Annotated in this window: 53 protein-coding genes, 1 tRNA gene and 5 pseudogenes (2 of these 59 only partly in view); 15 read left to right on the top strand and 44 right to left on the bottom strand. The window is 60.7% G+C overall.

What is annotated here, in order from left to right:
* Nucleotides 1-2,004: pseudogene (locus ACVILI_RS27975) on the bottom strand (OmpA family protein) (it extends 266 nt beyond the left edge of the window).
* A 198-nt stretch (nt 2,005-2,202) separates the two neighbouring features.
* On the opposite strand from ACVILI_RS27975, the gene ACVILI_RS27970 reads away from it, so the two are divergent.
* Nucleotides 2,203-2,649 carry a YcgN family cysteine cluster protein gene (locus tag ACVILI_RS27970; RefSeq protein ID WP_019860437.1) on the top strand — a complete coding sequence of 149 codons (447 nt, stop codon included), beginning with the start codon at nt 2,203-2,205 and terminating at the stop codon, nt 2,647-2,649.
* Between the two features lie 205 nt (nt 2,650-2,854).
* A complete protein-coding gene (locus ACVILI_RS27965) occupies nt 2,855-3,241 on the top strand; it encodes a hypothetical protein (RefSeq protein ID WP_083246865.1) in 387 nt (128 codons plus the stop codon).
* Nucleotides 3,242-3,541: 300 nt separating this feature from the next.
* On the opposite strand, the gene ACVILI_RS27960 is transcribed toward ACVILI_RS27965, so the two are convergent.
* A complete protein-coding gene (locus tag ACVILI_RS27960; RefSeq protein WP_019860435.1) occupies nt 3,542-4,252 on the bottom strand; it encodes an SIMPL domain-containing protein in 711 nt (236 codons plus the stop codon).
* A 135-nt stretch (nt 4,253-4,387) separates the two neighbouring features.
* Here ACVILI_RS27960 and ACVILI_RS27955 point away from each other — a divergent pair.
* Nucleotides 4,388-4,463: transfer RNA gene (locus ACVILI_RS27955), tRNA-Ile, on the top strand.
* Between the two features lie 143 nt (nt 4,464-4,606).
* On the opposite strand, the pseudogene ACVILI_RS27950 reads toward ACVILI_RS27955, so the two are convergent.
* From ACVILI_RS27950 to ACVILI_RS27915, 8 genes and pseudogenes are all read right to left on the bottom strand, one after another.
* Nucleotides 4,607-5,095: pseudogene (locus ACVILI_RS27950) on the bottom strand (tyrosine-type recombinase/integrase); the annotation flags it as partial.
* Nucleotides 5,096-5,658: 563 nt separating this feature from the next.
* Nucleotides 5,659-5,907, bottom strand: a complete 249-nt coding sequence (locus ACVILI_RS27945; RefSeq protein WP_084791785.1) for a hypothetical protein — start codon at nt 5,905-5,907, stop codon at nt 5,659-5,661.
* 636 nt (nt 5,908-6,543) lie between these two features.
* On the bottom strand, nt 6,544-6,918 hold the full coding sequence (locus tag ACVILI_RS27940; RefSeq protein ID WP_084791652.1) for a S1/P1 nuclease: 375 nt from the start codon (nt 6,916-6,918) through the stop codon (nt 6,544-6,546).
* Nucleotides 6,815-7,078, bottom strand: a pseudogene (locus tag ACVILI_RS27935) (hypothetical protein). The gene ACVILI_RS27940 and the pseudogene ACVILI_RS27935 overlap by 104 nt, the downstream one beginning before the upstream one ends.
* 8 nt (nt 7,079-7,086) lie before the next feature.
* The gene (locus tag ACVILI_RS27930; RefSeq protein WP_240564881.1) at nt 7,087-7,251 is read right to left on the bottom strand and encodes a hypothetical protein; all 165 of its coding nucleotides are present in this window, start codon (nt 7,249-7,251) and stop codon (nt 7,087-7,089) included.
* The gene (locus tag ACVILI_RS27925; protein WP_051726857.1) at nt 7,248-7,940 is read right to left on the bottom strand and encodes an SOS response-associated peptidase; all 693 of its coding nucleotides are present in this window, start codon (nt 7,938-7,940) and stop codon (nt 7,248-7,250) included. Before ACVILI_RS27925 ends, ACVILI_RS27930 begins: the two co-directional genes overlap by 4 nt.
* Nucleotides 7,941-7,985: 45 nt before the next feature.
* Nucleotides 7,986-8,576 carry a hypothetical protein gene (locus ACVILI_RS27920; protein WP_457102674.1) on the bottom strand — a complete coding sequence of 197 codons (591 nt, stop codon included), beginning with the start codon at nt 8,574-8,576 and terminating at the stop codon, nt 7,986-7,988.
* Between the two features lie 536 nt (nt 8,577-9,112).
* Nucleotides 9,113-9,403: a ribbon-helix-helix protein, CopG family gene (locus ACVILI_RS27915; protein ID WP_038648787.1), complete on the bottom strand. Its 291-nt coding sequence runs from the start codon at nt 9,401-9,403 to the stop codon at nt 9,113-9,115.
* Between the two features lie 229 nt (nt 9,404-9,632).
* Between ACVILI_RS27915 and istA the strand changes: the two genes are divergently transcribed.
* Nucleotides 9,633-11,144 (top strand): IS21 family transposase, encoded by a 1,512-nt coding sequence (gene istA, locus ACVILI_RS27910; protein WP_148307437.1) that lies wholly within the window; start codon nt 9,633-9,635, stop codon nt 11,142-11,144.
* 12 nt (nt 11,145-11,156) lie between these two features.
* A complete protein-coding gene (gene istB, locus ACVILI_RS27905; protein ID WP_038646815.1) occupies nt 11,157-11,912 on the top strand; it encodes an IS21-like element helper ATPase IstB in 756 nt (251 codons plus the stop codon).
* A gap of 63 nt (nt 11,913-11,975) precedes the next feature.
* Here the strand turns inward: istB and ACVILI_RS27900 are convergent, their stop codons facing one another.
* From ACVILI_RS27900 to ACVILI_RS27885, 4 genes are all read right to left on the bottom strand, one after another.
* The gene (locus ACVILI_RS27900; RefSeq protein ID WP_457102673.1) at nt 11,976-12,353 is read right to left on the bottom strand and encodes a hypothetical protein; all 378 of its coding nucleotides are present in this window, start codon (nt 12,351-12,353) and stop codon (nt 11,976-11,978) included.
* 69 nt (nt 12,354-12,422) lie between these two features.
* Nucleotides 12,423-13,166, bottom strand: coding sequence for a thermonuclease family protein (locus ACVILI_RS27895; protein ID WP_457102672.1), 744 nt, complete (start codon nt 13,164-13,166; stop codon nt 12,423-12,425).
* A gap of 111 nt (nt 13,167-13,277) precedes the next feature.
* Entirely contained in the window at nt 13,278-13,607 is a 330-nt protein-coding gene (locus ACVILI_RS27890) for a hypothetical protein (RefSeq protein ID WP_038648782.1), read from the bottom strand.
* Between the two features lie 13 nt (nt 13,608-13,620).
* The gene (locus ACVILI_RS27885) at nt 13,621-13,998 is read right to left on the bottom strand and encodes an excalibur calcium-binding domain-containing protein (protein WP_038648779.1); all 378 of its coding nucleotides are present in this window, start codon (nt 13,996-13,998) and stop codon (nt 13,621-13,623) included.
* 331 nt (nt 13,999-14,329) lie between these two features.
* Here ACVILI_RS27885 and ACVILI_RS27880 point away from each other — a divergent pair, with 331 nt between their 5' ends.
* The 3 genes from ACVILI_RS27880 to ACVILI_RS27870 all read left to right on the top strand — a co-directional run bounded on the left by ACVILI_RS27880 (nt 14,330) and on the right by ACVILI_RS27870 (nt 18,294).
* Nucleotides 14,330-15,088 carry a S1/P1 nuclease gene (locus ACVILI_RS27880; protein ID WP_276315446.1) on the top strand — a complete coding sequence of 253 codons (759 nt, stop codon included), beginning with the start codon at nt 14,330-14,332 and terminating at the stop codon, nt 15,086-15,088.
* A gap of 433 nt (nt 15,089-15,521) precedes the next feature.
* Complete coding sequence (locus ACVILI_RS27875; protein WP_148307417.1) at nt 15,522-17,102, top strand: hypothetical protein; 1,581 nt, start codon at nt 15,522-15,524, stop codon at nt 17,100-17,102.
* Entirely contained in the window at nt 17,086-18,294 is a 1,209-nt protein-coding gene (locus ACVILI_RS27870) for a PAN domain-containing protein (protein ID WP_038648774.1), read from the top strand. Before ACVILI_RS27875 ends, ACVILI_RS27870 begins: the two co-directional genes overlap by 17 nt.
* Nucleotides 18,295-18,631: 337 nt before the next feature.
* Here the strand turns inward: ACVILI_RS27870 and ACVILI_RS27865 are convergent, their stop codons facing one another.
* The 3 genes from ACVILI_RS27865 to ACVILI_RS27855 form a co-directional block, all read right to left on the bottom strand.
* Nucleotides 18,632-21,157: an EAL domain-containing protein gene (locus ACVILI_RS27865; RefSeq protein WP_441936382.1), complete on the bottom strand. Its 2,526-nt coding sequence runs from the start codon at nt 21,155-21,157 to the stop codon at nt 18,632-18,634.
* 364 nt (nt 21,158-21,521) lie between these two features.
* Nucleotides 21,522-22,139, bottom strand: coding sequence for a response regulator transcription factor (locus tag ACVILI_RS27860; protein ID WP_202358423.1), 618 nt, complete (start codon nt 22,137-22,139; stop codon nt 21,522-21,524).
* 6 nt (nt 22,140-22,145) lie between these two features.
* Nucleotides 22,146-23,849, bottom strand: a complete 1,704-nt coding sequence (locus ACVILI_RS27855; RefSeq protein ID WP_051726998.1) for a sensor histidine kinase — start codon at nt 23,847-23,849, stop codon at nt 22,146-22,148.
* Between the two features lie 503 nt (nt 23,850-24,352).
* On the opposite strand from ACVILI_RS27855, the gene ACVILI_RS27850 reads away from it, so the two are divergent.
* The 4 genes from ACVILI_RS27850 to ACVILI_RS27835 all read left to right on the top strand — a co-directional run bounded on the left by ACVILI_RS27850 (nt 24,353) and on the right by ACVILI_RS27835 (nt 30,639).
* Nucleotides 24,353-24,943, top strand: coding sequence for a GAF domain-containing protein (locus ACVILI_RS27850; RefSeq protein ID WP_038655051.1), 591 nt, complete (start codon nt 24,353-24,355; stop codon nt 24,941-24,943).
* 127 nt (nt 24,944-25,070) lie between these two features.
* Nucleotides 25,071-25,718 (top strand): MEDS domain-containing protein, encoded by a 648-nt coding sequence (locus ACVILI_RS27845; protein ID WP_038655054.1) that lies wholly within the window; start codon nt 25,071-25,073, stop codon nt 25,716-25,718.
* A 350-nt stretch (nt 25,719-26,068) separates the two neighbouring features.
* On the top strand, nt 26,069-28,651 hold the full coding sequence (locus tag ACVILI_RS27840) for an excinuclease ABC subunit UvrA (RefSeq protein ID WP_240565199.1): 2,583 nt from the start codon (nt 26,069-26,071) through the stop codon (nt 28,649-28,651).
* 263 nt (nt 28,652-28,914) lie between these two features.
* A complete protein-coding gene (locus ACVILI_RS27835; RefSeq protein ID WP_240565198.1) occupies nt 28,915-30,639 on the top strand; it encodes an FAD-dependent oxidoreductase in 1,725 nt (574 codons plus the stop codon).
* 231 nt (nt 30,640-30,870) lie between these two features.
* On the opposite strand, the pseudogene ACVILI_RS27830 reads toward ACVILI_RS27835, so the two are convergent.
* The 5 genes and pseudogenes from ACVILI_RS27830 to ACVILI_RS27810 form a co-directional block, all read right to left on the bottom strand.
* Nucleotides 30,871-31,038: pseudogene (locus ACVILI_RS27830) on the bottom strand (DUF983 domain-containing protein); the annotation flags it as partial.
* A 29-nt stretch (nt 31,039-31,067) separates the two neighbouring features.
* Nucleotides 31,068-32,336, bottom strand: a complete 1,269-nt coding sequence (locus tag ACVILI_RS27825; protein WP_457102671.1) for an IS256 family transposase — start codon at nt 32,334-32,336, stop codon at nt 31,068-31,070.
* 39 nt (nt 32,337-32,375) lie between these two features.
* Nucleotides 32,376-32,699, bottom strand: a complete 324-nt coding sequence (locus ACVILI_RS27820; protein ID WP_457102670.1) for a DUF983 domain-containing protein — start codon at nt 32,697-32,699, stop codon at nt 32,376-32,378.
* A gap of 29 nt (nt 32,700-32,728) precedes the next feature.
* Nucleotides 32,729-33,316, bottom strand: coding sequence for a hypothetical protein (locus ACVILI_RS27815; RefSeq protein WP_240565196.1), 588 nt, complete (start codon nt 33,314-33,316; stop codon nt 32,729-32,731).
* Between the two features lie 174 nt (nt 33,317-33,490).
* A complete protein-coding gene (locus tag ACVILI_RS27810; RefSeq protein WP_240565195.1) occupies nt 33,491-34,072 on the bottom strand; it encodes an NADPH-dependent FMN reductase in 582 nt (193 codons plus the stop codon).
* A gap of 527 nt (nt 34,073-34,599) precedes the next feature.
* On the opposite strand from ACVILI_RS27810, the gene ACVILI_RS27805 reads away from it, so the two are divergent.
* Nucleotides 34,600-35,094, top strand: coding sequence for a hypothetical protein (locus tag ACVILI_RS27805; RefSeq protein WP_240565194.1), 495 nt, complete (start codon nt 34,600-34,602; stop codon nt 35,092-35,094).
* 384 nt (nt 35,095-35,478) lie between these two features.
* On the opposite strand, the gene ACVILI_RS27800 is transcribed toward ACVILI_RS27805, so the two are convergent.
* The 11 genes and pseudogenes from ACVILI_RS27800 to ACVILI_RS27750 all read right to left on the bottom strand — a co-directional run bounded on the left by ACVILI_RS27800 (nt 35,479) and on the right by ACVILI_RS27750 (nt 42,051).
* A complete protein-coding gene (locus tag ACVILI_RS27800; protein WP_240565193.1) occupies nt 35,479-35,865 on the bottom strand; it encodes a PRC-barrel domain-containing protein in 387 nt (128 codons plus the stop codon).
* Nucleotides 35,866-36,083: 218 nt separating this feature from the next.
* Nucleotides 36,084-36,392, bottom strand: coding sequence for a putative quinol monooxygenase (locus ACVILI_RS27795; protein WP_202358435.1), 309 nt, complete (start codon nt 36,390-36,392; stop codon nt 36,084-36,086).
* 124 nt (nt 36,393-36,516) lie between these two features.
* A complete protein-coding gene (locus ACVILI_RS27790; RefSeq protein ID WP_202358436.1) occupies nt 36,517-37,059 on the bottom strand; it encodes a DsbA family protein in 543 nt (180 codons plus the stop codon).
* Nucleotides 37,025-37,537, bottom strand: coding sequence for a redoxin domain-containing protein (locus ACVILI_RS27785; protein WP_240565192.1), 513 nt, complete (start codon nt 37,535-37,537; stop codon nt 37,025-37,027). Before ACVILI_RS27785 ends, ACVILI_RS27790 begins: the two co-directional genes overlap by 35 nt.
* Before the next feature lie 24 nt (nt 37,538-37,561).
* Nucleotides 37,562-38,170, bottom strand: coding sequence for an HdeD family acid-resistance protein (locus ACVILI_RS27780; RefSeq protein WP_457102669.1), 609 nt, complete (start codon nt 38,168-38,170; stop codon nt 37,562-37,564).
* A 246-nt stretch (nt 38,171-38,416) separates the two neighbouring features.
* Nucleotides 38,417-38,611, bottom strand: a pseudogene (locus ACVILI_RS27775) (transposase); the annotation flags it as partial.
* A 175-nt stretch (nt 38,612-38,786) separates the two neighbouring features.
* Nucleotides 38,787-39,632, bottom strand: a complete 846-nt coding sequence (locus tag ACVILI_RS27770; RefSeq protein WP_240565190.1) for an aldo/keto reductase — start codon at nt 39,630-39,632, stop codon at nt 38,787-38,789.
* A 49-nt stretch (nt 39,633-39,681) separates the two neighbouring features.
* Entirely contained in the window at nt 39,682-40,152 is a 471-nt protein-coding gene (locus ACVILI_RS27765) for a GlcG/HbpS family heme-binding protein (RefSeq protein WP_457102668.1), read from the bottom strand.
* A 28-nt stretch (nt 40,153-40,180) separates the two neighbouring features.
* Entirely contained in the window at nt 40,181-40,897 is a 717-nt protein-coding gene (locus ACVILI_RS27760; protein ID WP_240565189.1) for a type 1 glutamine amidotransferase domain-containing protein, read from the bottom strand.
* Nucleotides 40,898-41,396: 499 nt separating this feature from the next.
* The gene (locus ACVILI_RS27755; RefSeq protein ID WP_457102667.1) at nt 41,397-41,738 is read right to left on the bottom strand and encodes a BON domain-containing protein; all 342 of its coding nucleotides are present in this window, start codon (nt 41,736-41,738) and stop codon (nt 41,397-41,399) included.
* Complete coding sequence (locus ACVILI_RS27750; RefSeq protein ID WP_457102666.1) at nt 41,707-42,051, bottom strand: BON domain-containing protein; 345 nt, start codon at nt 42,049-42,051, stop codon at nt 41,707-41,709. Before ACVILI_RS27750 ends, ACVILI_RS27755 begins: the two co-directional genes overlap by 32 nt.
* A 341-nt stretch (nt 42,052-42,392) precedes the next feature.
* Here ACVILI_RS27750 and ACVILI_RS27745 point away from each other — a divergent pair, with 341 nt between their 5' ends.
* Nucleotides 42,393-43,304, top strand: coding sequence for a DnaJ C-terminal domain-containing protein (locus ACVILI_RS27745; RefSeq protein ID WP_240565200.1), 912 nt, complete (start codon nt 42,393-42,395; stop codon nt 43,302-43,304).
* Nucleotides 43,305-43,667: a chaperone modulator CbpM gene (locus tag ACVILI_RS27740; protein ID WP_240565187.1), complete on the top strand. Its 363-nt coding sequence runs from the start codon at nt 43,305-43,307 to the stop codon at nt 43,665-43,667.
* A 124-nt stretch (nt 43,668-43,791) separates the two neighbouring features.
* Here ACVILI_RS27740 and ACVILI_RS27735 read toward each other — a convergent pair whose 3' ends face one another.
* From ACVILI_RS27735 to ACVILI_RS27685, 11 genes are all read right to left on the bottom strand, one after another.
* Nucleotides 43,792-44,373 (bottom strand): nucleotide exchange factor GrpE, encoded by a 582-nt coding sequence (locus tag ACVILI_RS27735; RefSeq protein ID WP_240565186.1) that lies wholly within the window; start codon nt 44,371-44,373, stop codon nt 43,792-43,794.
* Entirely contained in the window at nt 44,345-46,261 is a 1,917-nt protein-coding gene (gene dnaK, locus ACVILI_RS27730; protein WP_240565185.1) for a molecular chaperone DnaK, read from the bottom strand. The genes ACVILI_RS27735 and dnaK overlap by 29 nt, the downstream gene beginning before the upstream one ends.
* Before the next feature lie 98 nt (nt 46,262-46,359).
* Nucleotides 46,360-47,028 carry a hypothetical protein gene (locus ACVILI_RS27725; RefSeq protein WP_457102665.1) on the bottom strand — a complete coding sequence of 223 codons (669 nt, stop codon included), beginning with the start codon at nt 47,026-47,028 and terminating at the stop codon, nt 46,360-46,362.
* A 503-nt stretch (nt 47,029-47,531) separates the two neighbouring features.
* Complete coding sequence (locus ACVILI_RS27720; protein ID WP_240565183.1) at nt 47,532-48,206, bottom strand: helix-turn-helix domain-containing protein; 675 nt, start codon at nt 48,204-48,206, stop codon at nt 47,532-47,534.
* A 123-nt stretch (nt 48,207-48,329) separates the two neighbouring features.
* On the bottom strand, nt 48,330-49,550 hold the full coding sequence (locus ACVILI_RS27715) for an ISAzo13 family transposase (RefSeq protein WP_038650363.1): 1,221 nt from the start codon (nt 49,548-49,550) through the stop codon (nt 48,330-48,332).
* A 768-nt stretch (nt 49,551-50,318) separates the two neighbouring features.
* Nucleotides 50,319-51,485, bottom strand: coding sequence for a Gfo/Idh/MocA family protein (locus tag ACVILI_RS27710; RefSeq protein ID WP_240565182.1), 1,167 nt, complete (start codon nt 51,483-51,485; stop codon nt 50,319-50,321).
* A 70-nt stretch (nt 51,486-51,555) separates the two neighbouring features.
* Nucleotides 51,556-51,984: a GMC oxidoreductase gene (locus tag ACVILI_RS27705; protein WP_457102664.1), complete on the bottom strand. Its 429-nt coding sequence runs from the start codon at nt 51,982-51,984 to the stop codon at nt 51,556-51,558.
* A complete protein-coding gene (locus ACVILI_RS27700; protein ID WP_457102663.1) occupies nt 51,945-53,252 on the bottom strand; it encodes a GMC family oxidoreductase N-terminal domain-containing protein in 1,308 nt (435 codons plus the stop codon). Before ACVILI_RS27700 ends, ACVILI_RS27705 begins: the two co-directional genes overlap by 40 nt.
* Nucleotides 53,242-53,901, bottom strand: a complete 660-nt coding sequence (locus ACVILI_RS27695; protein WP_240565179.1) for a gluconate 2-dehydrogenase subunit 3 family protein — start codon at nt 53,899-53,901, stop codon at nt 53,242-53,244. The genes ACVILI_RS27700 and ACVILI_RS27695 overlap by 11 nt, the downstream gene beginning before the upstream one ends.
* A gap of 103 nt (nt 53,902-54,004) precedes the next feature.
* Complete coding sequence (locus ACVILI_RS27690) at nt 54,005-54,967, bottom strand: ABC transporter permease (protein ID WP_199201978.1); 963 nt, start codon at nt 54,965-54,967, stop codon at nt 54,005-54,007.
* Nucleotides 54,964-55,979, bottom strand: partial view of a sugar ABC transporter ATP-binding protein gene (locus ACVILI_RS27685; protein WP_202358448.1) — the 3' portion only. The gene runs 550 nt beyond the window's last position; 1,016 of the gene's 1,566 nt are visible here — the last part of the coding sequence; its start codon lies beyond the right edge, outside the window — the gene reads right to left on this strand; its stop codon occupies nt 54,964-54,966. Before ACVILI_RS27685 ends, ACVILI_RS27690 begins: the two co-directional genes overlap by 4 nt.

The following is a 55,979-nucleotide window of genomic DNA, read 5'->3' as shown; positions in this document are numbered from 1 at the left end:
TCTTCAGCAGTTTCTCCATGGCGCTAGCGACGCCCTCGAGCTTCTGCACCTCGGTGTCGGAGATCGAGGAGGAGCCGAATTCGAAGTTCAGCGTGTCGAGGTCGACGCGGCGTGCGATGTCGCGCACGCGGGCCGAACGCTTGACCTCGTCGATCGAATAGAGACGCTGGACCCTCTCCACTGGCGGCTGGTCGAGGAAGGTGTAGTAGTCGTCATCGCTTTGGACATCCTCGGAATCGAGGATGTACTGCCGGCGTGGGATGTTGAGCCGCATCGGCGGCAGGTCGTCGCCGGGATCGCGCCAGTCGCCGTCATCCTGATAGTTCCGCTCGTCGACATAGCTCAGCACATATTCGCGCCCATCCGGCGTGATGCGCGAACGCTGGATGACATCGCCGTAACGGTTGCGGATGGTGACGATCTGGACGCCATTGTCGCGTTGGACCGTCTCGCGTGTACGGCCCTGCGACAGATCCTCGTAATAGACGTCCTTGGCGCCGCGGTTCATCCGCGAGCCCTCATTGCTCTGGACGATCGTCTGGCCGCCGAGCTGGATGATGACGCGGTCGCCAATCTCCTTGAGCACGTCGACGCCCTTGGGACGACGGCGGTCGCGGATGTTCTCGTCGGGCGCCCGGTCGAGGCGCTTGCCCTTCTCTTCCGTTACCGGGACGAGCTTTTCAGGCTTGATCTCCTGCTGGGCTGCCTTGTCGTCGGCTGGAGGCGGACCCTGGTCGACAGGAGCAACCACCGGCTTCTGGCCCTGGTCGCCGCCTTGCTGGGCGTTCTGGCCACCATTCTGCTGTTCGCCATTCTGCTGGCCGTTCTGGTCGCCATGCTTGCGGCCGCCGCCCTTGCGCTGGGCATCCTTCTGGCTGTCGAGGATGGGTGCAGCGTTCTTGTCGGCGGGCGCTTCGCCCTGCACGGGGTTTTCCCCCTGGGCAGGCGCGGCCGTGTTGCCATTGGCGGGCTGTTCACCGGTTGCCGGCTTCACGCCATTGGCCGGTTGCTCGCCCGTCGCGGGCTGCTTGCCCGCCTGCGGTTGTTCGCCTGTCGCCGGCTGCTCGCCATTGGCGGGCTGTTCGCCCGCGGGCTTCCTGCCGTGCTTCTTTGTCTTGTCCTGGGGCTGCTCGCCCTGGGTCGCGGGCTGTTCGCCGGCAGGCGCGGGTTCAACCTTCGGCGTCACGGCTTGGCCGGCCGGAGCTTCCTTCGGCGTGGGTGCGGCTTCCGGCGTCACCGCCGGGGCAGCAGGCGCCTCCTTCTGCTGCTCCTGCTTGTGTTTCTTGCCGGGCTTGACTGGCTGGTTGTCGTTGGCGGGCTGTGTCTCACCAGCCGGAGCCTGTTCGGCTGGCGCCTGCTCGGTCTGCTGCTGCTGATCGCGCTTCTTCTTGCGCGGCTGCTGCTCTTCTGCGGGTGCCGCCTGTTCGGCCGGCGCCTGCTCGGTCTGTTGCTGCTGGTCGCGCTTCTTCCTGCGCGGCTGCTGCTCTTCTGCGGGTGCCGCCTGTTCGGCCGGCGCCTGCTCTGTCTGCTGCTGCTGGTCGCGCTTCTTCCTGCGTGGCTGCTGCTCTTCGGCGGGGGCTGCCTGTTCGGCCGGCGCCTGCTCTGTCTGCTGCTGCTGGTCGCGCTTCTTCCTGCGTGGCTGCTGCTCTTCGGCGGGGGCTGCCTGTTCGGCCGGCGCCTGTTCGGCCTGTTGCTGCTGTTCGTGCTTCTTCTTGCGGGGCTGCTGCTCCTCGGCGGGTGGAGCAGGCTGAATTCGGCAGCCGGGGCTGCCTGCTCGGCCGGCGCCTGTTGGGCCTGCTGATCGCGCTTCTTCTTGCGCGGCTGCTCCTGGTCGGTCGGCTGTGCCTCGTCGGTCGGTGCGTCCTGTGCCAGGATCAGCGGCGTTCCACCGCCTTGCGTGGGGTCGAACGCGGCACTTCCCTGAAGCGGGAACGCGCCCAACGGCGCGGATGCCATCAACAGGCCAAGTGCGGTGCCTGCCAGAATCCGTGGTTGGCGTTTCATCGAAAACTCTCCTTGTGGGGTCCCATCCTTGCCGAAACCGATCTTAGCCCGATTGGTTCCAGTTTGGCGGGGATAGACGCCGTAAAGGGCGTTTGGCCGGCCTTTTGAAGGCAACTTCGTGTCATTCGGCCCGGTTGCGGCCGCATTTCAACCGTTGTCGCGCTTGACCTTGGCGATGGCTGGGGCCACATCCCCAAAATGGAAACGCCGTTCTGGAAAACAAAGACGCTGGAGCAGATGAGCCCGGCCGAGTGGGAATCGCTGTGCGATGGCTGCGGCAAATGCTGCCTGTCGAAGCTCGAGGACGAGGACACCGGCGAGATTTACTGGACCAGCGTCGGCTGCCGGCTGTTCGACGCGCAGACCTGCCGCTGTTCAGACTACGCCAACCGGTTGGCGCGCGTCCCCGATTGCGTTGGGCTGACGCCGCAGAATGTGCGCACCATCAGCTGGTTGCCAAGCACCTGCGCCTACCGGCTGGTGGCCGAGGGCCGCGATCTCTATTGGTGGCACCGGCTGGTGTCGGGCAGCGCCGAGACCGTGCACGAGGCCGGCATCTCGATGCGCGGCCGGGTGAAGGCGAGCGAGACCGACCTAGCCGAGCCTGAAGATTATTTTGATTATATGCTCGACCACGAGCCTTGAGGTCCGTTCCGCACAGCTCCGAACAAGGAATACGAGCAACAACGTTTTGAGCGCGCATTGCTCGAAACCTGGCGAAGATTTCTTTTTCCCGCCATATGAACCGCAGATGAACGGCGGGTTCGTAAACAGTTCAGACAGGCTGGTGCATTCTCCCATCATCGCTTTCAAGAGGACGGGCACAAGCCCGCAACAAGGAGAGAAGACCATGTTCAACACGGTGAAAACGGCAGCCCTCTCGGCCCTGGTCGGCCTCAGCGCGCTGACAGCCATTCCCGCCCATGCCGACAGCCTCTATCTCGGCTTCGGCAACAACCAGGATCCGCGCTTCGGCGTCTACGCCGGCGACGACGGCTATCGGCATCGCCGCGATGAGCGCCGTGACGACTGGCGCGGTGACGATTGGCGCCGCGACGGCTGGCGCCGCGGCTGTTCGCCGGATCGCGCCCTCGACAAGGCGGAGCGCATGGGCCTCTACCGAGCCCGCATCGTCGACGTCAACCGCCGCGTGGTCAAGGTCATGGGCCGCCAGGACGGCGACCGCGTCGTCGTCGTGTTCGCCAACCAACGCGGTTGCCCGGTTATCTATCGCTGAAGCTGCAAATCGGAGTGGCATCATCTTCTTCGAAGATGAGCCTGGAGACGTGATCCCTACGGGGTCAGTCTGGAGACACGACCTTCTATGAAGGTCGGTCTGGAGGCATCATCTTCTTCGAAGATGAGCCTGGAGACATGACCCCTACGGGGTCAGTCTGGACTAGCGGAGCCCCTGTCCCATCGGGCGGGTGCGGCTCGAAAAACCCCCGCGGGAGCGATCCCGCGGGGTTTTTCATACATGCGCCGGCCGACAATCCATGGCTGGGCGAAGAGCCCGGCCATGGATTGTCGGAGCTGGTTACTTCAGTTCGAAGGTGACGGTCACCTGGACGTTATAGGCGTTCTCGCCGGCCTGCACCGGCGCGGCGCCTGCCGCGGCGTCGAAAGCCTTGGCATTGATCGGCATCGGTGCCGGCCTGATGTTCTGATCCGTGATCTCGAGCACCTTGCCGAGGCTGACGCCGGCCGCCGCGGCAAGCGTCTTGGCCTTGGCCACGGCGTCGGCCACCGCTTTCTTGCGCGCCTCGGTGACGGTGGCCGCCGGATCGTCATTGGTGAAGGCGATACCGCCGCCCTGGTTGACGCCGAGCGAAACAGCCTTGTCGAGGATCTCGCCCGTCTTGTCGATGTCGCGCACGCGGACCGAAAGCGTGTTGGTCACCTGGTAGGCGACGAGCTCGCCTTCCTGGCTGCCATCGGGTTTGTTGGTGTAGTTGTAGCGCGGGTTGATCTGGATGCCCGCCGTCTGCAGGTCGCGATCCTTGATGCCTGCCGCCTTCATCGCCGCGATCACGGCGGCCATGGCGTCGTTGTTGGCATCGAGTGCGGCCCGCGCCGTCTTGGCTTCGCGCATCACGCTGAGCGACAGCAAAGCCAGGTCGGGAGGGGTGGTCGCTTCGCCTTCACCCGAAACAATGATGCGGGCGGGCGTCGGCGAATCGGCGGCTCCAGCCATCGCCGGAAAAGCGATTGCAGCGGCGAGCGCGAGGGGCAAAAGATGTCTGGTCATGAAAATCTCCTTGGTCTGCGATCCAGTCGCAAGAGGTCGCGTAGAGCGCGATTATGGGTTGATTTGGGCGTTCCGCGAAAGCCCGTCGGGAAAGCCTTGTGCCGGAAAGCGAAAGACATTAATCCAGCCCACGTGGGGCCTGTAGCTCAATGGTTAGAGCCGGCGGCTCATAACCGCTTGGTTGGGGGTTCGAGTCCCTCCGGGCCCACCATTATCGTTATTTATCAATGGCTTATTGGCAGGTTCGCCACGAGGTTCGCCAACAGGTGCGCCAAGCAGTGGTTTGCGCGTTACCAGCCGTACGACTCGGTCCATGCCCTGCACAGCCAAACGCACCTGCGACGCTTCCCGGGAGTAGAGCTCTGCATGGTCGATGTCGTCGTGGCCGAGAACGTCCATCATCTGCCTGGTGGATGCCTCCGCCTCGGCGAGATAGACCCCGAGTGATTTCCTCAGACCGTGCAGTGTAAGTCCCTTCGGCAATCCGGCGAGAGCGCACCAGTGTGCCATGGCGCCGGTCAGGGATTTCGCCGAGAAGGGCTGGCCATATCCCGTGACTAGAACGGTTTCGCCGCGCCGGTCCGCGGCATCGAGGATCTCAGCGAGCATGGGAGTCACTGGAACGAAAAGCCGCTTGCCGCCGGTTCTTCCCTTGTTCTTGGCCTGAACAATATCAAATCCGTCGAATTGGCGCTCGACACCCTCGACCAGCACACGGTGGGTTACGCGCTGGTCCCATCGCAAGCCTGCGACATCGCCTCGACGATTGCCAAGCCAAAGCGCAAGCCCATAGCAAGTGCGCGCGGAAGTGCCGACTGGCCAGCGCCGCTCGAATTGTTCCATTGCTTCGCGAGGCCATGCCTTCCAGCCGGTATAGGCAGGCCGCCATTCAACCGAGGCTGTAGGGTCTAACTCGATCCAATCCTGGCGCAGCCCGACATAGACCAGTTTGCGAATTGCGACCAACAGGTGCTTGGCCTTGTGAGGCGTGGCAATGAAACGGCCCAGAAGTTCTTCGACATGGGCACGCCTGAGATTCTTGACCGGCACGTCGCGCCAGGTGAGCGGATGGTCAGGCACTACTCGCAGGTCCAGGAACTCGTCGATTAGACGAATGTTCTTTCGTCTTGTCGCTTCGTCGTGGGCCAGCCATTTGACCGACACTTTTAGCCTCTGGGTGGCCGCGCCGAACGTTCCAGGCAAGGCAGCGCCCGGCATCCTGACGACCGGCGCCTTAGGGGCTTTTCGGCCTTCGACGGCGGCTCGATAAGCCTCCTTGAATCCAGGCTGATTAGGTGCAGGCAGGCCGACCACGCGCTCCTTGGTTCGATAGCGCCAGCGGACTTTGCCGTGGCGATCGGTATAGGAGGAGAGGCCAGGATATTTATCCGTCATCGCAAACGAATCTATTCCTTTCTATGATTCCCCTGCAACAGAAAGTCGACGATATTCTCGTCGTCGTCGCCAGGCAGGTCGGCAAATGCCGCCTCAAGTTTGATACGATCCCAAATTACTCGGCCGTCCACCTTCTTTGGGCTCGGCATGCGACGGTCCGCAACCATCTGGTCGAACTTGGTGATCCCGACGCCGACGTACCGGGCCGCTTCCTCGCGGGAGAGACCGCGCGGGGGATAGGACAGAGGATCGCTCTTCACCGCTTCATCCAAGGTTTCGATGCATAAGACTGGCCTTGGCTAGCCCCCCATGATCATAGAAGGAAGAGAGGTGATCCGATCATTCGGCAAATCGCGGCCGCGACCTGTAAATAGGATAGTCGCCTTCAGCCATGTTTCGCCGATCATGAGAGTTGGGGGTTCGAGTCGGGAGAGCGCTACCGCCTTTCCCCCCACTCATCGAACCACCAGTTCCGGCTTCGTTGCTGCGGCTGAGCGAGATAAGTCGAGCGGCGACAATGCCTTTGGTCGCCGAAGGCAGAGCGTCGTCGCCGATCAGCAGCTGCGAACGGGAATTGCGCGTGGTCTCGGCTAGTCCTGACGCAATAAATACGGACCGCCGCGGACGGGGACAGTCGGTCCCGCGTCCCGTCCTGCGGCCGGCGCTATGCTGACGCTCCTACGGCTGTCCCGTTCACCGCCCGCGGCGGGGGCGAATTTCCTTCGTCCCACGCGCGACAATTGTCCGCTGCTGCGGACGCGCGCCGGACTGCGGTTTATACGCCGTCTTCCTTAGAGCGCCGACGGCCGCCAGCGCGCCGAAGAGACCTAAGCATGGATGATCTCCAGGCATTCGGGTTTGCCGCCGGCCCACCGGCCGCTCTGTGGTCATGCGCGCTACTTCAAAGCCTCATTGAGAAGATTGGCCAAGCGCGCAGCCGCAAGCGGCAATTGAAGCTTCGCGGCATCGCGCGCCTTGGTCTCGTATTTGCGCGTGAGTTCAGCTTGCTGGACAACATTGCCGTTGGCGTCGAGCACAGGTGACGCGTAGGCGGTGGCAATGGCGAGCTTGTTGCTCTCGTTTGTCCAGGTCTGGACGTCGGTGATCCCCGCTACGGCACGGCACGAATAGGCCGTATCGAAAGTCTCGCTGTAGGCGAGGGCCGGCCTATTCCATGTCCGGGACGTCGCCGCTGACAAACAGCGTAGTCGGAGGGCCGTAGTCACCAAGCGCCGGATCTGCGTCGCGGCTGCAGGCGATGACCCCCACATGGCTGGAAGCGAGCATCTTGGCGGTACGGATGGCCCGATCCTCGCTTTGCTGATCGGTTGGGCCCTAGGCGGTGAAAAGCTCACCGTCATCGGCGCGGTCGAAAGCGACGACAACGATCAGCTTGGGCTTCGTCTGTGTGGGCAAGACGTGGTCGGACATGATTGCTCCTAGAGGAAGTGCTCGCCGTCGGCGCGGTGCTCAAAACAGAACCAGTGCGGTCGCGCAAAACCCCAGCCGGCATTCTTGCCGCAGCCGGCGTGCTCGCAGATGTGATGCTGGATGCCCGGCGGCGTCACGTGCGCCGGCCGCGGGAGCCCGATCTCATCACTCATAGCAGCTTGATTTGTTTGATGAGCCCTGCATGGTCGTTGGGCTGCTTGTTGATGGCCGCCGCGTTCACGTCGCGGCCGACCCGATAGAACTGAAGGCTTCCGTCGATGTCGTGGCTGAGAATGTCCTTCAGGTCACCAGCAGACGTCTTGGGATCAAGCCAGGCGTCATAGTAGGCGGGATCGAGAATGAGCGGCTGTCGATCGTGGATATCATTGATAGGCGCCGCCGACGGTTCGGTGATGATCGTGCAGCTGGTGATGTCGAGATTTGAATTGTGGGCCCATAGGCCCGCGAACGAAAATGGCGCGTGGTCTGGCTGAAAGATGTGCCAAGGGTCCTTGCCGCCGTCGGCGGGGCTCTTGGTCCATTCGTAATAGCCATCGGCCGGGATGAGGCAGCGCTTCGATTTGAATGCGTCTCGATATGCCGGCGTCGTGTCGACACCTTCGATGCGCGCATTGAACATCTGGCCCTTGGGCATTTCCTTTGCCCAGAACGGCACCAGCCACCAGCGGCCTGAGCGCAGCTTGTGATTTCCATCGTCAGCCGCGGTGATGAAAGGCACTTCATCAGTCGGTGCGATGTTGTAGCGAGGCGCATCGTTGCGACCGATTTCCGCCGGCGCAGTGAGGCGGTAGAGCCGGTGGATTTCAGACCAGGACAGGTATCGCGTGTAGCGACCACACATGCTGCTTCAGCCCTCTCGTCTCAAAACGCCTGCGGCAGAAAGCTGTCAGCCTGCAGTCAATGCAATCGCGGGGTTGGCAGGTGGCTTCTCCATGTGCAGCCGGCCATCGCGACAACGCCATGCGGCCACGCTTATGTTATCGTCGTCGTCTTCATCGCGCTCCGGCTCAATGATGCGGGCATCGCAGGGTTCTTGGTCGATCTCAATCTTCCAGGCCTGAAGGGATTTCTGGGTGATCTCTGCCACGTCGGCCAAATTGGCGGTGAGATAGGGCAGGCCTATCTCGGCCGCCTCTTCCAGTGTGCCCGGCTCATTGACCCAGCCCATGACGTAGCAGATGTCGATGTCGAGCTGCCGGTCAGGACCGGTGGCCGTTTCCAGCCGTTTTATGATCTCCCCATAGCGCCGCTGTCTGTCTGGCCAGGTCGCCAAATTGGCTGTCTTCACCTTTGGTTCGACTGGTCCCATACCCAAGGCTCGGCGCCTGACTATCTTGTCTTCGGGCCAGCCGGCACAGCATGCTTCGCAGGCGGCGCGCTCGGCGTCGAGCCAGACGTTGGCTGCCGCCCGGTCCTCGTCGGTTGGCTCTTTGCCTTTGGGAAGTCCGTCCGTGTCCCAGAGGTCGACCGTGAACATGGCGCTCAAAGCGTCCTCGATAGATACCTCAGATCGTGCAAAAACTGCCTCTGCGGCCGCAACCCCGCGGGCAAGTTCTTCGGATGTCGCGTTCTCAATGACCAATCGAAGGGGCATTTTTTCGCCTCCTGTGGCTGTCCGGCCAACAGTGAACGAAAAGAGAACAATGAGTCAAGAGGAGCCTTGACGACAGAGGAATATGTTCCTCATTTCAGGATATGCCGGAGCAACCAGAAAAATGGCCGAAGGGCGTCCCGCGGACACTGATGCATGCCCACAACGCTGGGCAGGTCGCGCGCATCCGTTGCGGCCATTGCAATATCAAGCGGTTCTATAAGCCGGCCGAGCTCAGGGAGGTAATCGGCAATGTTTCGATCGATGACGTTCGAACAAAAGTCCGGTGCGAAAAATGCGGACGGAAGGAATCGATGAACGCCGAACTGTTTCACCCGGTCGGGCAGGAGCTGGAGACCATTCGCTTCCGGCGCCTGATTGAGATCAGGTGGGAGCGGCGCGTGGTCTGGCGGGATGAATGACTATGCGTTCCCGTCCGTTTCGTTCTCCTCATCAACGACCCGAACGGGAAGGTACGCGTTGGCCTCCAGCCACTCGCGCAAAACGATCTGAATGACGTCCGATCGACTCAATTTCATCTCGGCGGCGATGCTGTCCAGCGCATCCTCGGTTGCTGGGTCGAGTGACACGCCTGCGACATTCCTGAGCATCAAAGCCGCGCGACGAAGGATGATCTGCAGATCCGGCCGCGACATGTCCGCTATGCGATCCGCGACACCTTCAAGCTCTTCTGCAAAGGACATGCGGGTCATGGTCGGCCGTTGCGCCGCTCTCTGCGCGCCCTTGTGCGGATTCCGACGTGAAGCCGGCCGCCATTCCGATCAAACACCGGCCACCATTCCGGTATGAAGCCGGCCACCATTCCAACCAAAGACCGGCCGGTTTTCGGCACTGAAGATTACCTCCTGGGTCAGCAACTTTGGCATCAATTACCTCGCGATGAACGAGGACATTTTGATGCCGGCAAAGAGAAGGCTGACCATGAGACAGTTGAGACAAATGCTTCGGCTTGCCGGAAGCGGGACCAGCTCCCGCGAGATTGCGGTCGTGCTGGGAATAGCACGCAGTACGGTGCAGGATAATCTGCGGCGCGCAGCGGCAATCGGGTTGAGCTGGCCCCTGCCAGGCGAGCTGACCGATGACGCGCTTGAGAACAAACTCTTCGCTCGCAATGGCGTCAAGCAGGGCACGCGGCGGCGCACAGAGCCGAACTGGGCCCATCTTGCCGTCGAGCTCAAGAAGCCGGGCGTCACGCTCCTCATCTTGTGGGAGGAGTATCGAGGAAGTCATCCCGACGGATATGGCTACAGCCGGTTCTGCGAGCTCTTTCGCAGCTTCGAACAGCGGCTTTCGCCGACGATGCGCCAGGAACACGCCGCCGGCGACAAGGTCTTCGTCGACTATTCCGGCAAGAAGATCCCGATCGTTGATCGAGACACCGGCGAGATCCGTGAGGCGGAGATCTTCGTGGCAGTGCTGGGTGCGTCCAGCTTGACCTATGCCGAAGCGACCTGGACCCAGACACTGCCGGATTGGATTGGTTCACACGTCAGGATGTTTCGTTTCTTTGATGGCGTTCCCCGCCTGATCGTCCCCGACAATCTGAAGTCGGGCGTCAGCCGCGCCAGCTTCTACGATCCCGAGATCAATCGCAGCTACGGCATGATGGCATCCCATTATGGCGTCGGCGTTCTTCCGGCACGGCCGCGACGGCCGAAGGACAAATCGAAAGTCGAGAACGGCGTGCGTTTCGCCCAGTCATGCATTCTGGGGCGGCTGCGCAACCAGACCTTCTTCTCGCTGGCCGAGGCCAATGCCGCAATTCGCCAGGCACTCAATCGCATCAATGATCACGTCATGCGTCGGCTGGGCGTCAGTCGCCGGCAACTGTTTGAGAGCGTCGAGCGTGCTGCGCTGGCAAGCCTTCCGAGCGAAGACTACGAATTCGCCGAGTGGCGTTTGGCCCGCGTCTCGACGGATTACCACGTCGAGTTCAAGACCTTCTTCTATTCCGTACCGCACAACCTCATTCGTCAGCAAGTCGATCTGAGGGCAACGGCACGCACCATCGAGATCTTCCACCGCGGCAAGCGCATTGCCGTCCATCAGCGCCGCTATGGCGGCCCTCGTCATGGGACGGATCCGGATCATATGCCCAGCTCCCACCGGCGATATGCCGAGTGGACGCCGGATCGTTTCCGTCGCTGGGCCGCATCCGTCGGGCCCGAGACGGAAGGCTTGGTTGTCGCAATCCTCGCCAGCCGCCCACATCCTGAACAAGGCTTTCGAACATGCCTGGGTGTCCTTCGCCTGTTTCGCGATGTCACACGCGATCGCGCCGAAGCCGTCTCAGCCCGCGCTGTCGAGATCGGTGGGCTGAACTGCAAGAGCATCGCCTCGCTCATCGCCAATCACAAGGCCGCAAGGCATTCCACCGAACCGACCGCCATCGTCGATCACGCCAATCTGCGTGGCCCTGATTACTTCCATTGAGGAGACATACCAATGCTCATCCATCCGACCATCAACATGCTGCGCGAACTCGGCCTTCATGGCATGGCCACTGCCTTCCAGGAACTCGACGCACAATCCGAAGCACGCGGCCTCGAGCATGGCGAATGGCTTGCCATGCTGCTCGAGCGCGAGGCTACCATGCGCCGCCAGAAGCGTTTCGAAGCCCGCGCCAGAGCTGCAAAACTTCGCCATGACGCACAGATCGAGAATGCCGACTTTCGTGCCGCACGCGGTCTTGATCGCAATCTGTTCATGGCGCTCGCCGGCTGCGACTGGATCAGAAAGCATCACAGTCTTCTCATCACCGGGCCGGCCGGCGTCGGCAAGAGCTGGCTGGCCTGTGCGCTTGGCCACAAAGCTTGCCGAGAGGATTTCTCCGTCGCCTATCACCGCGTTCCCCGGCTGTTTGCAACGCTTGCCCTCGCGAGAGGCGACGGACGTTATGGCCGGATCCTCAAGCAACTCGCCAAAACCGACCTTCTCATTCTCGATGACTGGGGACCGGAAAAACTCAATGATGACCAGCGGCGTGATGTGCTTGAGATCATTGAAGACCGCTACGAACGCCGATCGACAATCGTCACCAGTCAGCTGCCCCTGGATCGCTGGTACGAGATCATTGCAAACCCAACCCTGGCCGATGCCATCCTGGACCGCCTCGTTCACAACGCCTATCGCATCGATCTCACCGGTGAAAGCATGCGAAAACAGCGCTCGCCGAGAGCGTCCGAAACAGCGCACGCTTGACCTGAAACGAAACCCAATCCAAACATCAACGAGACCCAGGATCAGTCCGAAAAATGGCCGGCTTCAAATCGGAACACCGGCCGGAATGAAATCGGAATGACTGGCCGGCTTCAAATCGGAATCGATGGCCGGCTTCGTCGGAATACGCACCCTTGCCTTTTCCAGCTCATTGGGGATGTAGGCGGTGGCGTGTTCGGTCGCTCGCCTGATGTTCTCACGCTGCCGTTCAAGCGCCTCTGGAGAGTGGTGCAACTCGGGAACGGTCGCGTAGCCTGCCGCGGTTGTCGACAGCGGTTTCCAGACCTCGGGACCCACCGAAGGCCCTTGAACTGACTGTCCTTTGACCAGCCCGAGTGCAAGTGAAAAGAGCGAACGTCGCATCTCGTCAGAATTGCGGAAACCCCATGCAAGCGCAAGCTTCGCGGCCTCGGTAGCGTTCATCCGTCCAACGTGCAAAACGCCGCCGGAAAGCAACTGGCATCTTGGTGGTTCTTGTCCGCTAGCTGCTCCCTAGCACAGGCCCTCGCAGGGGATTCCGTCCTTGTCACGATCGAGCTTCCCGCCCCACGAACAGTTCTGCAGGTACCAGTTGGCTTCGTCGCACGAGCCGATCTGTGAACACGTCCGGCGAGGCTCACACGAATAGCCGCTTTGCGCGACCAGCCGGCGGCTGATGATGCCGTGCGGCTGACTGGACGGCGCGATGCCTTCGTTGAGCGTAGCGCGCCAATCCCAAGGCGCCTGAAACGTTCCGGCCCACAGCCCGACTTTGGCCGTCTCTGCTTTCGTCTGCAGCTCACCGTAGGCGCCGTGGCTGTAGCGGGGCCAATCCAACGCCTGGCCATGCCCAACCATCCAGACGGCGACACTGACGCCATCGGCGCGCCGGCAGTCGCCGACGAAGCGGTGATAGCGGTCCCATGCCACAAAGGTGCACTGAACCGGCCTCGAGGCCGCCAGGAAGGCCTCCAGCGCTTCGGCCGACCGACGGCCGCATGGGTATTCGAAGCCCTTGGCATCGTCGCAATACTGCCGGCTCTCCGGAGCGTCGATCCCGTTGAAGCGGATGCGCTGGCCATGGATCTCGATTGTGTCGCCGTCGATGACCGACGCGACGCCGGCGATGGGGTCTGGCCTTGCGCCAAGCAGGTTCGACAGATTGAGTTCCGGCAAGCCGTCGCTATGTCGCCAGACAGTCTGCGCTGCGAGAGCGCCGGCCGCGGCCAGCATCACGAAGATCAGGCGCAGCGGCACGCTTGCCCATCGGCGAGCGCGGCTTTGCCTCGCGCCGGTCCGCTTGCGCCATTGGTCGGATCGGTTGTTGTAGCGAGATTTATCCAAGCCCTTTCCCCAAAGGTCCATCAATCAGAATGGCTGCCAGCATCGAATGCCCAAAGCCTCTGCCAGCGAGCACTTCATAACCTTCGTTTGCATATCGCCTGCATTCATGATCTCGAGCATGTACTCGCCTTCGGCGCAGCGGATTGTCCAGTAGCCAGCGTCGGAGTCGGTTGAATCTCCCATGTAGATCATCTTGCTGGCGCCCGTGCAGGCCTCGGCGTTCACGATGATAGCTTGCAGGGCCCTAAGGCGATCTGGTTCAGGTAGGCGCGAGACGAGGTCGAATGCCCGACCAGCAAGGGCCTGATTGGCCAGCAGGCACAGCAATATTGCAGGTAGGCCAAGGCGAAACATTCTGTCTCCGTGGCTACTCACATCCGATTCCATCGTGATCGCGATCGAGCCGGTTCGGATCGGGGCCAGTAACCGTCACTCCATGAGGCACGACCGGATTGTTTCCTTTGCCGCCTGCGCAGTCCAAATCGGCGCCACCGGTTGGCACCGCCGCAGCGTTCGCAGCCACGCCTCGATACCTGAGGACTACCGCGGCGGCATGCGCGCCATCGCCTTCGATGTGGGTGTTGTCGCTATTCGGATTGAACGGGTCGACCGTCTGCAAAAGCGTGTTAGCATGGCCGGCATCGCCAGCGGCGAGCGTCACAGTATCGTAATGGTTCAAGTAGTCGGCTGCGCAGCCTGAGATACGCACTGCGAACAACACGCACGAAAATTCGCGCACGCGCATAACTAAATTTCCCCAACCCAAGCAAGATCATGCGCTATTTGCCTGTTGTTGTCGAATCTGGATGAGGGCGAGCGCCTTTGTGAAATAGGCCACTGTCGTCATCCCCACGACGCCTACAGTCGCTAGATGAGAAATGTAGGCTCAGGGAGGAATACATGCGCCGCGCGCTCGTCTTTGGTTCCGTTCTTTCATTGATCCTGTCGTCTGCACCAGCTTTGGCCTGGTGGGACGGCGGCCACATGCAGATAGCTGCGGTGGCCTATTCGAAGCTGACGCCAGCGGCGAAAGCCAAGGCCGACGCTCTGATCAAGCTCAATCCGGACTACGCCAGTTGGACTGCCGGAGTGCCGGAAGACAAGAAGGCACAATACGCCTTCATCCAGCCGCCGTTTGGGCGGACGATATCAAGGACCCTGCTCGCGGCTACACCAAGGACGACGACACGCCCACGGGCCAGAACATCGGTTATGCCGACAAGAACATGCACCGCTACTGGCACTTCAAGGACGTCCGTTTCTCCACAGACGGCACGCCATTCTCTGACGCCGATCCGATCAATGCCGTCTCGCAAATGAAGCTGTTCATCGCCGCGCTACCAGCGACGTCGGCCGCTTCCGATGACATCCGCTCGTACGACATGGTCTGGCTGCTGCACCTGATCGGCGACATTCACCAGCCCCTGCATGCGACCGAGCGAATGTCGGCAATCAACACCGACGGCGACCGCGGCGGTAACGAAGTCAACGTGATACCGGCGACCGGCGAAACGACCGATCTGCACGCCTACTGGGATCGAATGTTCGGTGGCTACGTTTCCGTTCCCGGGGCGATCTTCGACGCAAACGACAAGGCCGGCATTTCCAAGCTCCAGGTCGACAGCGCCAAGGCCAAGGTTCTGGATCCGGACGTTTGGACGCAAGAGAGTTTTGTACTCGGCAAGAAGTTCGCCTATGCGGAGCCGGTGTTGAACGAAAACACGGTGGCAGTGCTGACGCGGACCTATGAAACCGATGCGCGCAACGTCTCGCGGAGCCAAGCCGCGCTTGCCGCGGCACGGCTGGCCAATGTCCTCGACGACGCATTCAAATAGACGAATGGAACATTAGCGATTTCGGATTGCTAAGTTCACGTTTCGGATCCCGCTGCTTGGCTCCGTCGCAGGCTGGTGGGCAAACATCGGCCGGCCGGCGTCACCAGTCCCCTCTCGTGGCGCGGTCGTAGGCGTTCAACAGGGCACGATCAGAGCACAGCGTGATCAAGCGCAGGTAGGCGTGTCAGGTGTGTGCGGATGCTGTTGATTCAGTAGCATCGAAAAAGCCGTGACAATCTGGGGGAGGAAGAAGGGCTTCAGATCTCAGATCTTGGTATAGTCGTTGCGCAAATCGCCCCTGCCTTAACTACGACTCGCGATATTTGCCGATTACCGATTCAGAACAGTTGCGAACATAGTTACTTTTCTGTGTAATGCCGTCAGGTCCGTGCGTGTGGGTTTGCCGGATCGGGGGCGTAATATGCAAACAACGATGAGCCAAAAGCTCGCGACCTATGGGCAGTGGACCTATAGGGGGGCGTGGGCGCTTGAGCTCGCAGCGGCGACTATCGGTCTAACGACTGGCGTGGCTCTTGGCTATCAAGCTTTCGCGGCGAGCGAGTCCGTCACTGCGATGGATCTGACGCTGGCAAGTGCACCATTTTTGATGGTCGCCATTGCCGAACTTACCAAAATCCCAATTGCCACGCTGCTTTTCAGCGTATCTTGGGTGTGGAAGCCCATAGTGCTCGTCTTTCTGTTGATCCTCGCGGGCATCACGTTCGAGACCGTTTTTATGGGAATGGAGCGTGCAGGCGCCCTTCGTCAGCTTCGCTACGAAGATTTGGTGAACAAGATTGACGCGCTCGAACAGGAGGCATCGAAACTTGCCTCGGTAGATGAACTCGGTAGGAAAGCTGATCAGGTTGACCAGGCTCGCGCCGAATTTGAGGAGATGACCGCCCTTGCCGAAAAGTCCCGTGCTGGCTTCCAGGCACAAATTGCGGAGGTTGACGCTGAATTGCAGGGGGCAACAGCTCTTACTCCAGAGGCATCTCGTGTTCGAGACCAGATCGAGGAAAAGAATACGGTTCGATCGTCGCTGATTGAGCAGCGTGATGCTGAGATCAAAGACGCCGTCGACCAATTTGAGCGCCAGCGCGACAGCTTCGTCCAGCGCATCAAGATGGCGCGAGACTCAGGCGACAGCGATTCAGCCCGGAAGTTGGAGGATGAGGTCGCCAAGCTGGCAAATCCAAGGTCCAAAATCGGCGCCAAGTTCGACGGTCAAATAGATCCGCTGGATCAGGAAATAGCGTCACTTCGATCGGATTTTGATCGGCTACGCGCGAGCAGTCCGCCGATGACGGCCGACCAGCGGCAAAAGCTTACAGATCGGCGATCGAATCTCGAGCAGATACGCGATGCAGACGCCGCGAGTTGGCAGAGACGACTTGAAGAGGCGGGCAAGAGGCTGGCCGAGGCCCAGGGCGCTGAAGCCAACAAAGCGACCGTGGCCGCGCAAAATCAGGTTAGGCAGGATCAAATAGCCAAGGAACTCGCGGCCCTGGAGAAGGAGCGGATTCCAATGGCGCGCACCGACCAGGTCCGAAGGATAGCTGCGAGATGGTACGGTGCAAAGCCAGAGCAGGTAACTCCTGAACAGGCAGGTGTGATCTCAGTCATTTGGTTTAGTTCGCTAGCCGTGATCGCCGCACTCGCTGGGCCAATCACGGCGATGGTGGCACTCGCTCTTCAGCGAATAGCCGCTCGCGGCGAAGTCCAGTCCCGAAGCCGCTTGTCTTCGCTCATTCGCCACATGCTCTTGAGATGGCGGTGGCGCCGCATTCGGACGATCGAGGTGCCGGTCGAAAAGATTGTCGAAAAGGAAGTCGAGAAGCGCGTCGAGGTCCCCGTCGAGATTGAAAGGGTCATCAAGGAGATCCTCTACGTTCCGCTGTTTACCGATGATCCGGAGGTGCTTCGAACGGCTCTGAATCAGGAGCTGCCGCCAGATGTTGCCGATCTGGTGAAGTTGTCGATGAAGGGGCAGGGCAATGCTCGTCCGGCATAACACTGCTCTTCTCGAGCAGGCGGTCGGCCTCATCGTAAAGCGGTCTGCCATACCGACACTACAGGCCGAGGCCGCAGCTCAGGAGAAAATCTCCAAAGCGGCTGCATTACGTCGGATTGCGACCGGAGGTGCAATTGCCGTAGCAGCAATTGGGATCGGCTTGGGCTTGAAGCTTGGACTTTGGCAGAAGGTCCCCACAATCCCAGAACCGAACACTCCGCGCGTTGAAGTGCCCGCAAAGCCCGCCGAAACCAAAGCAGATAAGCCTTACATCCCACTGCCTACTCCACGGCCCACACAGGTGCCGACGCCGCCAACGCCTCCAAAGGAACCTGATGTCGTCACCGTGGACTTCACGAAGTTCGCCACCAAGACGATCGACTTCCAGGGAGACAAATGGGAGTTGATTTCAGGCCATCACTTCAAGGACGAGAAAGACAGCTCCTGGGACACTGCGTGGTGTTACTCGCGTCGGATAGTCAATGGCGTCGACGTAAACGTTCAACTGGTAAACAGGCTGGGTCCAGAAACGCAGCCTGTCTCACCCATATCTGCGCCCGAGACTTTGGCACAGGTCGGTCTAACAGATGCTACGGCAATTCAGCTGGCAACGAATTGTGCGTGGCTCGATGGTCGTACTTTTGTAGCCGCGGATTTTGCCACCGATCCTCGTCGACAGGTGGGTGGCGTGCCTCCGCAGCCTCCGGTCTTGTCAACAGCCACCGATCCTGACACCGGCTTTGTCGTCGTATCGGGCTGGGACGCGATTGGAAACGACCTACCCAACATGCCTATCCGAGGCGTCACTGCCGAGCAGTGCCAGAGCGCTTGCGATCACGATTTTACGTGCTTGGCGGTTACATACAACACCAAATACCAGGCCTGCTTCATGAAAGGTGACGCTTCCGTCCTTGTGAAGAGCGAAGAATCTGTGATGGCGGCGAAGAAGGTTGTCGAAGGTAATCTGCACTACTCGAATCTGGTATTCGCAAAGAACACCGAGGTTTCTGGCGCATCCTATTGGACAGGACAACTAAGGTATCCAGACTGCATCTTGCAATGCGCGAATGAAAAGTCGTGTATGGGGTTCAATTTCCGTAGCAAGGAAACGTCGTGCACGCTATTCAACAGCGTCACTCAATCATCCGACAACGTGGCAGTGGCCTCAGGAATTAAGAGCGTCGAGAATTAGCAGGGCGGCCTCCGACCGCAAGCTGCCTGTCTGGAATGCGCCTCATATGGCCATTGCGATCAGCTTTCCCCACATACCAGAAGCGGACGTCGTCGGCCGGGCGCAGGTCAGGGTTGCGCCAATACCGGACCGAGTTGCCGCCGGCCATTGGGCAGGAACTCCTGTGTCGGGCGGGCTTCTTGTTTTTGTACGCCTTCGCGTTGGCTTTCAGCCTCCTGAGCCGAGGGAACAAGAAGCAACAGGATCCCGCCATGCTACCGGGCGAGCGCGATCCGTTGGACGGTCGTTCCGGCCGCCGATAATGCCCTCTGGCGTGGCCGTTGCGCAGCAACCGTTCCTATGCCGCCGGTACAAACCCTGGTGATGGGGTGCAGCCCGCCGCCCGCTCAACCGCCATCAGAAGTTCGTTGGTGGGCATAGCCCGGCCAAACAGGTAGCCTTGGCCTTCGTGACAGCCGAGAAGACGAAGGGTCGCTGCCTGCTCTTCGCACTCAATTCCCTCGGCGACAAGTTTGAGCCCAAAGCCCAGACCGAGGCCAACGATTGCCTTGACGATGGCTGCGTCGCCGACGCTGGTTGCCATTCGGTCGACAAAGGCGCGATCGATCTTGAGGCGCGTAAGGGGGTACTCGGTGAGCATGCTAAGCGAGGCATAGCCGGTGCCATAGTCGTCGAAGGCCATGCCGACGCCGAGTTCACGAATGTTAGTTAGCGTCACGAGCGTCGACGGGTCTTGGTTGAGGATTATCTTCTCGGTTATCTCGATCTCCAGCAGTTCTGGAGGCAGCTCGTTTTCCTGGAGCTGCCTCGCGATCGTCTCTGTCAATCCTCCGGCCTTCATCTGGGCCGAGAATAGATTGACGCCGATCCGCAGGGGGCGACCGGCGCGATGGAGCCGCGACGCAACTGCTGACGCGGTGGCGATCGTCCAATCACCGACCGCCGCCGCCACCGGACTCGGCTTCAGCACCGAGAGAAATTCCGCCGGCTGCAGAAGTCCCCTTTCTGGATGCCGCCAGCGCAGGAGTGCCTCGGCACCGACCAGGCAGCCGGTGGCGAGGTCGACCTGTGGCTGGTAGTGCAGCTCGAACTCGGCGTTGGCAAAGGCTCGGCGTAGCTCGGCCTCGAGGTCGATCTCCCGCTGAACTTCTTCTTTCATTCCGGGGGTAAAGAATCTTTCCGTTCCCGGCTGCTCCGCCTTCGCCCGATACATCGCGAGATCGGCGTGGGCCATTAGCTCGGCGGCTGAACTTCCGTGGTCCGGGGACCGGGCGATACCGATGCTTGCGGTCAGGAACACCTTTCGCCGCGGCAGAAGAAAAGGCTCTGCGCACACTTCCCGGATGCGGCCGATGAACTCAGCGAGCGAACCCGTCGTCGATCCCTCAGGTACGAAGACAGCAAACTCGTCACCACCCCAACGAGAGACGGTCGCGTCTGGAGGGGCCACCTCTGCCAGCCTTTTCGCCGTCGCGCGGAGCAGCAGGTCGCCGACCGCGTGGCCGGCGGAATCATTCACCTTCTTAAACCCGTCAAGGTCGAGAAGGATCACCGCACCAGCCGCCTTCCGTCTGATCGCCGCATCGACGATCTCGCCGAAATACAGCCGATTGGTGATGCCGGTGAGCTGGTCGAAATGGGCGAGTTCGAAAAGGCGGTTCTCGGCAGCTTTTCGCTCCGTGATGTCCTCGGCGACGCCGATCAGTCGGTAGACGCAGTCTGCTTCGTCCCTGATCGCAACGCTTCGGTCGTGAATCCAGCGAGTCGCGCCGTCAGGCCGTGTGATCCTGTATTCTACATCGTAGCCGACCTCGGCCTGCTGCTTAACCCGCCTTTCCGTTGCCTCGCGGTCCTCGGGCACGATCGCTTCGAGGTACGCGACTGGCCGCTCGTAGACCTCCTCAACGGTCCGCCCCCAAACGGTCTCATAGGCGGGGCTGATATATTCGACCTTCGTCTTGTCCGCATTCGTGATCCAGAAGACCTCGCTAAGGTTCTCTGCGATCTGGCGGAAGCGCAACTCGCTGATCCGAAGCGACTCCTCGGCCCGGCACCGTTCGGTGATGTCTTCGCCGGAGCTGAGGATACCAGTGGCCTTGCCGCTTTCATCGATAAGGAGCTGGTTGTGCCAGCTGATGATCCGTTCTTCCCCGCTCTGGGTAACGATCTCATTCTGGAAATGCTCGACAGCCGGCGTGGTGCCGTCGAGAAACGAATGGAATGCGGCTCGCATACCTAATCGCTTCGGCGCGGGAATGAACACGTCGATCCAGTTCCGGCCGAGGAGTTCGTTGGCGGCTCGATAGCCGAGCACCTCGCACCCCTGCCGGTTGACGAGCGAAATCGTCTCGTCGGCCGCGAAGACCATCATCATTACCCCAGCTACATCGAGATATCGCTGGGCGGTGTCTCGTTCACGGGCGATGTGGGCGGCCATCGTCCGCTGGTGTTCACGCTCCTGGATCGCCCGGCGTGTGTCGGTCATCTCGACAAAAGAAGTGGCGAGGGCCGGCCGGCCGTCGATGGCGATTGTCGATCCCCGCACCTCCAGATCGATGATCGAGCCGTCTTTCCGAACGCCGCGAAACGAATATTCCGAGGTAGTTGTCTCGCGGCTGAGGCGCTCGTTCATCCGGTTCCGAACCATCTCCCTATCGGTATCGACGACGAGGTCGAAGGGGGAGAGCTGGATGAATTCTTCTTCTAAGTAGCCGAACAGCTCGCAGCATTTCTGGTTGGCATAGAGAAACCGGGTGTCGAGCACGATCGTCATGCCGACCAACGCGTGGTCGGCCAAGTCTTCAAAGACAGCCGAAAGCTGATTGTGAGAAACGGCCCGGAGGTGATCCATCGTGATACTCATCGCTGCTCGCAGACAGAATGGACAGTGAGCGCCATGGCTTAACGAAAGGTTCGACATTCCGTGCAAGTTGCATCAATGCCCGATGGAAGCGATGCAATTGGGCCATCGCTGAAGCAACGCGCCAGGTACCCGCCGAGCTTAGGTCACCCGCATGCGCCGAGACCTTGGCTCGGGGAGGTGCGTGGCAAATATGGCCGGGCGGACCGGCACGCCCAAACGCCAACTCTCTCGTATTTATTGCCTTTCGCTTTGCGGACCATCTGGCCGTCTCGGTTGAAGTCGTGAGCGCCGGTTTCCCGGAACTTACGTCATCCAAATCGAGCGTGACGATGTACTGGAGCAGACACCTCCAGCAAGAACCCGCTCACCTAGCCTCTGCGAGGCTCGCGAGAACAGAAAGCCTGACCGCTTGGCCCAGCTGGTGCACGCCTAGGCGGTCCATCATACGCGAGCGATGAACCTCGACAGTGCGCACACTGATACCGAGATCGAAGGCAATGATCTTGTTTGGCTGCCCGGCTACCAGCGCCTCGAGAACCTGGCGCTCGCGTGGACTGAGCGTATCGATCAGCGCTTTCGCACCAGCAATTTCATCGGTTCGACCCTTCGCCGTGCCGGTCTTCAGCGCGGACTCAATCGCCGCTACCAAGGCGTCGTGGCTATATGGCTTTTCAATGAAGTCCACAGCTCCTGCCTTCATCGCTCGGACCGCGGTCTGTACGTCGCCTTGAGCCGTTATCACAATAACCGGCAAGTCCGGGTTTTTCAGCTGAAGGCGAGCCTGAACCTCAAAGCCGTCCATCTCCGGCATGCGAAGATCCAGCAGAACGCAGCCCGCGGCCAAGTCGCCCGCGACGCCGAGGAATGCCTTCGGCGAGGCATACGACACCACATTGAAACCGATCGCGTCCAGTAGCCGCTCCAACGACCGGCGGATCGCTTGGTCGTCATCAACAATATAAATGCATCGGTCGGCGCCCATCTTCGCTCATCGCTCCAACGGGACAGGCAGCGTCACGCGAAAGATTGCTCCACCGCCGCAATTTGGCTCATATCGCAGCTTGCCGCCGTGGGCCTCCACAATCGAGCGGCAGATCGAGAGGCCTAATCCCATGCCATTGCTTTTTGTGGTGTGAAATGGCTCGAAGAGGTGGTCGGCCATATCGTCCGGCAGGCCCGAACCACGATCTGCTACAGCGATCTCAATCAACTCTTCATCGAGCCGCGCGGTGGCCACGTACAACTCACGCCGCTCAGTCTCTGCCATCGCCTCATGCGCATTGCGTATCAGGTTGAGCAAGACCTGATGCAGTTGAATTCGGTTCCCAAACACCGCTTCGGCGCGCGGATCGAAGCTCAGCCGGACCCGCACGCCGTGCGCTCCGGTTCCCGCGGAGGCAAGAGCACTGGCCTCGCGGATCAAGTCGGGCAGTTTTTCGATCCGCATTTCCGTCTCGCCACGCAAAACGAACTGTCGCAGACGCCGAATGATCTCGCCGGCGCGGAGCGCCTGGTCGGCGGCTTCGTCGAGAACATCGCGTACGGTGTCGACGCTATGCGCGCCGCTTGCGATCATCAGGCGCCCAGCGTTGACCGAATTCGTGAACGCGGTCAGCGGTTGGTTCAATTCATGCGCCAACGCGCCAGCCATCTGACCCGCTGCGCTCAGCCGCGACGCATGAAGCAGCTCGAGTTGCAGCTCTTGCGATCGGACATCCGCTTGCATGCGCTCCTCGGCTTCGAGCGTCAGCCGCTGGAGCGCGTCCGCCAATTCCGATGTGCGTTCTGCCACCCGCTGCTCCAGCGATTCGTTGAGGCGTCGAAGGCTCTCTTCAAGTTGTTTCTGCCCCCTCAGATCGCGGCTGACGGTCGCCATGTTCATAGGGCGACCCGTGCGCAAATCGTCGATGCGGAACCAATCGACGAGGAACGGAATGTCTTCTCCAGTTTTGAAGTGTCGCAGATTGAGCTCGCCGAGCCAGCGTCCGGTCCCCATTACCAGTGGGATCAACTCGCGATGCGCCCGGGTCCGCTCATCGGGAGCCAGGAAATCGACGATGTTAAGCCGCTCCACCTCCTCAATGCCGGAAAGCCCTAGTAGCTCGCAGCCAGCCTTGTTGAGATATTGCGGCGTGCCGTCTAATCGGGCGAAACCAACGAGCTCGGACGAGCGCTCTATCAGGCTCACCAGACGCCGGTGCTGGGCCTCCGCGTGCCAGCGTTGCATGGCGAGCGTTGCGTGGCTCGCCGCAATTCCAAGAACCAGTCGATGCGTCTCGCTTGGAAATTTCGGGTTGACGGAACCTGCGATAATTCCGGCGTCGCCGCCAAAGCCCATTGGTACGGCAGCGATCTGTAACGCTCCCTTCCCAAACGGGTTGTCGATCGCGAATGTCTGCTCGCGGCTATCGAGCCACGCAGCACGAATGATGCGTTCGATGCGACCAGGGGATCCAGCGGATACCGCCTGGCTCGTGCGCATCACGTCGACCGCAGCTTCGTCTGGCACCCTCGGTGCAGACACGTAAATGACGTCTGCATTGAGCATCGAAATCAATCCTGCCGCCACACTGTCGGCGATTTGCCACAAATTGTAGTCTTTCCAGATTGCTGGCAGCGTCGAAAGCGCGACAAGATCGCGGATGCAGTGCCTGAGCTCTTGCGGCTCAGAAAGCTCGTCGACCCAAGGCATGTCGCCTGATCCAATACATAACGTACATCGGATCTTCAGCGCTTGTCCTCAACGCCGAAGCAGCGGCTCATCTTCGCAGTTGCCGCGCGGCGACGACCGTTTGCGACCACGTAGCAGCCGCATCCCGAGCAAAACCATACACTACCTATGCCAATTGCCTAGCGGATTGATTCAAACGTTTGGAACCCTCGATTTCGGGGCAGCGATAATGCCGTCCAAGATCGGATTTCCGATCCGATCAATCCGATCTGGCGCCCAGGAACCATATCCGGCACGGGCTAATGGCTTATCAGATGTCTTTAGTTGCCAGCGAGTGCTCCTTGCAGGGGGCACAGCCACGTCGCGCAAATGCATTCACTGCAGTCACGTGTTGCCGGCTGGCGTGACGAAAAAGTCGATTGCGTAAAATTCCGTAATCCGCCCGCCAGCAATCTCCCAATATAATTTCAGCTATCGCTCGGCCGCGACAATTTTGGCGTGTTACGGCGCGCTGGGGCACATCGATGGCAAAACTCACAGAACCGCTCGACGCCACAACTGGGCAACAAATCGACGCTATCCTGCTGGGGCTAAGAGATTCCCCGGATGTCGGCGCGGGCCTGCTGCAGGCTCTCGATATCGCGATCGACATGATCGGCGCGGACATGGGCACGCTGCAGCGCTTCGACGCAAGAACCGACTGCCTGACAATTGTTGCCAGCCGCGGGTTCTCAAGCGAAGCCCTGAGCTTTTTCGGCACCGTGCGTCGCGATACCAACACCACTTGTGCTGTCGCGCTGACGCGGCGCATGCGTGTGTTCGTCGAAGATGTGACGACGAGCTACCTCTTTGTGGGCACGCGCGAGCTCGATATGTTGCGTGCCGGCGGCATTGCGGCGGCACAGTCGACGCCGCTGATCAGCAGCCACGGCCGCCTCTGGGGAGTGTTAACAACGCACTTTCGCAAACCGCAGACAAAGCGCGAGTTCGATCATGCTCCGCTGGACAGGCTCGCCGCCCAGATCGCGGACAGCCTGGAGCAACGAGAGGGCCTGGTGTCGAGCCGGCGCTTTCACGGCAGGCAATTCCCAAAGGACTCTCAACCGCGAGACTGACTATGGCTGCAACACCGGAACGCAATCGAGGGCCTTTTGCGCTGAATGACGAATGGACTCCTAAAAGAAATGAGCGGACAATCGCCTGAGATAACGAAAGCAGAGAAGATCGGATCTGGGGACTGACATGAAATCAACGACCCAGCCTATTCCTTTTGGCGGATCCATGTTGCGTGAGCACAGGCATGTCTGCGCATTCTTCAATTCGGCGGCGGAGGAGTACGACACGTTGCTGCCGTTCATCTGCGACGGCATCAACTGCGGCCAGCGCGCCTATCATGTCCTCCCTGATAGGCACAAGGAGGATCACTTCCAGCGGTTGCGCAACGCCGGCATCGACGTCGAGAAGGCGATGAAAAGCCGCCAACTCGAAGTCGCGTTACCGGAGGACACCTATCTCGAGACCGGACGCTTCAACAAGGACGCGATGCTCGTCCTCATCCAAGAGGGCTTGAAGGCCGGCTCCGAGCTCGGCTTCCCTTTGACGCGGATGATCGCGCACGCCGAAGCGGCCGTAGACGACTGGAAGAGCAGCAATGAATGGGTTGAATACGAGATGCGACTCAATAGCGTGCTGCCGAACTACGACGACCCGGTAATTTGCACCTTCGACGCCAATCTGCTCACGGCGCCGCATGCCATCGATATTCTTCGCACGCATCCGATGGTCATCATCGGGGGCGTTCTGGTCGAGAATAGCTTCTTTACGCGCCCGCAGGACTTCATCCGCGAGGTGCAGTCGCGAACCGAACCGAGGCGATCCTATATGGGATAGCCCTTCGAAGCTCCAAGCCCATTAAATGCCGGCGCGACATCAGAATCTGTCTGCAGGCTGAAGGTGTCGGGGCGCGTTCCAGAGAAAGGTAGCGGCGGTCACGCGAGCGGGCTCAGATGAATTTTTGCCAAGGTGGGCCTTTGGCGACGCTCTAACCTAACAGCAAATTGACGGGCATCAATTGATGCGGATCGCATCGCCCCCAATGTTTCTGCCTGCCCGGCCGTGAGCTGGCACAGGGCAGCCCGTACGATCCCGGCGCTGGGTGGATCGCTGGACAAATCGATAGCGATCATTGTGGTCGCGACGGCGCTCTGCCGCAATGGGTTCTACCTGGCCGGTCTAAGCACATGCTGGAAATCAACAAGCCTCCATTTCAAGCAGCGGCAGAAGAGCGTCCGCAAGGCTTCGTTCGCATGCGTGGAGCGCGCGAGCATAATTTGAAGAACATCGATCTCGTCATTCCCCGCGATGCCCTTGTGGTGTTTACCGGTGTGTCCGGTTCGGGAAAGTCGTCGCTGGCCTTCGGCACGCTCTACGCGGAGGCGCAGCGGCGTTACCTCGAATCGGTGTCTCCCTATGCGCGGCGTTTGTTTCATCAGATGGCGGTTCCCGAGGTGGACGAAATCGACGGTCTGCCGCCGGCCGTGGCCTTGCAGCAGCAACGCGGCTCGCCTTCCACGCGCTCTTCCGTCGGTAGCGTGACGACACTGTCCAACCTCCTGCGGATGGTGTACTCGCGCGCCGGCGACTATCCACGGCACCAAGCGCATCTCGATGCCGAGGCTTTCTCGCCCAACACGCCGGCGGGAGCCTGTCCCCAATGCCATGGGCTCGGTCGGGTCTACGAGGCGACCGAACGCTCGATGGTGCCGGATGATTCCAAAAGCATTCGCGAGCGCGCCATTGCCGCCTGGCCGCCTGCCTGGCATGGCGGCAACCTGCGCGACATGCTGACTAGTCTAGGCTACGACGTCGATCGCCCCTGGCGAGAGCTGCCGAAAGAAGCCCGCGACTGGATCCTGTACACCGACGAGCAGCCGGTGGTCCCGGTCTATATCGGGTATGACCGGGACGAGGCGCGACGCGCGATCAGGCGCAAGGAGGAGCCGAGTTACCGCGGCAATTTCTCCAGCGCCAGGCGATATGTGCTGAACACCTTTGCCACCACTGAAAGCGCGTCGATCAAGAAGCGGGTGGCACGCTACATGGTGAGCACCGAGTGCCCGCTCTGTGACGGCAAGCGGCTTCGCCGCGAAGCGCTGTCCGTCAAGTTCGCCGGTTTCGATATTGCCGATATATCGAGGATCCCGCTGGCAAGACTCGCTGATCTCTTGCGCCCCTATGCGGAAGCCACCGCTGCCACCTTGACCAAGCTTAAGACGCGGCATCCGGAGAAGGCGTTGGTAGTGCAGCGGATCGCCGAGGACCTCAGCGGCCGGCTGAAGGTTCTGCTCGACCTCGGGCTTGGCTATCTTTCACTGGAGCGAAGCACCCCGACGCTGTCACCGGGGGAACTTCAGCGCCTGCGACTTGCAACCCAAGTGCGTTCCAATCTGTTCGGCGTCGTCTATGTGCTAGATGAGCCCTCCGCCGGACTTCATCCTGCGGATACGGAGGCGCTGTTGACGGCGCTCGACCGATTGAAACTCTCAGGCAATTCGCTGTTTGTCGTCGAACACGATATCGATGTGATCCGCCATGCGGATTGGATCGTCGACGTCGGCCCAGGTGCCGGCGATCTAGGCGGCCATGTGCTCTACAGCGGTCCGCTGCAAGGGTTCGAGCAGGCAGAGCAATCGCAGACCCGCCGGTACCTGTTCGGCGATACGATCGTGTCAGATCGAACGCCGCGCCCGCCCAAGGGCTGGTTGCGGCTGCGCGGGGTCAGCCGGAATAACATCCATGGGCTTGATGTCGATTTTCCGCTGGGAGGATTTACAACCGTGACTGGCGTTTCCGGTTCGGGCAAGTCGAGCTTGGTGAGCCAGGTCCTGGTGGAATTGATTGCAAAGCAGCTCGGCCATCCCATCCCCTCGATCGATGATGAGGGCGACGAACTCGAGCGGACCGTAGTGACGACACGGGGCGGTCGGATCGCGGGCGGGGCGCAGGACGTCAAGCGCCTGGTGGTCGTAGACCAGAAAGCGATCGGACGCACACCACGGTCCAATCTCGCCACGTATACGGGGCTGTTCGACCACGTTCGCAAAATTTTCGCGGCCACAAAGTCGGCGCGCGCCCGCCACTATGACGCTGGGCGCTTTTCCTTCAATGTTGCCAAGGGCCGCTGCGCGACCTGCGAAGGCGAAGGCTTTGTTTGCGTCGAACTGCTGTTCCTGCCCAGCGTCTATGCGCCATGTCCAAGTTGTCATGGCGCGCGCTTCAATCCGCAAACCCTGGAGATAGAATACCGCAACAAGAACATCGCCGCGGTCCTGGGAATGACGGTCGATGACGCCTTCGCCTTTTTTACCGAGGAGCCGAAGGTGCGCCGATCCCTCGATGTGCTGCGGCAGGTGGGCCTCGGCTATCTGCGGCTTGGCCAGCCGGCGACGGAGCTTTCCGGCGGTGAGGCCCAGCGGATCAAGCTTGCCTCCGAGCTCCAGCGGCCGCAGCGCGGCGATACGCTCTACATCCTTGACGAGCCCACTACGGGACTACACCCGGCTGACGTCGAGAGGCTCATCGCGCAACTCGATGGGCTTGTCGAATCCGGCAATACCGTCATCGTGGTGGAGCACGACATGCGTGTCGCCGCCGGCAGCGACTGGGTCATGGACATTGGCCCTGGGGCAGGTGACGAAGGCGGTCGTGTGGTCGCGTTCGGCAGGCCAGCCGAGGTCGCGGGATCGTCCATAAGCCGCACGGCGCCATATCTGTCGCGGTTCAGGGCTCGGCTCGCGCCCAATCGCCTTGAAGCACTTCGGTAGAATCGCGGGGATCCGCTCAAGCGCTCGGCTGTCAACATGAGCAGCACACGGACGGCGTGCACGACACATACCAGAGGCTCGACGTTGGCGATCTGCGTAATTGCCGAGTTGACGGTCGTCAATGACAAGGCTCAGCGGGCGCTTAATGGTGGGCTTCCACTATGCTCGCGACAAGGCGCTCTCACGGCAGACAAGTTCGCGAAATGCTTGTCGCACAGAGGTCGCGCGATCGAGGCCGTGAGAAGAACCCGTGAGGATATCTGATGCCGAAGATCGATCCGAGCAATGAGAGGATGTTTCCGAAATTCTCGGCGGCGGAAATCGATCGGCTTTGTCGCTTCGGCCACCGCCAGCGTTACAGCAAGGGCCAGCCGCTATTCGTGACGGGAGAGATCGCGCCTGGTATGTTTGTGCTCAAGAGCGGTCGCGCCCAGGTCACGCGGCGCGACCCGCTGGGACATCTCACTCCGATCGTGGAAGTGACTGCAGGCGATTTCGTCGCCGAAGTGGAACAGCTTTCCGGTCGGCCGGCGCTGGTCGACGTTCACGCGGTCGACGATATCGAGGCCATTCTCATTCGGGCTGAGGACCTGCGCAGGGTCATGATCGCGGAGCCCGAGATTGGCGACCGCATCATGCGCGCGTTGATTCTGCGACGCATCTCCCTGATTGAAGCGGGCGCCGGCGGACCGGTGCTTATCGGACCCGAGGACGCTCCCGATGTCGTGCGGCTGCAAGGCTTCCTCGCCCGGAACGCCTATCCATTTGAGGTGCTCGATCCTGCGAGTGATCGCGATGCCGCGGATCTCGTCAACAAATATGCGCCGGATGCGAGCGACCTTCCCCTGGCGGTGTGTCCCAAGGGCACCATTTTGAAGAATCCCAGTGAGTCAGACCTGGCACGCGCCCTTGGGATGGTGCGGAGGGACGGTCGAGATCGGACGTACGATGTCGCCATCGTGGGGGCCGGCCCCGCGGGTCTTGCCACCGCGGTCTATGCGGCGTCCGAGGGGCTTTCGATCGTGGTCTTCGACGCACACGCGTTCGGAGGACAGGCCGGCGCGAGCGCGCGGATCGAGAACTACCTCGGATTCCCAACTGGCATATCTGGCCGCGACCTCACCGGGCGTGCCTATGTGCAGGCGCAGAAATTCGGCGCAGAAATGGCGATTCCGTCCGGCATCGCGCGCCTGGACTGCGGTCAAAATCCGCTGATGCTGGAACTCGCTGACGGAGATCGCACCAAGGTTTCGTCCGTTGTCATTGCGTCCGGCGCACGCTACCGTCGGCTTGACGTCCCCAATCTTAGCGAGTTCGAAGGGCGAGGCGTGTGGTATTGGGCCTCGCCCATCGAGGCGCGGCTTTGCCAGCGCGAGGAAATCGTCCTTGTCGGAGGCGGCAACTCCGCGGGACAGGCTGCCGTGTTCTTGCGAGACTACGCCGCCAAGATCTCGCTGGTCGTGCGTGGGCCAAGCCTGTCCGAAAGCATGTCACAATATCTCATTGACCGGATCTATGCGACCAGCACCATCGAAGTGGTGACCAATACGGAGGTGGTTGCGCTGTCCGGCTCACCGCAAGGACAGCTTCAGCGCATCCGGTGGCGCAACCGGGTTTCAGGCGAGGAAACGGACAGGTCGACTCGGCATCTGTTTTTGTTCATCGGAGCCGAGCCGGAGTCTGGGTGGCTGCACGGCTGCGTTTCTCTCGACGCCAAAGGCTTCGTGCAGACGGGTGCGAGCGTGCAGGCGACACGCACCGCCATCGACGGGGCAGAACCGCTGTCACTGCAATCCAGCATCCCTGGCGTCTTTGCGGTCGGGGACGTGCGCTCCGGTTCTGTCAAACGCGTCGGCGCTGCGATCGGCGAAGGAGCCGAAGTGGTGGCCCAGCTGCATACCTATCTCGCCAGCATAGCGAAGGGCGCCGCCGTTCACGCCCCGTCCGCCACCGAGCTTCCGCCCGTCTCTTCGCCTTCAACAAGGTGATGGTCGGACTTGTCGCGGCCTTACGCATCAAGGCCAGGTAACGCACGTTCGTTTCTTCGACTGGCAATACGATCTGGCAATGGGTCTCAAAGAGACGGAAGCGAGTTACCCGTGCAGTTGGCATCGCAGATAGCCCGGCATGAGCGCAACCAACGACTGATGTCAGCGCCAGAGCGGCAGCGCCTATCCGACGCGAGCGTTAGGTATAGAAATGAACCGATGCTGATCTCGTTATTCATGCGGTTCTTGCTTTTGGCGCTCGGCTTCAGCGGCATGCCAATCTCGATCGATCGAACCTTCCGCTGCCTTATGGAAATACTGAGAACAGACGAGCCATCCTTTAAGAGGTCGGAGCAACACTATGCATGCCCCGATGGTCAGAGGCAGGCTTGTGAGGAGCTATGCTGGAATTTGGGTGACGAGGCTGATCAAGCGGCGCTCTGCGGCTTCAATTCGATGACCTCGATTCCATCTTGGAATCTGGCACCTGCGATGAGTTTCGGCAACTGATTTTGTCCTTTCAATCGTCGCCATGTCCTGGCGGCGGCCATGACCAGTTTGAAGACCATCAGCCTTGCGGTCTTCGATGATAGGGAGCCTTTCGTGCGCACCGTGCGATGGCGAACGGTGGCAAAAACGCTCTCGATGGGATTCGATGTCCGCAGATGATCCCAATGTTCGGCGGGGAAATCGTAGAACGCCAGCAAGGCATTCTGATCTTTGGTCAGGCAGTCGACCGCCTTGCCGTATTTCGCATCATATTTCTCGACAAAGACGGCAATCGCCGTCTCGGCTGAGGCTCGGTTCGGGGCGGAAAAGATTTCGCGCAGATCTGTCTTCATGCCGGCCTGCATTGAGTTCGGCACCTTGTTGAGCACGTTGGCTGTCTTGTGCACCCAGCACCGCTGGTGCTTGGTGCCGGGAAGGACCTCATCGAGCGCGCTCCAGAAGCCAAGCGCGCCGTCGCCGACGGCAAGATCGGGCGCGATTTGCAGGCCACGACGCTTCACGTCGACCAGCAGCTCGCGCCAGCTCTGCGCACTCTCACGAATCCCTGTCTGGAAGCCGACGAGTTCTTTTTTGCCCTCAGGCGTGGCGCCGATCAGCACCAGCATGCATTCGGCATGGTCTTCCATGCGCGCCTGGAGATAGATCCCGTCCGCCCACACATAGACATAATGGCGCGCCGAAAGATCGCGCTTTTGCCAACGCTCGTATTCGGTGGTCCACTCTGCCGTCAGCCGCGTGATCACCGAGGGTGAGAGGTTCGCTGCCTCCTTGCCGAGCAGGGCTGCCAGAGCTTCCTGAAAGTCGCCCGTCGAAACGCCGCGCAGGTAAAGAACGGGAAGCAGCGCGTCCAGACTTCGCGTCCGACGCGCCCATTTGGGTAGGATCGATGAGGAAAACCGGACCCGGTCCGCTTCGCCGGTCGCGCCGCGGTCCCGGACCTTCACCCGGCTGACGGGCACCGGCCCGATCCCCGTCTGGATGCTCCGCTCCGGGCCGCGACCGTGCCGGACCAGCCGCTCACGTCCGTCCGGCAGCTTCAGATCCCGCATCTCGGCAAGAAACGCTTCGGCCTCCATCTCGATCGCCTGCGCCAGCAATTTGCGCGCGCCGGTGCGGAGCACATCCGTCAGGGGATCATCGATCTCGTCGGGCTGACGAAGGCGAACAATGTTGATAGTCTCGTTCATGGCGTATCGCTCTCCTTGAGAGGTTCTGGCAGGCTTCAATCACCCGCCTCGATACGCCGCCCTTCTCAAACCGTCATCACCCATTTTCCGCCATAGCTCGCTTGTGAGAATGTGAATCCAGAAAGGTGGCTCAAACCGCAACTGCAACCAAAGAGCAAACGCAAGGGCTGGGAACGCAACAATCGACATTGAGAAGAATGCAGGCCCGTCAGCGGGATCGGCGAAAGAAAAATCCAGTCCACAGACATCACAACTTGGAGCAAGTTTCAGGTAGCCTGCGAACAGGTGTCCCTGCTGACATCTGGGGCACTGACCCTTGAAGCCAGTCAGGATCGGATTCGTGGTTTCGTTATATTCAGTCATGACCGGACCCCATGGCGCAATCAAAATCATCAGAAGATACTGTCGCGGCGGGCCTTGTGCCGTTCCTCGATTAGGGGGCGGCAGGTCTGCTCGACTGCCTTTACTGCAAGGTCAAGCCGCTTCCTCAGAGCGTCTCCCTCCGTTCCCCCCCAACCGATCGAGGCCTCCCATTGATCGCGTTCCTGTTCTCGTCCGGCTGACTCATCGCCGTGGGTCCGGACCAAATTGCGGGCTGAATCGACAATTTCGTTGTGAATTGCCTTTATCTCATCGAACGGGCGTGCAGCCTCTTCCCCAAAGTAAGCCATGAAGCGGTAACGGCTCGCGCGGAGCTCGGAGAACACCTGGCTTTCCTTTGTCAAGCGGTCCACGGGGGCGATGATCTCGCTCTTTTCGGGCCCATCATCGTCCTGGCCGATTTCGGGCCGAACAGTTTCACCTTGATCGGCATCCGAGGCGGGAAACCGCGCCCATGTCAAAATATCCCTGGTCCGATAAAACCCAGCCAAAACCTCTTCTGCAAGTTCGGCCTTCCGCCTGCCGACCGTTTCGGCCCGCCATGCATTGAGCCCGCGCATCCCGGCCCAGCCAGCCAGAAGGGCCGCCATGCCGGTCATTAGATTGGCCCAAGCGGAAACCCATTCAGGTGACACGACCGACCTTCCGTGCGTACGCCCCGTTTCCCGCCTGTTGGAGTTTACTGATTGACAGGCGCACTACGGAGACGACGCTTCGATCTCATTTGCGCATTCGTCCACCAGGACGACATCGTCGCCTCGGTGGCAATTCCATCAAGAGTTCAGCCTTGGCCTTGGCAATACCGTGTAGACGCGAGTGATAAATGCCTGGAATTCCGCCATGTAGCTGCGAAGGAAATCGGCCGTCGTCTCGTCAGTAACTTCGCCTTCATCGGTGATGAGGCCAGGCTTGAACTGGATGTAGGCTTCCGGTGCATTCATCTGCGGTGAATTGCAGAAGCTAAGTACGCTGCGCAGGCTTTGCTGGGCCACTGCAGTGCCGATCGCGCCCGGCGACGTCCCGATTACTGCTGATGGTTTGCGCGCGAACGAGTTTGTCCCGTAGGGACGACTTGCCCAGTCGATGGCGTTTTTCAGACCGCCAGGGATTGAACGGTTGTACTCCGGTGTCACGAACAGCACCGCGTCGACCGCTGCGATGGCATGCTTGAAGGCTTTGGCAGGTGGGGGAAAATTGGCGTCGTAGTCGTAGCTGTAAAGCGGTAGGTCCCTGAAGGAAATTTCCTCCATTTCGAGTTCCGGCGGAGCGAGAGCCACCAGTGCCCGGGCTAGCTTGCGATTGATGGAGGCCGAAGCCAGGCTTCCTATAAAGTAGCCAACCTTATATGCGGTCATGGGACACCTCTTTCCTGGACGTTCATCCGATATGCCGATCTGGCGAAGACCGCGAAAGGCAAAGACACCGCCTGCAAAGTCCAACGGCCGCGGCGTCGCCTGCGTCGCCCCGGAGGCTGCGCGGTGGAAGCAAAAGGCGTCATTGGCGTGCTGCGGACGCGGTTCTCTCGCAACGTTGCTCTCTTCTTGGCTGGTCCCGGCGCCGCTGATGTCAACGCCGAACTCCTTGATGCGGCTTTCATGCTGAGACCGAGCGCGAGGATGCTAACGTGACGATGCTTTTGATGCTCATGCCTTGCTCCTTGGGGAGAAAATCCCAGGACGGGAGTTCTTCTTAGAGCACTCTGTTTACATCGTGCCGCCGGCACCGCGTTGACGGTGGTCAATTTCCGTTCTCAAAGTCCCGGGCGTGTTGTCGGGACCGCCTTCGGGGTCTTTCCTGTTACAAATCCTTAATTTTGCTTTTGCACCCAGCACCACCTATGTTTCCGTTCAAAACCAAATCGTCCCAGAAGGAAACGCTGCCGATGAGCTCTCTTCCTCGCGTGACCGAATGGACCCGAGAGTTTGTATCAAGGCAATTTGATGATCTCGGGCCGGAGGCATGCCTGGCAGAAATCACCGAGTGCCTGACGCGCGAAAACCCGGAGCTCCTGGACATGGCGCGCAAGTGCGCTGCCGATGTCGACAACGGCCCGAAAGTCATGGTTGGCTTTGGCATGTTCTATCAGCTCATGGTTTCGGCGTCGTCCGACACAAACCAGAAGCAAATCATGCATCCATTGCCCCGCGTGACGGCGAAAACGCGCGCTTCGCTCGTGCGCGAAATCGACGAAGAGGGCTCCGAACGGTTTACACTGCAAGCCATTGAAGATCTGGAACGCACCAATCCGGAGCTCATGCAGATGGCGCATGGCTTCGCTTCGCGGCATCAGGATTATTTGCTTGTAATGCAAGGCTTTGCTTTGCTTTACAGATCCCTCGTCGTCCAGTCGGGGGCCGACCGGAAGTATCTGCACTGACAATCCACATACGCCGGGAAGATCCTCAGGCATCGTCGTTACCGAACGCGCGCTAGTGTAGTCGCGATGACGGCAGCGGCTGCAGGTTGATGCGGCTTTTGTAGCCGTAATAAGCCGCGAATCGCAGGCTGGTCATCGCCTCTTACAGGAGCCGGCCAGGTGGGGAGGGAACAAACCGGTGGTTTCACCTGGCCGGGTCTGCAGTGCGCGGCACGATTGCAACTCTAGCCGGAGCAACGCTGCGGGCCTTGACAACCGTCAGTCTGCAAAACTGGCGACAGCAGGCTCATGCCGGTACTGGTCTCAGCATTCTTCGAAAGACTTCTGTCCGAACAAACGCACGCCCCGCCGACAGCGGGGCGTGGACGAGGAGCATTTCGGCAATCATTTCTGTTGATATTTGAACTCCGGCATTTTCTGCAATTCGTCCTTGCTGCCTTGGGCGAGCTCGATCTTCGAGCCATCAGCGCTAATGTCCAAGGCGTTGTAAGGAATGGCGACGAGGTAGCCCCCGAGACCGAGAAAGCCGCCGACCTGGACGATCGCGAACAAGACCTTCTCGCGGTCGACGAGAAGATCGTCGATCTTGCCGATCTTCTCGCCTTTCTGGTTTTGGACCTTGGCGCCGACAAGTTCGGAGGCCCGGTAGCCTTTCGCCACTGCCTTTACATCGACGTCCAAGACAACGACATTCTGCGAGAGAGCCGGCCGTGTTGCTGAAGGCAGGAAGATGGCGGTGGTGAGGAGCGTGCTCGCGCCGAGTGCCAGCATGAGGCGAAGGCCGCAATATTTGTCGGAAGTGCTTTCTGGTTCATGACGAATCCTCTGGACTTGGGAAGGCGACGCTGGCGGTCGATGGGACGATGCCCCCCGCCTCAGCCTCGCAGGCTCCGTGATCGTCGATTGCCGTTGGCCTTGGCGCGTTGACGCCTATAAGTTTCGCGCCATCCTTGCTGGTCAAGGCAGCAGGGGGAGTGGCCGCAGGGTCTTCACTTCGCCGGCTTGTCAGCGATGATAACCAATTTATGAATTTCGGGTGGCTCTGCGAACATGTCGCCTGCCTTGATCTTCTCCATCAATGCGGCTGCAACCTTTCCGTTGAGATGTGCGTCACGTCCAGCTTCGTCGTCGAATGTATCGAATATCGCGAAAGAGGCGGGTCCTCCCTGGATGGCATACCATGAGATGGTTCCTGGTTCGGCGTTGACCAGCGGAACCGCCGATCGCAGGAAGTTCGCAACCTCTTCCTCCTTGCCGGGCTTGGCTACAATCGGAACGTACAGCGCAAACTTTGTCATTGTGGTCTCCTGTTGGAATCTTCGCAGATGATTTGGGTTGCTCGGCCTCGCAAGCTCCGTGATCGTCGATTGCCGTTGGTCTCGGCGCGTTGACGCCCATCAGTTTCGCGCCATATGTTTCCGATCAACGCACCGGGGCAAGAGCATCCATCACAGTCTGGATCGATGCCGAGAGTTCTGGTGCGCTGTAGCCGCCATTGTAGCGCAACCCGTTGACAAAGAAGGTCGGGGTCCCGTTGACGCCGCTGCGGACGCCGCCGATAAAGTCGGCCTGTATTTTGTCGCGGTGGAGCGACCGTGCAATCGAATCTCGAAGCCCCATTTGCGGCAGTTTCAGGGACCCGGCCAAGGTGAACAGGAACCGGACGCTGAGCTGATGCTGGTTTGCAAAAATGGCGTCGTGCATTTCCCAGAACAGACCATGATCGGCGGCATATTCCGCGGCTTCCGCCGCGATCGGAGCGACAGGATGAATTTCCGCCAGGGGAAAGTGCCGGAAGACAATGCGCAGCGCCTGGCCGTACCGGCCCTCCAGGAAATGCATCACCGGATTGGCGGCAGCGCAATGAGGGCATTGATAGTCGCCATATTCCACAAGGGTAACGATGGCATTCTGCGCGCCGCGCGCGTGGTCACGCTGATTGACGGGCGCTCTTAGGGTCGACATTTTTCTTCTCCAGACTTGGCATTTGATCCAGGGCGTCCAAAATGCCGTCAGCCCCGGGATTGACTGCGATCGGCGAGAGATAACTCCAGGCGATGGCGCCCTTTTCGTCGACGATAAAAAGTGCGCGGGCGCTCTCACCGACCTCGTCGCGATAGACTCCATAGGCGCGTGAGATTTCTCCCTTGGGATGGAAATCCGCCAGCAAAGGAAAATGGATGTTTCGGTCTCTTGCAAAGGCTTGGTGGCACCATGCTCCGTCCACGGAGATTCCCACTAACTCGGCACCCCTTTTGCGGAATTCTGAAAGCACGTGGTTGTAGAGCGTCATCTGATCGCCGCAGACTGGGCTCCAGTCGGCCGGATAGAACGCCAGGATCACGCGCCTGCCCGCAAATTCTGACAGCGATAGGGTCTGGCCGGGCGTCACATGAAGATTGAAGTCTGGTGCCTTCGTTGCAGGTGCGAGGATTGATGGCATGGGTTCGCTCCTTCGAGGATTGATCTAAGCGGCGTTGGCGGCAGCCAGATTGCTAGGGCGGGAGGTGCGTTGCGAACGCAATTTGTAGGCCAGCATCAGCAGCGTCACGCCCAGAACCAGAGCGTGAGCTCCGACCCAGAAGGTGAGGACCAGCGCACCGACAAACGGCGAGATTGTGAGTACTATTCCGAGAAGTATGCTTGCGACGCCGGCGATCGCCAGCCAGATGCGGCCATGGTCGATCTTGAGCCGGAACGCAGAGATCAGCATGAATATGCCTGAGACAAGCGCCCAGGCCGCGACAAGAAAGACGAAGGCAAGCACTGTGATGCCCGGCCATAAGACGGCGACGGCGCAGGAAACGATGCCAAGGATGCCGTTGAGGAGCAGCCAAACCCAATGCTCTCCTCTGCGTGCTCCGCGCACTGCCATGATGATCCCGAAGATGCCGTCGATCAAACTGAAGGCGGCAAAGACCACGACCAGCGATAGCATTGTGACAAGGGGCATTGCGAAAGCAGCAATGCCAAAAATGATCGCGACGACACCACGCAATGCGACAGCCCACCAATTGCTGGCGAGTACGTCGTTCATCGCCTCGGTTCTCGTATTGTCGCTCGATGAGATCGTCATTGTGCTCTCCTTTCGGACTTTGATTGCCAACGTTCGACGGCAATGGGATGGTCGACTTTATGTGACTGAAGGCGCGCCAGACCGCTCAATCGGCTGCTTCCGTTCGGCCCATCACGTACCGCTCCCTTTCTGGGCTCGTCGCCGAAGACCAAGTCCTGCGTCAGGACCGGCAGCCTTAGGTAAACGTTAGGAAGGCTTCGCTCCCCCGGCGTTGATGACCGTCAGTTTTGCGGACCAGGCTGTCCGATAGCGCCAGCGCAGTTCTTGCAGGCAGTCGTCGCCGTGCATCCTGGGCAAGTGATCGCGCGTTCCTGAGGAAGTGCAGGTAGCAGCGCTGCCAGGCCGCTTCCGGGATCACTCACCGATCGCCTCGACCAAGCCCGCGTGATCGTTGGACACGACCAGTTCGACGCCCTTGAGGCCGCGCCCCGGAAAACTGATCCGCCGACCAACGGGTCGTCAGGCCCCGGCCCACGCTTGATCCCGACACGCCTGACCGCGCGCTCGTCAAACACGGGCGCGATAAGAATGGATGATATCCTGCTTGCCCGAACGTTAATCCTCGTCGGGGTATTCGGAGTGCCTTTCGCAATCTCGAAAAGGTCGAGCTCGTGCTCTAAAGCATTTCGAGCGTGCGCTTCACTGTCGGCGGTGGGAAGGCATGATCAAGATCCTGCAGGTCCGCGGGTATGAGTCGAATATCAAGCGCGGCACGATTTTCCCGTACATGCTCCAGCTTTCTCGCTTTCGGAATGGCGATGACGCCCTCTTGGCGCAGCACCCAGGCAAGCGCGATCTGCGACCGGCTCACGCCGTACCGCTCGGCCACCTTTGCGAGGCGCCCGTCCTCAGCCAGGACGCCATGTTCCACAGGCGAATAGGCCATGATCGAAATCCCGTGCTGACGACACCAGGGCAGAAGATCATACTCGATGCCTCGCCTCATAAGGTTGTAGAGAACCTGGTTGGTCTGCACGCTGTTCCCTTTAGCAACGCCGGCCAATTCGATCATATCGGCTATATCAAAATTGCTGACACCCCAATGCCGGATCTTCCCCGCTGCTTTGAGCAACTCGAAAGCCGCAACGGTCTCGGCAAGAGGAGTGCCGAGACGCCAATGCAGGAGGTACAGGTCGATCCGGTCCGTGCGCAGTCGCTTCAGGCTGTTGGCGCACGCGGTCGCCACGCCGAGGCGCGAGGCATGTGTTGCTAAAACCTTGCTGACGATAAAGACTTCGTCGCGTCGTCCGGCAACGGCCTCGCCGACAATTTCCTCCGCGCCGCCGTCGCCATACATCTCGGCTGTGTCGATGAGCGACATGCCGAGTTCGAGACCAAGTCTGAGCGCTGCCACTTCGTCGGCGCGACGATTCGGCTTCTCGCCCATACCCCAGGTACCCTGGCCGAGAATTGGGACCTCGTCGCCGGTTGATAATCGCGTCGTCCGGAGGATCGAGGGCATAAGGCTTCCTTCCCAGCTCTAGCAAATCGATGTGATCCTATCGGGCAGGCTAGTCCGCACGTATGGCGAGGCGATCGACGAGCCAGACAGGGGGCTCAGTCTCCCGCAAGTAGCCTAGCGTGCGGCGCAGTACGCGGCGCCCGCTTCGGCGACCGCCTGATCCTGGGCACCCGAGCCGCCGCTCACCCCGATGGCGCCGACATACACGGCCTTCCCGGTAAAGAGGAATGCCGCCGGCGAAGATCATCACGCGGCCCTCGTTGGAGGTATTTATTCCAAAGAAATCTCCCCCGTTCTGTGCGAGCTTCGCAAGATCGCGCGTCGAAATGTCGAAGGCGCGCGCCGTGAACGCCTTCTTGATCGATATATCGACGCTCCCCAACCACGCTCCGTCCATCCGAACGTGCGCTATCAGGTGCCCACCGCCGTCGGCCACTGCGACGTTCATGGGCTGGCCGAGCTCACCGGCCTTCGCTTCCGCTGCGGTAATGATTGAGCGTGCTTCGTTCAGAGTGATCATAGGATGTTCCTTCTATCGGGTTTTGTTTTTACTGCGCCGACGGGAGCGGCTTGGCCGCTTCGTCATACGCTGTGAGTCGGTTGAGGAGGGCCTTCGCGCCAGCCTCCGACGAAGCGGGGTTCTGACCGGTGATCAGATTGCCGTCGACGACGACGTAAGGCTGCCAGTCATGCGTCTTGGAATAGACGCCGCCGTTCTGCTTGAGCGAATCTTCCACCAGGAACGGCACAACGTGCGTCAGCCCAACCGCTTTTTCCTCGGTGTTGGCGAAGCCCGTCACGGACTTGCCCTTGACGAGCGCGGAGCCATCAGGGCCTCGCGCATGACGGAAGACGCCTGGCGCGTGGCAGACGGCGGCGACCGGCTTGCCAATGCCGAACATGACCTCGACCAGTCGTATCGAGTCTGGATCCTCGGCCAAATCCCACAGCGGGCCGTGGCCGCCGGGATAGAAGACGGCGTCGTAGTCGCCAGCGGTGACGGTTGACAGCCGGACCGTGTTGGCCAGAGCGTTCTGGGCCGCCTGATCGAGCTTGAAGCGGGCTGTGGCCGCCGTTTGCGCATCCGGGTCATCGCTTTTGGGATCGAGCGGGGGCTGTCCGCCGTTTGGCGATGCGAGCGTGATGTTGGCGCCGACGTCCTTGAAGACGTAGTATGGAGCGGCGAACTCTTCAAGCCAGAAGCCGGTTTTCTTTCCCGTGTCGCCAAGCCGGTCGTGCGACGTCAAAACCATAAGGATGTTCATCGGAACCTCGATTGGTTGTATCACCTGGGTCGCCAGGACAAACTCGACAGATATCTTTCTGCCCACTGTCCTGTTGCTTGCGGTAGGTTTCATCAGAAGGCCAACAATGCCGCACTTGGCACTATGCGCCGACGAGGATCAAAGTTCGGGCAAGCAGGATATCATCCATTCTTATCGAGCCCGTCTCTGACGAGCGCGCGGTCAGGCGTATCTGGATCAAGCGTGGGGCCGGGGCCTGACGACCCGTTGGTCGGCGGATCAGTTTTCCCGGACGCTGACTTTGCGGGCACTTCTTGTGCCCGACCGAGACGCACCGGAGTCCACGAGGGCGGATCACTCGCTGGGAAGGACTCCATGCCGGCCAACGCCACCAAGTCAACATCCCTGGCTTCTGGCTGACCTCGATCCTGCCTCGTCTTCCGGTCCAAGCTGCGTTCTCCTTCGTAGAGAGCCGGCCGGACCGTAGTACAGTCCGGCCGCCCGCGACGGCTTCTCCGGGTCACGGAGAGATGGTGATCCGGTTTTCAACCTTGGTGACGCCGGGCGCCCGCCATGCGGCGCGCTCGGCTTCCTGTCGTTCCGCCCAGGAACGCACCGTGCCGGTCAGGACCACCTCGCCGCCGCTCGCGGAAACGGTAACGCGACCCGCGTCGACTTGCGCCATCCGCTCCAGTGCATCCTCGATCTTGGCCTTGATCTCGGAAGGAGTGACGCGCGGTTTCAGGATCACCAGGTTCGAGATACCCGTGACGCCCTTGATCTTCCGTACGGCCGCCTCGGCTCGAGTGCGCTGATATTCCCACTCGGCATTACCTTCGAGTGTGAGCCAGCCGTTCTTCACAACGACCTTTGATATTCTCGTGGGAATAGGGAAGCTCGTCCTTGATAGCCTCGACCGCGGCGCGGGCTATCTCCGGATCGGTCCGCCCGTTGCCGGAAGGCAGCCGAACCTCGATGTCATTGGCAACGCCGAGCACGCCCTTGACGCGCTTGGTTGCCTTTTCGGCTTGGTATTTCTGGCTGTAGCTGCGGACAAAGCCACTCAGCGTGACAACGCCACTTTTTACTGCGACGCCGACATCGGAGGCGTCGAGGTCGGGATCCCATTTGAGTTCACTTTCCACATCATGCTTGATGTCGCTATCCAGTCTCATGTCGCAATCCTCCGTTCTGGGCTGATGGGCTGTCTGCGTGAAGCAAATCCGCTTGGCGCAGTTCGGCTAGAATATCTCCGGTGTAGGTGCGTGCGTTGACGGCTGTCAGTTTCACTGGTTCGTCGCATTGGGCGTCTAGGAAGAAAAAGCCCGTCGCTGTAGGAAGCGGCGGGCAGGGGAAAGCAATGTGCTATTGATGACGTATCCACATGCTGTGGGCGCATTGATGACCGTCAGTTTGAGGTCGACGGAATTCGGCTAATTCCTGTTGGCGTTCCGATGCCATTCGAATGGCCTTCACCTCCGGGGCGCTCTCAAAAAGGGGGCCGGCGGAAATCCCGATGAGTGGCGGCGATCCCTACGAACTCCTTGGCGTCAAACGCGATGCCTCGCAGAAGGAAATCCAGGCGGCCTATCGTCGTCGGGCAAAGAAATCCCACCCTGATCTCAATCCCGGTAACAAGCTGGCGGAACAGGATTTCAAGGACCTATCCGCGGCCTACGAAATTCTGCGCGATGAGGAAAAACGCGACCGTTTCGATCGCGGCGAGATAGACGCGACGGGTGCCGAAAAGCCCCAGCGCCGCTATTATCGGGACTTTGCTGATGCCGGAACAGACCCGGGAGCTTACGAAAACGGCGCGGGCTTCGCGGATCTCGGCGCCGACGACATCTTCACGCAATTCTTCTCCCAGCGCGGGCGAAAAGATTTCCGCACGCGCGGCGCCGACGTACGGTATTCGATGGAGATCGACTTCCTCGACGCGGTAAACGGCGGCACGCGCCAGGTGACGCTACCCCACGGCAAGACGCTGGACATCCGCATTCCACCGGGCGCACGCGACGGGCAGATGCTCAGGCTGCGCGGGAAGGGCGGTGCCGGCGAAGGCGGCGCGCAGACGGGCGACGCTCTGATCGAGCTCCATGTGCGCGTTCATCCCTTCTACCGGCGCGAAGGTGACGACATCCGCTTCGACCTGCCGATCTCGCTTGCCGAAGCGGTGCTCGGTGGCAAGATCAGGGTGCCGACGCCCGCTGGGCCCGTGGTCGCGAATGTGCCCGAAAATTCGTCGAGCGGGAGGACGCTGCGCCTGAAGGGAAAGGGTGTGGCCCGGCGAAACGGCGGCCGCGGTGACGTCTATGCCACCCTAAAGATCGTGCTTCCGGAAAAGCCGGATCCTGACCTGAAGGCATTCGTTCCCGGCTGGACGGCCGGCAAGTCATACAATCCACGGCAAGCGATGGGGGTATAAATGCTCGGCTATCGAAAGTTTGCCCGACATGCTCATATCGACACAAAAAGGCTGCGGTTTTTCATCGACCGGGGCTGGATATCGCCGCAGGTGATCGACGGCCACCCGGTGTTCCGCGACGTCGACATGGCGCGCGCCAACCTGGTAGCCGATCTCACCAACGAACTGGGCATCAATGATGAAGGCGTCGACGTTGTGCTGGAGTTGCTCGACCAACTCTACGGCCTGCGCCTTGCCTTTGGCACCTTGATCGACGCGTTGGAGGTTCAGCCGCAGCGGATAAAGCGCCATGTCGTGAATGACGCGCAGAAGCTGAAGGCATTGACTTACCGGAGATCGCGCGGTGGTGGCGCTGCCCTATGATAAGAAAGGCGGGTGAAGACCCTTCTTGCCTGCAAGAAATCTCCGCTTAGGCGACTTCTCTTCCTGTCTTGATCGTTGGAAATCAGAAGAGCCAATTCATCGTGCGGCCAGACCACCTATTGTGCTATCCGGGAACTGCGACGCCGACCATCGCCGGCCGTAGAAGTCGCCCGTGGAGCATGTAACCCGGCTGCAGCACCTCGATGACAGTGCCTTCCGCGGCTGTTGCGTCGGGGCGCTGGAAAATCGCGTGATGGTGATGCGGGTCGAACGCCGAGCCGGACGGGTCGATCTTTTGCACGCCATGCCGGGCAAGCGTTTCCAGGAGATTGCGCTCGGTCGCTTCCACGCCGGCCAAAAGCGGCTTCACCACTGTGTGGTCCGAAGCTTCCACCGGGACGCTCTCGATTGCACGGCGCAAATTGTCGAGCGTGTCGAGCAGATCTTCGGCCAGCCGCGCGCTGGCAAATCTCACGGCTTCGTCACGCTCGCGCTGCATCTGCCGCCGGATATTCTGTTGCTCGGCTAGTGCACGCAGCAGCTTTTCCGTAGTGTCCGCGAGTTCCGCTTCCACGCGCCTCCGGGGCTGATCGCTCGTCGTGGCTTCAACGGCCGGGGCACCCGCATCGGGTTTGGCTCCCGTGGGCTCGGTCCCGGCCGCGTTCCGATCTCCCGCATCACCCATGGCGCTGTCCGTCCTGGTCATCGATCTCCTCGAACTCCGCGTCGACGACATCGTCGCCGGACGAAGCATGCGGTTCTTGCGCCGCTGACGAGGCCGCGCCGGCGCTCGCTTCATGCACCTTGGCGCCAAAGTTCACTGAAGCGATCTGCAGCGCCTTCGTCTTTGCTTCGATCTCGTCCAACGATTCCCCGGCCATTGCCGACTTGAGATCCCCGATAGCCTTTTCGACGGGAGTCTTGTCTACGGTCGCAGCCTTGTCCTTCGCCTCGTCGATCGCCCTCTGGCTGGTGCCAATCTGCGCATCCGCCTGGTTGCGTGCTTCAACCAAGGCGCGTCTTTTCTTGTCGGCCTCCGCATTTGCCTCGGCTTCCTTCACCATTCGATCGATATCCGACTGCGACAGTCCGCCGGACGCGTGGATCTTGATCTGTTGCTCCTTGCCGGTCGCCATATCCTTGGCGGTGACGTTGACGATGCCGTTCGCATCGATATCAAAGGTTACCTCGATCTGCGGTACGCCGCGTGGCGCCGATGGGATGCCGACGAGGTCAAATTGGCCGAGCAGCTTATTGTCGGCAGCCATTTCGCGCTCGCCCTGGAAGACGCGGATGGTGACGGCGCTCTGGTTGTCCTCGGCCGTCGAGAACGTCTGGCTCTTTTTAGCGGGAATGGTCGTGTTGCGCTCGATCAACCGGGTGAACACGCCGCCGAGCGTCTCAATGCCGAGCGACAACGGCGTCACGTCAAGCAGCAGCACATCCTTGACGTCGCCCTGTAGCACGCCGGCCTGGATGGCAGCGCCGATCGCGACCACTTCGTCCGGGTTGACGCTCTTGTTCGGCTCCTTGCCGAAGATTTCGGCGACGGTCTCCTGCACCTTGGGCATGCGCGTCATGCCGCCAACGACAATCGCCTCGTCGATGTTATCCGGCTTGACCTTGGCGTCCTTCATTGCGTCCTTGCAGGGTTTCTCCGTCCGACGGATCAGATCGTCGACCAGATCCTCCAGCTTGGCGCGCCTCAACTTGATCTCAAGATGCTTCGGTCCGTTCTGGTCGGCCGTGATGAAGGGCAGGCTGACGGTCGTTTCGAGTGATGAGGAAAGCTCGATCTTGGCTTTTTCGGCGGCCTCACGAAGGCGCTGAACTGCAAGCCGGTCGTTGCGAAGATCGATGCCCTGCTCCTTCTTGAATTCCTCGGCCAGCCAGTCGACGATCCGCTTGTCGAAATCCTCTCCACCAAGAAACGTGTCACCGTTGGTCGCCTTGACCTCGAAGACGCCATCGCCGATATCGAGGAGCGAGATGTCGAAGGTGCCGCCGCCGAGATCGTAGACCGCGATCGTTCCAGCCTTTTTCTTTTCGAGACCGTAGGCGAGGGCAGCGGCTGTAGGCTCGTTTATGATGCGCAGCACGTCGAGCCCCGCAATCTTCCCGGCGTCCTTTGTCGCCTGCCGCTGGCTGTCGTTGAAATAGGCCGGCACGGTGATAACTGCCTGGCTGACCGTCTCGCCGAGATAGGCTTCTGCCGTCTCCTTCATCTTCACCAGCACATAGGAGCTGATCTGGCCCGGACTGTACTTCTTGCCAGCAACCTCAACCCAGGCGTCGCCATTGTCGCCCTTGACGATCTTGTAGGGGACGAGCTTCTTGTCCTTCTCCACGACCGGATCGTCGTAGCGGCGGCCGATCAGACGCTTGATGGCGAAGAGCGTATTTTCGGGATTGGTCACGGCCTGGCGCTTGGCAGGCTGACCGACCAGGATTTCCCCGCTCTTGGTGAACGCCACGACGGAGGGGGTTGTGCGCCCGCCTTCAGCGTTCTCGATGACCTTGGCCTGCGTGCCTTCCATTACCGCGACGCAGGAGTTGGTCGTTCCAAGATCGATACCGATCACTTTGCCTGCCATCTCAGCCTCCGTCTAGATTTGTCGTCCGGCACCAGCGTGACTGCCGCGCCTTCATCCAGATTCTTGCCAGTCGTGTCGGATGTCGGCCTTGACGATCGTCAGTTTCGGATGCGGTTTTGCTCGGTGTGCGCCAACGGTTCGCCGCCGAGCCACGGGTCGGGTTTGAATTTCGAGAGCGGCAGGTCGTCCAGCCGCTTGTCGATTTCAATTTCGTGCACGCGGATTCCCTCGCCACCGAACTTTGCCAGTATGTCCTGTGCTTCGGTCTCTCTTTCGGGGTTGCGCACGCGCACCCACAGGACGATGCCGCCTGACATAAGCTGCAGTTCCAAGTCTTCGGCCTGCTTCCTTCCAAGCAGGTGTATGGCCGTCGCGCCGAATCCCGCGCCGACGGTCCCGGCTGCGACTGCTGCAGCGGCGACGAGCGCCAGGCTGCCCCCCGAGGCGATCACGCTCATAGCGGCGCTTGCAGCGCCCAGATAGAACAGAATGCCGGCGACGCCGGCGGTCGCGGTCGTGATATCGTCGCGGGCGATATAGGCGCGCCGCGGCGTTCCTGGAACGTCGGCGATTTCGTCAGACGGCACATAAACTGAGCCCAGTCGCTTCCGAACGGTTTCGATATCGCCCACGACGTCGATATCACCGCGGTCGAACCCGGCTTGGAGCAATGCCTCGATTGCGTTTTCCAGTGTTTCCTGGCTCTGGAAGACCGCTGCCACCTCCCGGACCTTGTGTTGTGCGATGACATTGTCGTTTGGATCCATGGCGGCGTCTCCCAATCAATCGGCGGACTGCCGAGTAAAACTAGCGAACGAGATTCCGGCAGCAGCGCGCGGCGCGCTTTGACGGTCGTCATTTTGCTTATGGAAAATTGTCCCAAATCTATCGAGGGACTCCTGGGACTTCGGCGATAAGCGGAAAACCTTCGGATGGACGGTCGCCGGTCCACCGGGGTTGCTCTGTTCGCGGCTACGCGGAGCGGCCGATGCAAAGATTGGCAAATAGCGAGATGGGAAAGGCTTCGGCGCAGATCGCAGCGCTGAGCCCGCGCGAGCGCGACGTTCGAACAGCCGCTTGCCACCGCCATCCCAAAACGGATCGCCTAAGACCTCGTATCAGCGTGCGTATGGTCGAAGTCCACCGCTCACATGATGCGCCGGCTGCGCGTGCGTAGTCTGGCCGCAGGCAGTGACGCTTCTGGTGCTGGCCCGGTTCCGAGGCGAAGAATAGCGTTAACATACCGTTTTATCGGCAGCAGAACAACTGATCACCGATCGACGCGCCGGGTCAGTCTCACCCGCCTCGGGCCTTGCAAGGAAATGGCACCACGCTGCTGTAGCTCCGTAAAAACACGACACACCGTTTCGACGGAGATTCCAAGCAGATCCGCCATGTCGTAGCGCGAGATCGGAAGCGCAACCCCTTCGTTCTGGGCCTTGGAAATCCGTTCGCAGAAATAGATGAGAAAGGCGCGCACCTTTTCCTTGGCGGTCATCGTGCCGACGATCAGCATCTGCTCCTGGAGCCTCTCGATTGCTTCGAAGCTGCGCATCCGAAGCTCACGCGCTAGAGCGGGATTCGCATCGGCAAGCGCCTCGAGACGCTGGCGCGGATAGCACTCTATTGATGTTCCGTCGATTACGGACTGGACCCCGAACCGATGACGGTTGTGGGGGGTGAAACCGAAGAAGTCGCCCGGCAGGTGGATCTCGACGATTTGCCTGCGCCCGTTGGCGTGTATGATATATTTTCGGGCCGCTCCAGACACGATGCGGTACCAGGTGTCGCTCCTATCTTCCTGACTGTAGATTTCCTGCTCGCGCCCAAATCTCCGTACGCGGGCGATGGAAGGAAGCGCCTCCGGCTCGCCAGCGTCGCTCTGCTGCTGGTACCGTAAAGCGAGTGACTGTCCAGTGTATTCCGAATTTTGGTGCTCAAGCATTACGCGAGTCCCTTTTTGCTTGGCCCTGCGACCCTCAAAGAAGCATCACGATCGGCAATAATCTTTACAAAGGAAATTCGGGGACTTCCCGTATCGTAATATCCCTTAGGACGTGTCGATAATTTATCGCGCTAATTTTTGGGATTGCGGCTTGATTGTATAGTTCCATTCACCGTGGAATTCGTTGCGAATGATGTTCAAGCTGGCCATGTCCTCGTCGGAGACTTTGATCCCGGCGGGATAGCGGTTTTCATCAAGTTCGCAACGAACGGTCAGTCCCGCCGTCGAGGTTGTGGCGCCGATGAGTTCGACGATGGTGCGATAATCGGTGAGCGGTCGTCCACGCCAGTTTCTCGAGATGAACGAGAAGAGGCGGTGTTCGATCTTGTTCCATTTGCTGGTGCCGGGCGGGAGATGGAGGACAGCGATGGTCAACCCCAACTCGTCGGCCAGCTTTTGGAGTTCGACTTTCCACAGGCGCACGCGCGAACCGTTGCTTCCGCCGCCGTCGGCGGTGATCGTCAAGGTATGAGCGTGCGCGTAGCGATCACGCCCCATGCTGATCCACCAGGAGCGTATGGCGTTGACGGCGAAGGCAGCGGTATCGTGGTCGATCCCGACGCTGACCCACCCTTTGTCATCGGCGATATCATAAATACCGTAGGGCGCGGCACGACCGAGCTTCGGGTCGACGAAATCATGGACGCGGACCGGCTCTGGTGCTCCGGCCGGTCGGTATTCACGTCCGCCATTCTTGAAGTCGCCGACGAGTTCTTTCTTCTTCGTATCGACGGAGATCGCAGGTTGACCGGCCGTAATGGCGTCCTTGACCGTCCTGGCGATGTGCTGGAACTGTGCGTCGCGATCGACGTGGCTCGATCCCTCCAGCGTCTTTCGATTGCCCTGAAGAGAATACCCAAGCGTTTTCAACAGAGTACCGACGACGTCATGACCGACACGATGGCCCATGGCGCAAAGCGCCGCCGCCAAGTTCCGCAAGCTTTTCGATGTCCACTTCAAGGGTGACATCGGATCGCCACGCGTGGCGGGGTCGACAAGCCTTTCCAGGTCGCTGAGAAGTGTCGGATCCGTCTGCGTCAAAGGTTTGCGTCCGGCACCCTTGCGCCGGATGCCGCCAAGAGCTGAATCCGGCGCCGCGCCGCGCAGTTCCCGCAATCCATATCCGATGGTGCTACGCGCGATCCCCGTTGCCGCGGACACCGCCGCGATCCCGCCCCAGCCCGCGGTGAGCGCTTCCGCCGCCGCAAAGCGGCGACGACCACGCTCGTCCAGCACGGGGCTAACCGCATCATAGCGGAGCTTTATAGCGGCGACATCGATCACCGCCCATGTCTACAAAGCAACGCAGGATTTCGGAATCCCCCAAAACGAGCTTTATCGATTCAGCAATTTATCGACGTGTCCTTAATCCGAGGCGAGCGCCCCGCTGTCCTCCGGCACGAACGCCGGTCAAGGACTCCTCGCGATTGGTCCCTCAGATAACAACATGCTCCTTCGCGGCACATTTCGCGAAAGGGCAGTTTCGTCGGCAAGGCGACGTCGCAGCGCATTTTGAAACATCAGCGACCGTCGCCGGCTTGCTGGGCTCGGCATCGATTAGTATCAGGCTATCGATGGCAGGGCCCCGGAAGCGCAGTACCCCAGTCGAAGCACGTCCAATGGCAAGGAAGTCCGGCGTGCCATCAGCGTCGCGTGGTCACCCTCGACCGCAAGATGATCGGCTTTGGCCATCTGTGGCGCGGTGCAGCGTAGGCCGGCACCGAGCTGGTGCTGAAGTGGGGCAAGGACGGCATGGCGATCGACGTTGCGGCCCAAGCAATTGCACTACCGTTCCTTTCGCTGGAACGCGCCGCCGCTTCTTGGCAGCCACAAACTGGCAGGCCCCCTACCTGACGATCGGTCCCAACGCTGCCGGTCCGCTTACGGCCCCGACGCCTCCAAACCGCAATGTGCCTCAAGTCGGTCATAGTCAGGACGATCTGCCCAATCCCGAACCGGACATAGTGATCTGGGCTTCTGAAGATTGAAAGCCGGTGGAGGCCAGTTCGTTCTTACAGCATGGCGCTGATTGAGTGATGCGCAGGGCACTCATCACAATCTTGTCCAGACGCCTCCTGCAATCGACGAACGAATAGCGGCGTCGATGAAAGCCAGGCCCTTGACGCCATCGTCGACGGTTGGGAACAGCGTTTCGGGCGCAAGCGACCGGCCCGGGCGCATGGCGACGATCGCCTCGGCGACTTCACGATACAAGGTGGCGAAAGCTTCAAGGTAACCTTCAGGATGGCCAGCCGGAACGCGCGAGGCACGTCTGTTTGATTCATCTGCGCCGGCGCCGTTGCGGGTAATGATTTGCCGGTTCTGGTCGAGCGATGACCAGACCAGCTGGTTCGCGTCGCGCTGCGTCCATTCCAACGATCCCTTCGAGCCATAGACGCGAAGACTGACCTCATTCTCGTTGCCGATGGCGACCTGGCTGCACCAGAGACTGCCACGCGCGCCGTTTTCATAGCGCAGCATTATCTGGGCGTTGTCGTCAAGCCGCCGTCCCGCCACGAAGGTGGTAAGCTCGGCACATAATGCGTCAGGCTCGAGCCCGGTAACGAAACCTGCAAGATTGAAAGCATGGGTGCCAACGTCGCCAATTGAGCCGCCCGCGCCCGAGCGTGCTGGATCCGAGCGCCACTCGGCCTGCTTGTTGCCGCCGTCCTCGAGTTTCGTCGCCAGCCAGTCCTGCGCGTATTCGACCTGGACGATGCGGATCTCGCCCAGGTCGCCGTTGCGGACCATGGCACGGGCCTGCCGGAGCATCGGATAACCGGTATAGGTATGGGTCAGCGCCACGACCAGCCCAGAAACCCGCGCGGCCTCCCGTAGCGACAGTGCCTCGGCCAGCGTCGTCGTCAGCGGCTTGTCACAAATGACATGGATGCCGGCGTCCAGAAAGGCGCGGATGGCCGGCGCGTGCATGTGGTTCGGGGTGACAATGGAAACCGCTTCGATGCCGTCGTGGCGGACGGTTTCGCTGCGCGCCATGTCAGTGAAATCGGCATAGCTGCGGGTCGCGTCGAGGCCGAGCAGCGCAGCGGATCGTGCCGCGCGCCCCGCGTCCGAGGACAACGCTCCCGCGACCAGGTCGTAGCGGTCGTCGAGGCGGGCGGCGATGCGGTGCACCGCGCCGATGAAGGCTCCTTCGCCGCCGCCTACCATCCCCAGACGGATGCGGCCACGCCTTCCAGCGAAACGGTTGCCGCTCATGGCGCTCTCCATTGCTGGGGTCGACCGGAGACGTGGCTGGGGGCAGACTTTGGCGGCCTCCAGCAGGCCATCACGCAGCCGCGCCCCGTTCGGCGATGATCTTGTCGGCGACGCGCCAGGCATTGGCCATGATGGTCAGCGTGGGGTTGGCGCCTGTGCCTGTCGGGAAAGGCGATCCGTCCACTGAGTAGAGGTTCTCGACTTCGTGCGCCCGGCACCATCTGTTGAGCACCGACGTTGCCCCGTCATCGCCCATACGTGCCGTGCCGTGCTGGTGCGAGCAATTGCCGGTGACGCGGTCGGCATAGACCTTGCGGATGGTCAAAGCGCCACTGGCCTCCAGAATGTCGGCACCGCGATCGATCAGGTAGCGTCCTTGGTCGAGATCGTTCTGGTGCGGCTTCAGTGTCACGCGCGCGACCGGCAGCCCCCAGGCGTCGACCACCGTTTCGTCGAGGTCTATGCGATTGTCGTGCTGGGGCATGTCATGCAGCACCATGGCAATCGCCAGCGAATGGCTGTCGCGGTCGTTCTTCTTGGCCTCAGCAGCACCATGGCAATCGCCAGCGAATGGCTGAAGTGGTCGCGGTCGTTCTTCTTGGCCTCAGCGCCCCAGGATGGCGTGCCCGGCATGCGCCAGTTGATCGGCAGCGGGATGCCGACGCCCGCCACCGCAATGTGCCCGCCGGAGACGAAGCCGCGCGATGCGTCGTGCTCGTAATGTTGAAAGGTCGAAGCGCTGACATAGCCGCCGCCGGCCCAGGCATAGACCGGATCATCATAGGTCCCGACCGCAGCCGAGTATTCGTGAAAGGTAACGTTGCGCCCGACCATGTCGCTGCCATTGGCAACGCCGGTCGGGAAGCGTCCGGACTTCGACAGCAGCATCAGGCGTGCGGTTTCCATTGCGCCGCAGGCAAGGATGAAGAGATCGGCCTCCTGCTCTATCGTGTCGCCATCGGCGTCCTGGTAGATCGCTGCCTTGATGTTGCCTTGGCTGTCCAGAGTGAGTTCGCGAACCACGCAGTCCGGCCGCAGCTCGAAATTGCCGGTTGCAACGGCGTCCGGAATGAAGACGTTGAGCGCCGACGAGCGCGTTCCGGTCGGGTCTCCGTGCTGCTGTGCAAAAGCGCTAACCACCGTCGCCTTGCGACCGTTGAACGGGCGCGACAAGGCGGCCTGCGGCGTCGGGAAGGCGTTCCAGCCAAGCGCGTTGCAGCCCTTGATGAACTTCTGTGCATAGCGCGACATCGGCATTGGCGGACACGGATAGCCGCCCGAGCGGTGCGACTCGAATTTGTTGGCGCCGGGCTGGCCGGACACGCCAAATGCCCATTCAACTTTGAGATAGTAAGGCTCGAGCTCGCGGTAGGTGATCGGCCAGTCGGCAAGGCTGGTGCCCGGCAGGTCGCCGGCCACGGTGCGCAGGCGGAAATCGTTCTCGGTGAAGCGCGGCAACCAACCCTGCCAGTGGACGGTGCCGCCGCCAACCATCTGCGGCACCGGGCAGAACATTTCGGAACGCGCGCCGTCTGAGGCGGTCTCGCGCCACGTGCGCGGATTGAGGATCGGGTCCGGCCAAAGATTGTAGCGATTGATGTTGGCGAGTTCGTCACCGCCAAAGCTTTCCTTCTTCCGCCACGGCCCCTTTTCGAGGGCCACGACCTTGATACCGGCTTCGCAAAGCACCTTTGCTGCGGCGGCGCCGGACGCGCCGGCGCCAATGATCACGACGTCGGTTCTCGCGGGTTTAGTCTTATAGGCCATCGTGGAACTCCCTGACCTTTTCGGCTTCGCCTTCGGCGAAATACTGCAGCGTGGTGTAGCGGCCCGTGTGGACATCTTTCAGCGAGGCGGGGCCAGGAAAGCCGATTACCTCCCAGCCGATCCGGTTCCTGTTGCCGCCATAGATGGGGTCGGCATAAAAACCCTGGCGCGTGTGGGTGACCAGCAGCGGCAGGAAATCGAGGTCGACCTCTGTCGAGGTCTGCTGCAGCGCGGGTTGGGGCGAAACCGGGCCAGCGAGCGCGTCGTTGACGGCGAGCGTCGTCGGCGCACCCGTGCCGGCCTGCTCCAGTTCGTGGAGGATATCGTCCTGCTGCTGTGCCGCCAGCGCGACGAAGTCGGCCGAGAATCTCTCGTGGGCACGGGCATCGAGGTCGAGCAGTCCGGAGACATAGCGTTCGCGCATGATTTCGATGCGCTGCATCCACGCCTTGGCCGATGCGCCTTCGAGAACTTCGAAGCCTGAGCCGTCGGGCTTGGCGAAGATGTAGCCGATACCGGAGAGATAGCGGTCAACGAAGTCCACGCAGCCGGCTTCGCGTGCGCCCGGCGTGTCGTCGGTTGGAATTATGCGGGCCATAGCGGCCTCCACCGTGGCGCGCTGATGCGGATTGAAGAAGGTGTCAGACATAGCATGTCCCTTGCTGCAATTATCTTTTCGGGCCGACACGTCCGGCCAGCGCGCCACAAGCTTGCTGCCTGGCAAAGCCCGCCTGCGTTCTTCCGCACTCCGCCTAACGCTTGCGCGTTTGGCTGATGGCGACTGCGATGATGATGATGGCGCCGCGGGCGATCAGCTGCTGGCTGAATTCCAGTCCCATCAGCACGAGGCCGTTGTTGATCAGGCCGATCATCAGCGCGCCCATGATAGAGCCGACCACCGTGCCGGCACCGCCGAACAGGCTGGTGCCGCCAAGCACGGCCGCGGCGATCACCGAAAGCTCGTCGCCTTCGCCGAACTGGAAGCGGCCGGAATGGAGACGGCCCGCATAGAGCATGCCGGCAAAGGCGGCCGCCACGGACGACAGCATCAACACGCGGAACTTGATAGAGGCGGTGTTGACCCCGGAGTAGCGTGCCGATGTCTCGTTGCCGCCGGTGGCCAGCACGCGCCGCCCGAACGTGGTGCGTCGAAGCACGATGTGGCCGGCGATGCCGATGATTGCCACCCAAATCAACAGGCTTGGTATCGGGCCGAGGTTACCGGCGCCGAAGATCGCCGCGTAGGGCTTGCTCAGTATGGGGATCGCCGCCGTGCCGCTGATCCACATGGCGACGCCGCGTGCGATGCCCATCATGGCCAGCGTGGTGAGGAACGAGGGAATTCCGATGCCGGTGGTCAGCCAGCCATTGACGGCGCCGACGACGACGCCGGTGCCCAGGCCGTAAAGGATGCCGCCGGGGATGCCGAACTGGTCGATGCCCATTGCAGTGGCGACGGAAGCGAGGCCTGCGACTGCCCCGACCGACAGGTCGATCTCGCCGGTGCTGAGCACAAAGGTCATCGTCACCGAGACCACGGCGATGATCGCGGTCTGACGGATAATGTTCAACAGGTTGTTGGGGTCGAGAAAGCCCCTGTCGCCCAGCGTAGCGGCAAAGACGAGGAAGATAACCACGAAGCCGATATAGATGATGTATTCACGCCAGTTGGCCAGTGCCGAGAATTTGCTCGCTGATGCGGCCGTGTCGGTCATTGGATAATTCCTCCGCGGGCTTCCTGCATGAATTTGTTGAGTTTCTGTTCGGCGTGCTGAAGACTGTCGATCGAGTCCACCTTGGCGGCGTCGTCGAGATCGTGACGGGCGATGTCGCGCACGATGCGGCCTTCCGACATCACCAGGATTCGATCGCAAGCGGCGAGCAGTTCCTGCAACTCCGACGACAGCACCAGGATTGCCTTGCCGGATTTGGCGAGGTTGCGGATCAGCGTCACGATCTCCGATTTCGAACCGATGTCGATGCCGGCGGTTGGTTCGTCGAGGATCAGCACCTCCGGTTCGGTCGCCAGCCATTTGGCGATGACGACCTTCTGCGCATTGCCGCCCGACAGCGTCCTGATGGTCGCTTTGCGCGAGTCGGTTTTGATGCGCAGGCGCTGGATCGAGCTTTCCGCCAGTGCCGCCGACTTGGCGCGATCGACCCATGTCTTCGTCGAAAGGCGATCAAGGTTGGGTAGGTCGATGTTGCTTTCCACCGAATGGAAGGCGACGAACCCCTGACGGGCGCGGTCTTCCGGCACCAGCGCAATGCCGGCGTCGATGGCATCTCGCGGCTTGGCGATCGAAACCGCCTTGCCTTTGATCCGGATCTCGCCACTAGTCATCGGCTGGACCCCGGCCAGCACGCGCGCCAGCGACGAGCGGCCACTGCCCAGCAGGCCAGCGACGCCGACCACTTCACCGCGGCGAAGCGTCAGATCGATACCGATCGGCTTGCCGGAGCCCGAAAGGCCGCGTGTTTCGAGCAGCACTTCGCCGATAGTCGCCGTCTCACGCACCACGTCGGAGAAGCCGCGAGAGCGTCGGCCGATGATATGGGCGATCATCGATTCCAGCGTGAATTCCGACATCGGCGCGGTGATGATGTGCTTGCCGTCGCGCAAGATGGTAGCGCGGTCGGCTATGCGGAAGATCTCGTCCATGCGGTGCGAGACATAAACGATGGCGACGCCCTGGCCGCGAAGCTGGCGCACATATTCGAACAGCC

The organism is Mesorhizobium sp. USDA 4775, from assembly GCF_054062655.1.
The sequence above is the reverse complement of the archived record's forward strand: the minus strand, read 5'-3'. Positions and strand labels throughout refer to the sequence as shown.

What these genes read in the sequence shown, in the direction of transcription:
- ACVILI_RS27970 (WP_019860437.1), top strand. Translation starts at nt 2,203, where the DNA reads ATGGAAACGCCGTTCTGGAAAACAAAGACGCTGGAGCAGATGAGCCCG.
- ACVILI_RS27965 (WP_083246865.1), top strand. Translation starts at nt 2,855, where the DNA reads ATGTTCAACACGGTGAAAACGGCAGCCCTCTCGGCCCTGGTCGGCCTC.
- ACVILI_RS27960 (WP_019860435.1), bottom strand. Translation starts at nt 4,252, where the DNA reads ATGACCAGACATCTTTTGCCCCTCGCGCTCGCCGCTGCAATCGCTTTT.
- ACVILI_RS27940 (WP_084791652.1), bottom strand. Translation starts at nt 6,918, where the DNA reads ATGTGGGGGTCATCGCCTGCAGCCGCGACGCAGATCCGGCGCTTGGTG.
- ACVILI_RS27930 (WP_240564881.1), bottom strand. Translation starts at nt 7,251, where the DNA reads ATGAGTGATGAGATCGGGCTCCCGCGGCCGGCGCACGTGACGCCGCCG.
- ACVILI_RS27925 (WP_051726857.1), bottom strand. Translation starts at nt 7,940, where the DNA reads ATGTGTGGTCGCTACACGCGATACCTGTCCTGGTCTGAAATCCACCGG.
- ACVILI_RS27920 (WP_457102674.1), bottom strand. Translation starts at nt 8,576, where the DNA reads ATGTTCACGGTCGACCTCTGGGACACGGACGGACTTCCCAAAGGCAAA.
- ACVILI_RS27915 (WP_038648787.1), bottom strand. Translation starts at nt 9,403, where the DNA reads ATGACCCGCATGTCCTTTGCAGAAGAGCTTGAAGGTGTCGCGGATCGC.
- istA (WP_148307437.1), top strand. Translation starts at nt 9,633, where the DNA reads ATGAGACAGTTGAGACAAATGCTTCGGCTTGCCGGAAGCGGGACCAGC.
- istB (WP_038646815.1), top strand. Translation starts at nt 11,157, where the DNA reads ATGCTCATCCATCCGACCATCAACATGCTGCGCGAACTCGGCCTTCAT.
- ACVILI_RS27900 (WP_457102673.1), bottom strand. Translation starts at nt 12,353, where the DNA reads ATGAACGCTACCGAGGCCGCGAAGCTTGCGCTTGCATGGGGTTTCCGC.
- ACVILI_RS27890 (WP_038648782.1), bottom strand. Translation starts at nt 13,607, where the DNA reads ATGTTTCGCCTTGGCCTACCTGCAATATTGCTGTGCCTGCTGGCCAAT.
- ACVILI_RS27885 (WP_038648779.1), bottom strand. Translation starts at nt 13,998, where the DNA reads ATGCGCGTGCGCGAATTTTCGTGCGTGTTGTTCGCAGTGCGTATCTCA.
- ACVILI_RS27875 (WP_148307417.1), top strand. Translation starts at nt 15,522, where the DNA reads ATGAGCCAAAAGCTCGCGACCTATGGGCAGTGGACCTATAGGGGGGCG.
- ACVILI_RS27870 (WP_038648774.1), top strand. Translation starts at nt 17,086, where the DNA reads ATGCTCGTCCGGCATAACACTGCTCTTCTCGAGCAGGCGGTCGGCCTC.
- ACVILI_RS27865 (WP_441936382.1), bottom strand. Translation starts at nt 21,157, where the DNA reads ATGAGTATCACGATGGATCACCTCCGGGCCGTTTCTCACAATCAGCTT.
- ACVILI_RS27860 (WP_202358423.1), bottom strand. Translation starts at nt 22,139, where the DNA reads ATGGGCGCCGACCGATGCATTTATATTGTTGATGACGACCAAGCGATC.
- ACVILI_RS27855 (WP_051726998.1), bottom strand. Translation starts at nt 23,849, where the DNA reads ATGCCTTGGGTCGACGAGCTTTCTGAGCCGCAAGAGCTCAGGCACTGC.
- ACVILI_RS27850 (WP_038655051.1), top strand. Translation starts at nt 24,353, where the DNA reads ATGGCAAAACTCACAGAACCGCTCGACGCCACAACTGGGCAACAAATC.
- ACVILI_RS27845 (WP_038655054.1), top strand. Translation starts at nt 25,071, where the DNA reads ATGAAATCAACGACCCAGCCTATTCCTTTTGGCGGATCCATGTTGCGT.
- ACVILI_RS27840 (WP_240565199.1), top strand. Translation starts at nt 26,069, where the DNA reads ATGCTGGAAATCAACAAGCCTCCATTTCAAGCAGCGGCAGAAGAGCGT.
- ACVILI_RS27835 (WP_240565198.1), top strand. Translation starts at nt 28,915, where the DNA reads ATGCCGAAGATCGATCCGAGCAATGAGAGGATGTTTCCGAAATTCTCG.
- ACVILI_RS27825 (WP_457102671.1), bottom strand. Translation starts at nt 32,336, where the DNA reads ATGAACGAGACTATCAACATTGTTCGCCTTCGTCAGCCCGACGAGATC.
- ACVILI_RS27820 (WP_457102670.1), bottom strand. Translation starts at nt 32,699, where the DNA reads ATGACTGAATATAACGAAACCACGAATCCGATCCTGACTGGCTTCAAG.
- ACVILI_RS27815 (WP_240565196.1), bottom strand. Translation starts at nt 33,316, where the DNA reads ATGACCGGCATGGCGGCCCTTCTGGCTGGCTGGGCCGGGATGCGCGGG.
- ACVILI_RS27810 (WP_240565195.1), bottom strand. Translation starts at nt 34,072, where the DNA reads ATGACCGCATATAAGGTTGGCTACTTTATAGGAAGCCTGGCTTCGGCC.
- ACVILI_RS27805 (WP_240565194.1), top strand. Translation starts at nt 34,600, where the DNA reads ATGAGCTCTCTTCCTCGCGTGACCGAATGGACCCGAGAGTTTGTATCA.
- ACVILI_RS27800 (WP_240565193.1), bottom strand. Translation starts at nt 35,865, where the DNA reads ATGCTGGCACTCGGCGCGAGCACGCTCCTCACCACCGCCATCTTCCTG.
- ACVILI_RS27795 (WP_202358435.1), bottom strand. Translation starts at nt 36,392, where the DNA reads ATGACAAAGTTTGCGCTGTACGTTCCGATTGTAGCCAAGCCCGGCAAG.
- ACVILI_RS27790 (WP_202358436.1), bottom strand. Translation starts at nt 37,059, where the DNA reads ATGTCGACCCTAAGAGCGCCCGTCAATCAGCGTGACCACGCGCGCGGC.
- ACVILI_RS27785 (WP_240565192.1), bottom strand. Translation starts at nt 37,537, where the DNA reads ATGCCATCAATCCTCGCACCTGCAACGAAGGCACCAGACTTCAATCTT.
- ACVILI_RS27780 (WP_457102669.1), bottom strand. Translation starts at nt 38,170, where the DNA reads ATGACGATCTCATCGAGCGACAATACGAGAACCGAGGCGATGAACGAC.
- ACVILI_RS27770 (WP_240565190.1), bottom strand. Translation starts at nt 39,632, where the DNA reads ATGCCCTCGATCCTCCGGACGACGCGATTATCAACCGGCGACGAGGTC.
- ACVILI_RS27765 (WP_457102668.1), bottom strand. Translation starts at nt 40,152, where the DNA reads ATGATCACTCTGAACGAAGCACGCTCAATCATTACCGCAGCGGAAGCG.
- ACVILI_RS27760 (WP_240565189.1), bottom strand. Translation starts at nt 40,897, where the DNA reads ATGAACATCCTTATGGTTTTGACGTCGCACGACCGGCTTGGCGACACG.
- ACVILI_RS27750 (WP_457102666.1), bottom strand. Translation starts at nt 42,051, where the DNA reads ATGAGACTGGATAGCGACATCAAGCATGATGTGGAAAGTGAACTCAAA.
- ACVILI_RS27745 (WP_240565200.1), top strand. Translation starts at nt 42,393, where the DNA reads ATGAGTGGCGGCGATCCCTACGAACTCCTTGGCGTCAAACGCGATGCC.
- ACVILI_RS27740 (WP_240565187.1), top strand. Translation starts at nt 43,305, where the DNA reads ATGCTCGGCTATCGAAAGTTTGCCCGACATGCTCATATCGACACAAAA.
- ACVILI_RS27735 (WP_240565186.1), bottom strand. Translation starts at nt 44,373, where the DNA reads ATGACCAGGACGGACAGCGCCATGGGTGATGCGGGAGATCGGAACGCG.
- dnaK (WP_240565185.1), bottom strand. Translation starts at nt 46,261, where the DNA reads ATGGCAGGCAAAGTGATCGGTATCGATCTTGGAACGACCAACTCCTGC.
- ACVILI_RS27725 (WP_457102665.1), bottom strand. Translation starts at nt 47,028, where the DNA reads ATGGATCCAAACGACAATGTCATCGCACAACACAAGGTCCGGGAGGTG.
- ACVILI_RS27720 (WP_240565183.1), bottom strand. Translation starts at nt 48,206, where the DNA reads ATGCTTGAGCACCAAAATTCGGAATACACTGGACAGTCACTCGCTTTA.
- ACVILI_RS27710 (WP_240565182.1), bottom strand. Translation starts at nt 51,485, where the DNA reads ATGAGCGGCAACCGTTTCGCTGGAAGGCGTGGCCGCATCCGTCTGGGG.
- ACVILI_RS27705 (WP_457102664.1), bottom strand. Translation starts at nt 51,984, where the DNA reads ATGGTGCTGCATGACATGCCCCAGCACGACAATCGCATAGACCTCGAC.
- ACVILI_RS27700 (WP_457102663.1), bottom strand. Translation starts at nt 53,252, where the DNA reads ATGGCCTATAAGACTAAACCCGCGAGAACCGACGTCGTGATCATTGGC.
- ACVILI_RS27695 (WP_240565179.1), bottom strand. Translation starts at nt 53,901, where the DNA reads ATGTCTGACACCTTCTTCAATCCGCATCAGCGCGCCACGGTGGAGGCC.
- ACVILI_RS27690 (WP_199201978.1), bottom strand. Translation starts at nt 54,967, where the DNA reads ATGACCGACACGGCCGCATCAGCGAGCAAATTCTCGGCACTGGCCAAC.